We start from the raw sequence: 45074 nt of genomic DNA, 5'->3' as shown, positions 1-45074 counted from the left end.
TCCAGCTTGCCGCTGCGTGCGCCGTCGGTGAAGGCGTCGGTTGCGCGGAAGTCGTAGCCGTACTTGTCGGCGGGGACCGAGGTGCGGAATTCATAGCCGTACTTGTCGCCGGCGAGGGTGTCCTTGGCGGAAGCGGCCTGGGCGGCGCCAATGGCGGCGAGCGACAGCACGAGGGTGGAAGCGAGCTTGAGGGCGAAGGTCTTGGTCATGATGTTCTCCAGTATCTTAAAATTCGTTGAATTTTGTTGATTGTTCGCTGCGACTGCCAGAACGTTGCTTTGTTTGTGCGCGCCGTCCATGTAACGAACTATAGGAGAGTCATCGGTGCGTTAGACCAGTCTTATCCGGATGGGTTGTTCAGAATTTTTGAATTCACGGGCAGGCGGCACAGCGCGGTGCGGACACCGCTTCGGCGGTGGGGGTGCCATTAGGGCGCGGCTATGGACAGGCGCATGTAGCGCGGTCCGATGCTCCAAGCTACCCTAAACAAGCCGTATCTACGATGTAGATACAGAATTTGATGTCCGAGGCTGGCGTATCTACAATGGATATCCGCTAACGGAGCCTGTTATGGAACTGTCGATTCAGAAGTGGGGCAACAGCGCGGCTGTGCGTTTGCCCGCTACATTGCTTGAACAACTCAAGGTTGCTCTAGGCGACAAGCTCGCCGTCGACGTGCGCCCTGAGGGGATCATGCTCAAGCCGGCGCGGCACAAGTATGCGCTTGGTGATCTGGTCGCGCAGTGCGATCCCAATGCGCCGATGCCCGCAGATCTGACCTCGTGGAACAACCTCGAGCCGGTCGGACGTGAAGCATGGTGAGGCGCGTCAAGTTTGATCGGGGTGACATCGTGCGGGTGAACCTGAACCCGACTGCGGGCCGCGAACAGCAGGGTGATTTCCGCCCTGCGCTTGTGCTGTCACCCGCCGCGTTCAACGCGCTCGGCGTCGCGCTGGTTGCACCGATCACGCAGGGGGGGGACTTCGCCCGTTTCGCCGGCTTCGCCGTGCCGCTGTCCGGTCCCGGTACCGAGACCCAGGGGGTCGCACTGGTGAACATGGTTCGCACGCTGGATCTTGAAGCGCGTGGCGCAAGGAAGGTCGAGCGGGCGCCGGCCGAAGTGGTAGACGACGCGCTGGCCCGTTTGCAAACGATCTTGGACTGATTGGGAGAGGACATCGGCGCGAGCGCCAACTTGGTATCAACTTCCCCAAACAAGGACGCATTGAATCCATCAGCTTGCAATCCGTAATGGCTTTCCTGACGCAACTCGCGCCCGAGTGCTAAAGGTCTTTGTCCTCATCCGTGGCGCCAAAGCGTGGCGGATAGAGCGGATAGCGCAGCGCCGCGTACACCAGCGCGACGGTGGCGATGGCGGTGATCCAGTCGATCAGGTCTTTCATGGCATTCCCTGGTTCATCCCTGGTTTGCTAGCGCCGGACCAGTCCAAGCAGCGCGTGGCTGCCATCCTGCGCGGCGGTGGATGTGCGGCCGCTGCCCCAGCCTATTGCCGCGCGGTAGCTGCCCGCGTGGCGGGGCTGCGTGGTGGCTGCGTTATCCGCCGGCTGACAGGCGTCGGCCAGCGGCGCCACGAAGAGTGCGTCTTCGGGGCAGTACAGCTCGCACATGAAGCAGGTCTGGCAGTCATGCTGGCGCGCGATCGCTGGCGGCTGTCCGGGCACGACGGCGAAGACATTGGTGGGGCATACGCGCACGCAAATATTGCAGCCGGTGCAGCGCGCGCTGTTGAGCAGCTCGATCATGCGGCTGCCTTCCAGGTGGTGCCGGCGATGTTCTCGCGCGCGGTCCAGACCTCGTCCAGCCCGCCGCTGATCACCCGGTGGCGCTGGCTTGCATCCTGGCCCGGATGATCGATGCGCCGGTGCATGCCGCGCGTCTCGGTGCGCGCCAGCGCGCTGCGGTACATCCAGCGCGCGGTGGCGAGCATGGCGGTGGCCTCGCGTGTGCGCAAGGCATGCTCTGCGCCGGGTAGCGCAGCGGCGTCGCCCCATTGCCGCCACAGCGCATCGAGCCGCGCCAGTGAATCGGTGAGCGCCTCGCCATGGCGGAACCAGTTGCGCGCGTAGGGAAACACTTCGGCTTGCACGGCGCTGACGAGCGCCGATGCGTCAGGCTCGGCCGGGGTCGCCTGCACGTGCGCCGGGTTGCCGTAGCCGGCGCTGTACAGGGTTTGCCCGGCAGTGAGGCGCGCATCCTGCGCGAAGGCGGCCGCGCCCTGGCCGGCCCACCAGCCGGATGACATCGCCCATGCGGCGTTGTGGCTGCCGCCGCCGGTAAAGCCGCCGCAGATCAGCTCGCGCGTGGCGGCGTCGCCGGCTGCGTACAGGCCGGGCACGCTGGTGGCGCATTGTGCGTCCAGGATGCGCAGGCCGCCGGTGCCGCGCACTGTGCCTTCCAATCGCAAGGTCACCGGGAAGCGTTGCGTGAAGGGGTCGATGCCAAGGCGGTCGAAGGGCAGGAAATAGTTTGGCTGGGCGCTGCGCATCCACGCACGCACCTTGACGTCCGCGCGGTCCAGCCGTGCGTACACCGCTTGCGTTTGCAGCGCGCGGGCAATCACGCTGCGGCCCTGCGCGGAGCCCGCGCCTTCCAGCACCTGGCCCCGTGCGTCATAGAAGGTCGCCCATTGGTAGAACAGCGATTTGGTGACTGACGAGAACGCGGGTCCAAGGCCATACGCATTGGAGAACTCCATGCCGGACAGGTCGGCACCGGCCTGGGCCGCCATCAGGTAACCATCGCCGGTCAGCACGTTGCAGCCCAGTGCCCGGCTGAGGAAGGCGCAGCCCCCGGTGGCGATCACCACCGCGCTGGCGCGCAGCGTCCACTCGCCCGGCTGGCCCGCGCGGGGCTGGCGGTGCAGGCCCCGTGCGCCGCGCACCGCGCCGCCGGCATCCACCAGCAGGGCCAGCGCCGGGCTGTGGTCGAGAATGCGGACGCCCGCCGCCTTGGCGCGCCGGCGCATCAGCCGCATATACTCCGGCCCTTGCAGGGAGATGCGCTGCGCCTGGCCGGAGGCGTCCTGCGGAAAGGGGTAGCCCCATTCGGCAAGTTGTTCGAGTCCCGCGTAGGTGCGGTCCAGCACCCGGTCCATCCAGGCCGGCTCGGCCAGTTCGCCGCCAAGTGTGTAGCGGCTGGCCTTGGCCGCCGCGCGCGCGGCAGGGTCCGGTGCAACGTGCCAGATGGCGGTGCCGGCTGCCGCCGTCGCGCCCGAGGTGCCGCAGTAACCCTTGTCGGCCAGCACGACGCGCGCGCCGCTTTCGGCAGCGGCAATGGCTGCCCAGGTGCCGGCAGGGCCGCCGCCGATGACCAGCACATCGGTCTGTGGCGCGGGCGTCCTGGCGCGGTACTCGGTCCCGATGGATGGCATGCGGCGATTCCTCCCGGCAGTGGCGATTGGCATATCGAATGATCGAATGACAGTAGCCAACTGGCGCGGGCCGCGCAACGAAGCTTTGGTGCAATCCATATGCGCTCGCCGCAGCGGCGGCGAGCGCGGCAATCCGTTACGCTGGCAACGAATTCAATCGGTAAGGTCAGTACTGACGGTCAGCGCTTCCCACTGGTTGATTTCCTCCTGCAATGTCTTGAGCTTCTCGCGAACGAAGCCGAGCGCATCGGTGCCCAGCAGAAGATGCACCGGCGGCCGGTCCGACGCTACCACCTTGAGGATCGCCTGCGCGGCCTTGCGGGGATCTCCCGGCTGCTTGCCGGATCTTGCCGCACGCGCGGCGCTCAGCGGCTCCAGCGTTGCCGCGTAGTCCTCGATCGTGCGCACCGTGCGTTGCAGGGATCGGCCTGCCCAGTCCGTGCGGAAGGCGCCTGGCTCGATCGCGGTCACCTTGATGCCGAAGGGGCGCACTTCCTTGGAAAGTGCCTCGTTGATGCCTTCCAGCGCGAACTTGCTCGCGTTGTAGATGCCCACGCCGGGAAACGTCATGAGGCCGCCCATCGACGTGACGTTCAGGATGTGGCCGCTGCGCCGTTCTCGCATGAAGGGCAGGACGGCCTGGATCACGCCGATCGCGCCGAACACATTCACGTCGAACTGCGCACGGATGTCTGTGGGCGTGGCTTCCTCGATGCTGCCCTCGTAACCGTACCCCGCGTTGTTGACCAGCACGTCGATCGGGCCAACCTCGCGCTCGATCTGCGCGACCACGCGCGGGATGTCCGGGCCGGACCGCACATCGAGCACGTAGCCGAAAGACTGTCCCGGGGACATCGCGGAGAACGCCGCGCACTGCGCTTGCTGGCGCAGCGTGCCGGCGACCTTGTCGCCCTGCGCGATCGCGGCCTCGGCCAGCGCGCGCCCAAAACCCGTGCTTACGCCCGTAATGAACCAGGTTTTCATCATTTCTCCAGGAGAATTGTCAGGGGGAGCCGCCGTCCTCGGCGGCTCGGTACAACGGAGTATGGACGTTGCCGACCCTGTGAAGAAGGAAGATAATCGGCAAGGACTTTGCAATAAATTTGCATAATGAATCCAGCTGAATTCCAGGCCCTTTCCGTCTTTGCCCGCGTAGCGCAGGAGCAAAGCTTCAGCGCCGCCGCGCGCGCGCTGGGTATCCCGGTGACGTCCGTCAGCTATACGGTCAGGCGCATCGAAGAGCGCCTGGGAGCCCGCCTGCTTAACCGGACGACGCGCAGCGTCAGCCTGACGGAGGCCGGAGCGCGGTTCCTGACGAGGATCTCGCCGCTCCTGCAGGAACTCGAGCTCGCCATGCGCGATGCTTCCAGATCCTCCAGCGAGTCAATGGGCACGCTGCGCCTGAACGTGCCCCCGAGCGCCATCCCGCTGGTGATCCAGCCCGTCCTGAAAGCGTTCCTGACGGCCTACCCCGACATCAATGTCGAGGTCATTGCGGATAACAGCCTGGTGGACATCGTCGGCAAGGGTTTCGATGCCGGCATCCGCTATGACAATGTGCTGGACGAGGACATGGTGATCGTGCCACTCGTCACGCAGATGCGCTTTTGCGTGGTCGCGTCTCCGGCGTACCTGAGAGACAAGGCAAAGCCGCGGCACCCGCGCGATCTCCTCAAGCATCAATGCGTGAACTACAGGAGCGCCGATACCGGCGCGCTGTATCGCTGGGAGTTCGAGAAAGCCGGTGAAACCATGCAGATCGCTGTGGCCGGGCGCATCGCGACCAATGACAACGGCTTGCTGCTGCAGTCCGCCCTGGACGGGTTCGGCTTTGCCTACCTGCAATACCGCAACGCCGAGCCGTATTTGCGGGCCGGCGCGCTGGTGAACGTGCTGGACGCGTGGATACCGCGCACGGGGCTCTACCTCTACTACTACAACCGGACGGGGATGCCGAAGAAGCTGCGCGTCTTTATCGATTTTGCCAGGATGGCGCTGGCGGATAGCAGGTAACGGGAACGCCGCCATCAGTGCCAGGCCAGCGTTATTGGCATTGCCATGCGGTGCGGGCGGCAATGGACAAGGGCGTTGGCTTGCGGCCGTGATGCGATTTACGCTGACATAGCCTGCCGCAGTGCCAGGAAGGTGCCATCCGGCTGGTAGAAGATGACCGCGTCCACGATGTCTGGCGAGGGACGGCGAAACGCGACCCGATACCCCTGGAGGCTTTCCAGGTCAAAAGTCCGCCCGTCAAATGGCCGCAGTGGCCAACTCTGCTGGCCGCCGATGCGCAGCGATAGCTGGCCCGCCGCATCGAGCGTGACGCTGATCTCCTGCACGCCGTGCATGAAACTGCCAGCGCAGAGGGCGCGGAACGCCGGGTCGAGTACGTCGCCGCCTGCCGCGCGGCGAAATACGATATCCGCCACCATCGGCTCCAAAGGCGCGCAGATCCGGTCGATGTTGCCTTCCCGGTCATAGCCGAAGCTCAGTGCGAGATTGTCGGGATGGATCTCGGCCGGCTTGTCGGCGGTGGTGAACACATCGTAGTGGCGGTGTTCGAGCTGGCCCGACATGCCGCGCCAGCGCCATGCCAGAGCGTTGTTCTCTTTGGTGATGCCGATCCGCCCGTAAGCCGGGTGTTCGTACTCGCCGGCATAGTCGTCGAGCGGATGGCTCGGCGTTGTGCCGGTCCGGCGCAATTCGCTGCGCGCCTGTTGGTCGACCTTCTGCTGAGCAAGCGCCTGGCGGCGCATGGTGAGGAACCGGTCGAACCAGTCGATCGGCTTGTGGCCGCAAAGCTGATCGAGCGCGGTGTAGGTCAGCAGTTCGGTGACGGCACTTGGGGCTCGATTGGTCAGCACCGCGACGCCAATCCGGCGTTCCGGCAGCATCGCCATTGAGTTGGCCCAGCCGACCCAGCTGCCGGTGTGGGAGACCTTCCGTTCGCCGCGATAGTGTTCCAGCGACAGGCCGAGCCCGTAGTGGAACTCACCCACCTCCTTGAACACGGAGCGGCCCACGTGCACGCGCGGGGTCATCATTTGCCGGACGATTTCCGCCGACAGCAGCGGCTTGCCATCCACGGAGCCTTCATCGATCAGCAAGCGCATCCACTTCGCCAGGTCCGACACGCAGGCATTGAGCCCGCCGGCGGGAAGAGCTCGGATAGGTGTCAGCATTGCACGCTGGCTTTCGTCGCCTTGCATGATGTGCGGATGCGCATGGTTCGGCGCGGCGGCGAGCGCTTCGATGGAGAGCCCGAAGTGCGCGAAGCCCAGCGCACGGAGCAGGCGCTCGGTGGTGAAATCCTCCCAGCGCTGCCCGCTGATGCGCTCCGCGATATGCCCGGCCACGAGATATCCCAGGTTCTGGTACTGGTAGGCTTCGCGTACGTCCCGGCTCGGCTCCAGATGGCGCAAGGCCGCCAGGATCTGCGCCATGGACAGGTCGCCCGGCGAGTGGATCCAGTCGTGGCGCGGGACGCCGCTGTGATGGCAAAGCAAGTCCCGCACGGTCACGCGCTCGGTCGCAACCGCATCGTGCAGCCGAAACTCCGGTATGTAATCGCGCACGGGCCGGGTCCAGTCGAGCTTGCGCTCGTCCACCAGCAGGCCGAGCCCGGCGGTGGTGAAAGACTTGGTGAGCGAGCACAGCAGGAACTGGGTGTCCACCGTCACGGGCGCCGGCGCTTCCGTGTCGCGCACGCCATAGCCTTTTACCAGCACCGTTTCACCATCCCGGATCACGGCGAGCGCAAGGCCCGGTACCTTCCATTCTTGCATCGACGCCTGGACGAGATCATCAAAATCACTGAGCATGGCGCGGGATCCTTGTCTCTGCAACGGCATGGCTTATTGGAGGTCGGCGCGGTTTGCGTTGTGCGTCGCGCGCCGGATCGCCAGCGGGAATCGCAGCGTGCGCCAGACGTTAGCACCGGCCCGGCATACTGTTATCGCCACCAAGGAGGGTGTGTTGTGGCCGCGCGACGGCGCAGGACGCGGCGCAATCCCGCGAGGCTCCCGGCCGGATTGATTTACCGCCAGGATCGCGCTACGATATTTTGAACGTCGTTCAATAATATTCGTCGTTCATTTATATGGATAAGATGATCGCCCCCGACATGCCGGGCCGCCGCGCCCGAAAGCGCGTGCAAACGCTGGATCTCCTTGCCCGGACCGCCATGGGCCTGTTCGAGGCGCAAGGGTATGACGCCGTGACGATGGAACAGATCGCGGCCGGGGCCGACGTTGCCAAGGGAACGCTCTACAACCATTTCCCAACCAAGGAATCCGTGCTGGCGCACTGGATCCACATGCAATTGGCCGCCGATCTGGCGCATCTGCGGCCCGAGGTCGAACAGCAGGCAAGCTTCCGGCCGGCAATCTCGCTGCTGCTCAATGCCTCGGCCGCCTGGTGCGAGGCGCATCGCGCCTACCTTTCGCCCTACCTTCGCTTTCGTTTTCTGAGCCTGGAAGCTGCGCCTCCGCCGGACGAGGCCGTGCAGGCCAGTGACATGACCGATGTGTTCGGGCTGCTGATCGCCCTGGGCCAGCGCTCGGGCGAACTGCGGGACGATCTCGGCGCGGCGCATCTGGCGTCGCTCTTCCATCACCTCTATCTCGGCGCGCTGATGCGCTGGCTGACTTTGCCTGGGCGCACGCTGCGCGAGGAGTTCGCGGTGGTGGTGACACTGTTCGTGGAGGGAAGCGCCCGCCCGTTGGCGCCGCGTGCAAGGAGCCGCAAGACACCATGAAGATCATCGTCGCAACCTACGGCACGGAGGGCGATGCCCGCCCGCTGGCCGCACTGTGCCGCGCATTGATGGATGCCGGCCACCAGGCCCGGCTACTTGCCGATGGCGCAACGCTTGGCACGGCCAAGGTCCTTGGTGTTCCGACAACCGCGCTGGCGGGGGATATCAAGGGCGCGTTGCAGCCGGAGCTTGCGATCTCCGGCGTGGTGGCGCGCAATGACGGCTTCACCAGCACGGCGAGCGCGCTGGCGCGCATTGCCAATGCCAATGCCGAGGCATGGCTGCGGGAGATCGTGGCGGCGGGGGAAGGCTGCGATGCCATCCTGGTCTCGGGCCTGGCGGCCTTCGCCGGCTTGTCGGCCGCCGAGCATCTGGGCGTGAAGGCGATCGGCACCGGGTTGATCCCGATCACGCCGACGGCGGACTTCGCCTCGCCGTTCCTGGCGCAGGCACGGCTGCCGGGCTGGCTGAATCGCACGAGCCACCACTTCGTCAACGGGATGCTGTGGCGGGCGTTTCGCAAGCAGACCAATGCCGCGCGCGCGGCCGTATGCGGGCTGCCGCCGCGGCGGCAACTGTGGACCCGGCATTCGATGCTATACGGGGTTTCGCCCAGTCTGTTGCCCCGGCCGGCGGACTGGCCGGGCAATGCGCGTGTCTGCGGCCAATGGATCGCGCCGTCACCGGACTGGACTGCGCCGCAGCCGCTTGCGGATTTCCTCGCCGCGGGGGAGCCGCCGATGTACTTCGGTTTCGGGAGCATGGCGGGGTTTGACCGGCAGAAGATGCTGGACGCGGTGATCACGGCGTGCGCAGGACGGCGGGCGCTGTTCTATCCCGGGTGGAGCGGGGTGGACACCGCCGGGCTGCCGGCGAATGTGCATGTGGTTGGCGACACGCCGCACGACTGGCTGTTTCCCCGGACATCGCTGGTTGTCCATCACGGCGGCTCCGGCACGACCCATTGCGCCGCGCGGGCGGGCGTGCCATCGGTGGTGGTGCCGTTCGCGGGTGACCAGTTCTTCTGGGCGGACCGGCTCAGGCTGGCCGGCGTGGCCGGCGCTGCCGTGAGCGGAAAGCACCTGCAAGCCTCGGCACTCGCGCGTGCCATCGCGTTCGCCCAGGGCGCCGAAGCCCGTTCGCGGGCACGCGCGCTCGGCGCCAGGATGGCGGGCGAAAACGGCCTGGCCGATGCGGTCTCGGCCATCGAGGCCATGATGCGGGATGGCACCTGATGTTACTTGGGGGCCGCGGGCGGCCAGGTATCGGGGTTTTTCCGTGTCTGCTAATTTCCGGATCGCTGGCGGGCACGACTAGAATGGATTGTCCGGAGCGAGGCGCTTCGCACTGAAGTGCCCGCCACGCCCCACATCGCTCACGTTGCTCACGCCGTTTACACCAGAGGAGCCGCCCATGTCCCTGCCTCATCTAGCTTCCGGCCAGGTGGCCAGCGTGCTGCCGCTAGGCGAGCGTCTCGCGAAGACACCCACTACCGCCTTCTTCAAGGAAAGCCGCCTGGAGGTCATGCGCCTGGTGCTGACCGCCGGCAAGCATATGCCGGCCCACGCGGTAGCCGGGCCAATCACGGTGCAGTGCCTGGAAGGGGAGGTCGATATCGGTGTGGAGGGCGCGCACCGGCTGTTGCGCCAGGGCGACCTGGTCTATCTGGAATCCAACGTGATGCACGATGTGACGGCGATCAGCAACGCATCGCTGCTGGTGACGCTGGTGCTGCTGTAGCAGGTGCCGTAGCTGGCGTCGCCAGGGAACGCTCAGTGCTTTGCCGGACGCGCGTGCAATAGCCAGAGGACTTCGAATTCCTCCGGGGTCATCGCCGTGCCGTCGAACTCCGGATCCGCGTTGATCTCGGCAAGGCCGGGAACGGGCACCAGCCCGAGATTGGTGCTGCCCGTTGCCGCGCCGGTGCTCGCGAAGCCTACGGTTCCATCCCGGAAGAATTCCAGCTTCCTGGTCTCGAAGCGTGCGCCGTCAAGCTCCGACACGAGCCGAACCGGCTCCGAGGGAAGCTCGTGCCGCCAGATGACGTCGATGTATTCCATCGGGGTCTCTCCTCAAGCCGCGTGTCGCCAAACAAAACCCTAGTCCTTGGATAGCTCGCAGAACCGCAGGTGGTTGCCAAACGGATCCGCGACTTGCAACTGCCGTCCCCAGCCCACCACGTCGATGCCCGGTTTTGCATAGCGATACTGCCTGGCATCCAGTTCGCGATGCAGGGCATCGATGTCCTCCACGGGGACGAACACCGTCGAACCTGGCGTGGCGTCGCCATGGTGCTCGCTCAGGTGCAGCGTCAGGCCGGATCGCCTCACCTGGGCGTAGAGCGGAAATTCCTCACCGAAACGATGCTCCCAATCGAGGGAAAAGCCAAGATAGCCCAGATAGAATTCCTTGGCCTTTTCGACCGAGAAGATCCGGAAGATGGGGATGGCGGGGGACAGGTTCATGGCGTTGTGCCTGCGGCTTACGCTTCGACCAGGTTGGGAATCTCCACGGCGGGATTGACGTCGGCCGCATAGTCCACGCCGTCGATGCCGAACCCGAACAGGCGCAGGAACTCCGCCTTGTAGCCCGCGAAATCGGTGAGCGCGTAGATATTGTCGTCGGTGACCTGGTCCCACAACTGCGTCACGCGGGCCTGGACATCCGGGCTGAGTTCCTTCTCATCCGTGCGCAGGCGGCCTTCCGTATCCTGGCGTGGCGACTGGCTGTACAGGCAGTCCCGGTAGAGCGAGTAGACCTGCTCGATGCAGCCTTCGTGGGTGCCGGTTTCCTTCATGACCTTGAACAGCAGCGACARGTACAGGGGCATCACCGGGATGGCGGAGCTGGCCTGGGTCACCACGGCCTTGAGCACCGCGACGCGGGCATCGCCGCCGGTGGCGGCCAGCTTGCCGCGCAGGTCCAGCACCTTCTGGTCCAGGTCYTTCTTGGCGGCGCCGATGGAGCCGTTCCAGTAGATGTCGTGGGTGACCTTCTCGCCCAGGTAGGTGAACGCGGTGGTCTTTGCATTGTCGGCGAGCACGCCGGCGGCGAGCAGGGCGTCGATCCACATTTGCCAGTCTTCGCCGCCCATCACGGCGACCGTGTGCTCGATCTCTTCCTGCGTTGCCGGCTGCAGGGCGATTTCCTTGATCACCTCTTTGTCGGTGTCCAGGCCGCGCTGCCGGATTTCCTTGCCAATGGGCTTGAGCGTGGAATTGAAGATTTCCCCCGTCTTCGGGTGCTTTCGCCGCGGCGCAGCAAGGCTGTAGACGACCAGGTCGACCTGGCCAAGATCACGCTTGATGACGTCGATGGTTTGCTGCTTGATCTCGTCGGAAAAGCCGTCGCCATTGATGCTCATGGCATAGCGGCCTTCGGCCGTTGCCGCCTTGTGAAACGCCGCCGTGTTGTACCAGCCCGCGGTGCCAGGCTTGCTCTCGGTGCCGGCGCGCTCGAAGAACACGCCGAGCGTGTCGGCGCCGCAGCCGAACGTTGCCGTGATGCGAGCGGCAAGCCCATAGCCCGTGGAGGCGCCGATGACGAGGACCTTCTTGGGTCCGTTGGCGACCGGGCCGTTTGCCTTCACGTAGGCGATCTGCTGGTTGACGTTGGCTTCGCAGCCGGCGGGGTGGGCGGTGACACACATAAAGCCGCGCACGCGGGGTCCGATGATCATGGTGGGTTCCTTGCAATTTTGGTGGATTGTAATGGAACCCCGGCGGAACCCCGGCCTTCGGCATGCGCCAGCTTGTATGGGCGTCTGTATCAATCGTCCCGCGTCAGCACTTCCAGCAGCTCGATCTCGAAGACCAGGTTCGAGTTTGGCTTGATATGGGCGCCGACCTGCCGCTCGCCATAAGCAAGGTGGGCGGGGACATGGAGCTTGCGCTTGCCGCCGACTTTCATGCCCATCAGCCCCAGGTCCCAGCCCTTGATCACGCGCCCGGTGCCGATCACGCACTGGAAGGGCTTGCCGCGATCGTAGGAGGAGTCGAACCTGGTGCCTTCCTCCAGGTAGCCGCTGTACTGGGTGGTGATCAAGGCGCCTTTGACCACGGCTTTGCCGTCGCCGAGTTGCATGTCTTCAACCTGTAGTTCGTTGCTCATCCGATGCTCGTTTTTTATGGTCATGGGTGCATTGACCGAGGAAGCAGAGTTTACATTCCGTGGCAGTGTCACCAGAAGGGGCGCGGGCGGATTTTTGCAATCGGTCCGGCTATCGTTGCTCGGGAGGAAGCCCGCGAATGGCGGCTGCAAACTGCGCATGCGTGGCCGGATCCACCGGCCGGTGCTTGGTTTTCGTGCTCGCCGGATCGTTGCCCAGGAAGTTGTTGCCCTTCCAGTTGCGCGACGGCCGGATCGGCCTTGCCATGAAGCCGCCCCCACAATTTGGGCAGACATTGCCCAGGACATCGTCCACGCATGACGCGCAGAATGTGCATTCATAGCTACAGATGCGCGCTTCCAGCGACGCTGGCGGGAGCGCCTTGTTGCAGTGCTCGCAGCTTGGCCTGAGTTCCAGCATGTTCTTTCTCCTCTGGTATGGCATGTCATGTTGGTGAATTCACTGCCATATTAACGACGGAGAAATCGCACCGCAATTCGAAAGGCACGGCTGGCGCCGGGCGACGTGGTGATCGTGGTGGGCTTCAAGCTGGTGTTCAGGGCGCTGTCCACGCCGGAGCACCGGCAGATCGCCGACTGGCTTCAGGCCGTGGTGCGGCCCTGTCCTGGCGAGGTGACGCTGGCCAGCGTTTGCACCGGCGCATTCCTGCTCGGCGCGGCCGGCTTGCTCGACGGGCGCAGCTGCACGACGCACCATGAGCACCTGGCGCGGTTGCAGCAGCGCCATCCGCATGCAGCTGCGCTACCGCAATCATCATCATCCGGTCATCCACGCCGTGCAGGATTTCCTGACCGGGCGGCCAGCCTGCGAATTGTCGTACAGCGAGCTGGCCGGCCGCTTCGCGCTGAGCTATCGGCATCTGGCGCGGCTGTTCCAGCAGGAGTGCGGCGTCACGCTCAAGCAGTACCAGCAGCAATTGTGGCTGGATCTGGCACGCAGGTTGCTGAAGGACAGCGACTGGGCAGTCGAGCTGGTTGCGCAGCGCTGCGGCTTTGCCAGCCCGCAAGCGTTGCGCGCCGCGTGGCGGCAGGAAGAGGCCGTGCCGCCGTCGCGCTGGCGGTCACAGGCTCGAACGCTTCAGCGGCGCCTAATGCGGGATCGCCGCATAGAGTGCCTTGACGGCGTTGGCGAATGCCGCCGGAGATTCGGCCGGCATTCGCTGGGTCGAGCCGGCGGACGTGGCGTTGGCGCTGGTGGGCCGCGGTGCGGTGTCGGGGCTCGACGAGAACTTGACGATGGTCAGCGCCTTCTTCGGGTTGATGTAGATCTTCTGGCCAAAGCGCCCGCTTGCCTCGATCGATCCGTCGCCATCGTTGACCTGGTACCAGTAGTCGCGGTAGGCGTAGTTGGCTCTGCCAGCCGCCAGGTTCCCGGTGGCAAACAGCGCCTGGTTGTCATTGGGCTTCAGCGCGAGGCGAACGGCTTTGCCGGAGATGGCGCCCGGGTTCTCGCCTGAGCCGGCCTTGCGAATCGCTTCGGCAAAGCGGGCGGCATCGCGCAGCGTGCTGTTCATGCCGCCACTGGCCATTTCCGTGCCGAGCTGGTCGACCTGGATATAGGCATCGTCCTCGGCAAAGCGGGACCAGATGCGCTGCGCAACCAGCTCGCTCCACGATTGGCCGGTGATCCTGCGCAGCGCCCAGGCAACTGCCTCCGGGGACCCGTTCTGGTAGTACCAGACATTGGTCCCGGCAGCTGGCTGCGGGACCTGGGCGGCCTTCAGGAAGTCGTAGATATTGTCGGGCGCGCCGTCGCGGCGCGCAATCAGGCCAACGGCGCCAAACAGGCCCAGATCGGGCGGCAGGCTTGCCGGGTAGCTGACGGCTACCTCCATGTCCAGGTTCTTCTGGATCGTGGCTTCGCCGAACGGGTTGCCGGCCAGCTCCGGCACGTAGCTGGCCAGCTTCGCGTTGGGGTCCAGCTTGCCTTCGTCGATCAGCATGGCGGCAAGCAAGCCGGTGATCGACTTGGTCATCGAAGCCCAGATATGAGGCTGCCGGGGAGCAAAGGAATCGAAGTAGCGCTCGTAGACGACTTGTCCCTTGTGCAGGACGATAAAGCCGTCGGTGTACGTATCGTGCAGGTAGCTCGACAATTTGACCTGTTGCCCCTCGAGGTCGAACGTCACATCGTCAAGGCGCGCAACCGGCGCAGCCGGCAACGCGTGCGGCGACGCGGCGCGCGTGATGCCGGCGGTGGGCGAGGTCTCCCGCGCATGGCGGAACGCCCATCGCAGGTTGGGGAGCTGGAACGCGTTCGCCTTGGTCACGCGCTTGTCCGGCGCGGGTGGAAAGCCCTGCATGATGCCAAGCCTGACCGGGTCGGTGGTCTCGGGCGGGTTTGGCGTTTGCGCGCCAGCCAGGGGGGATGCGGATGCGAGCATCGCCGCGATGGCGATCGATGCGCCGTAGCGCGCCACGCTGGCGCCGTGCCTGCTTCCACGATGCATGCCTGTCTCCATGTTCTATCGTTTGGCCTGAAATGCTACCCGTTGTGTTCGCCAAGCGCGGGAACGTGATCGTCGCTTGCGGGCAGCCCAAGCGAAAACTTGACCGGGAAGCTCAGCGCGATGGCGCTTTCCGCGGGCACCTCGCGCACCATGTTTCGCGCCTTGACGTGCGGGTCCGCGAATAGCTCCTGCGCGCTGAGCGCGGGAGAGAACGGCAGGTCGAAGGGCGCGAAGACTTCCGCCCATTGCGCAAGGGACCGCGACTGGAAGATCCCCTTGAGCAGGCCGTTCACTTCCGGCTTGTGCTGCTGGCGGCCGGGCCGCGACGTGAACCGGGCATCGAGCAGCGCCGGAAAGTCGGCGCCGATCGCCTCGCACAGGTTGAGCCAGAACTTGTTTTCCAGGATGCCCATGGCGAGATGGCGGCCATCGCTGGTCTCGAAGATATCGTTGTCCGGCATGACGGTTGGCGATTCGTGCGGGCGATCTTCGTACCCGCGCGCGGCCCAGGCGCCATGCGCGGTCCACGACAGGATGGCATCATGGATCGACACATCAAGATGCTGGCCGCGTCCATGCTGCCGCGCGCTCATGACCGCCACGGCCAGCGCCAGCGCCGCATAGCCCGAGGCCGCGTAGTCGGAGACGCGCACGCGCGGCCGGGACACCTTGTCGTCCACCTGCACCGGCACGGACCAGTAACCTGCCAGCGCGAGATAGTTCAGGTCATGGCCGGCATGGTCCGCATACGGGCCGGTCTGGCCGAACCCGGACACGGAGCACAGCACAATGGCCGGGTTCACTTGCGCGAGCGCGTCATAGCCCAGGCCGAGGCGTTGCATCACGCCGGGCCGGAACCCTTCGACAACGGCGTCCGCCGCTTTCACCAGGCGCAGGAATGCCGCGCGGCCCTCGTCGGATTTCAGGTCGAGCGCGACGGATTGCTTGCCGCGATTGAACTGCGCGAACACGGCAGGCCCGAGCTGGCGGGCGGTGTCGCCCGTGCCCGGCTGCTCCACCTTGATCACGTCCGCGCCCAGTTGCATGAGCAGGGTCGTGGCGTGCGGGCCGGGCAGGAGCTGGCTGAGATCAATGATCTTGACGTCCTTCAGGCAGGACCACTCTGGTTTCATTGCCGGCTCCCGGTGCTTTAGCTGACGTCGCCGTTCATGCCGATCGAGTGGATCAGCTTGCCGTAGCGGGCGGTATCCGCGGCCACCATGCCGTTGAACTGCGACGGCGAAGCGCTGCGGCGCAATTCCCCGGCGTTGGCCTTCAACTGCGCATCCAGGCGCCCGCTGGCCTGCAACTCCGTGACCGCGGCAAAGAGCCGCTGGGTGAGTTCGGCGGGCAGGTGCGCGGGCGCGAACAGGCCGCTCCAGTTGTCCAGCACCAGGCCGGGGGGCAGGACCTCGGCAAGCGTTGGCACCTCGGGGAAATAGACGGAGCGTGTGGATGACGACACCGCCAGTGCCCGCACCTGGCCATTGCGCAGGTACTGGGTCGCTGTGCCCAGCACAGGCATGCCGAACTGGGTCTGGCCGCTGAGCATGGAGGTGATGATTTCCGTCGCGCCCTTGTAGGGGATGTGCACGGCATCGGTGCCCGTCTGATGCAGCAAGGCCTCCACCGCCAGATGCGCGATGCTGCCTTTGCCGCCCGAGCCGTAGTTGAGCTTGCCGGGCGCGCGCTTGAGCGCGGCGATCAGGTCGCCGGCGGTCTTGTATGGCGCGTCGGCAGGCACGATGAGCGCGGTAGGGCCGCCGGAAATCGCCGCGATGGCGGTGAAATCGTGCGCGGGATCGTACGGCATGTTTCGGTACAGATGCACGTTGATCACATGCGTGTTCGCGAGAATGCCCAGCGTGTAGCCGTCCGCGGCGGCGCGCTTCAAGGCGCTCGCGCCGATCACGCCGCCCGCGCCGGGCATGTTCTCAACGACCAGCGGCTGGCCAAGCGTGCGGCCCAGTTCGGCCGACAGCGTGCGTGCGATGTTATCGGGTGCGCTGCCCGCCAGGAACGGGACGATCAGGCGCACGGGACGATTGGGATAGGGCGCGGCGGCGCGCACCGGCGTGAGCATGCTGCTAAGTGCGGCAGCGCCCGCGGTGGCGAGCCAGGTTCGGCGTTTCATAGGGGTGTCTCCAGTTCTTGGCTGCGCAGTTTGCCTGCGTCGGTCTGATCAATCGCTGCCGGCTCAGGCTTTCGCCTGCATCGGTTCGAGAATCGCGCGGGCGATGGTATTGCGCTGGATCTCGCTGGTGCCGGTGAAAATCCGGAACATGCGCAGCTTGCGGAAAGCCTGCTCCACCGGATGTCCTCGCGTCACGCCCACATTGCCGTGGATCTGTACGGCTTTGTCGGCTACCTCGAAACAGCGCTCGGAGATGAACAGCTTGCATGCCGCGGCCTTCACCCGAAGATCCGCGCCACTGTCCGCCAGCGCGGCGGTTTGCGCGATCATGCTCTCGCAAGCCCACAGCGCGGCGGCCATGTCCGCCAGCATGTGCTGGATGGCCTGGAAGCGCGCAATGGGCCCGCCGAACTGGCGGCGCTGGCCGGCGTACTCCAGCGAGGACGCATAGGCCTTGGTGGCCAGGCCCAGCATGGTGGGGCAGTGCAGCAGCCGGTTGACGTTGATGCGCGACATGCCGAGCTTGAAGCCGTTGCCTTCGCCGCCAAAGATGTTGGCGCGCGGCACCCGCACATTGACGAACTCGATGTCCCCATCGATATGCTGGCCCGACATCGGCACGTACTCGGTGCTGACCTTGACGCCGGGCAGGTCCAGGTCGATCAGCACGGCCGTGATGGCTGGGGGGGACGCAGTGGCATCGGTGACGCACATGACGATGGCAAAGTCGGCAAACGGCGCGCCGCTGATGTAGTGCTTGCGGCCGTTGATGACGAGGTCATCGCCGTCCACCACCGCCGTGGTGGAGATGCTCTGGGCATCCGAGCCGGAATGCGGCTCGGTCAGGGCGAAGCAGGTGGACTTCTCGCCCCGGATGACGGGCTGGAAGTAGCGCGCAAGCTGGTCCGGCGTGGCGTACTTGAGCATATTGCCCACGCGCGGCGGGCCGCCCAGGTCGCCCAGCACGTGCGGCGCCAGCACCGCGCCGCTGGCGGCAAGGTCCGCCTTCAGCGCGCATTGCTCGGCGATGTTCAGGCCCTTGCCGCCGAGCTCGACGGGCAGGCAGGCGGCATAGAGCCCCAGCTCGCTGGAGCGGCGCCACACGCCGCGCAGCACATCGCGCGGCCAGGCATCTTCGGACCCAAGGCCCAGCTCGCGCTCCAGCGGCAGCAGTTCCTCATGGATGTAGCGCTGGATGCTGGCGCGGGTTTCGACCAGCACGGGATTGGTGAGGTTGTCGAACATGGCGGTTCTCCTTAATTCACGCGACGGGATACGCCTTGCCAATACGGCTCGCGCACCAGTTTGCGAGCGAGCTTCCCGCTCGCGTTCTTAGGCAGTTCGGTGACGAAGTCGATGGTTCGCGGCGACTTGTAATCGGCAATGCGCGCGCGGCAGTGCGCGATAAGGTCTTCCGCGGTGCCTTGCCGGCCGGGCCGAAGGGCAACGACGGCCTTGACGCTTTCGCCCCAGGTGTCGTCGGGCACGCTGATCACGCAGGCTTCCATCACATCGGGATGCTGGTAAAGCGCGGCTTCGACCTCGGTCGGATAGACGTTGAAGCCGCCGGAGATGATCATGTCTTTCTTGCGGTCGACCAGGTAGATGTAGCCTTCTTCATCCACCCGGGCCAGGTCGCCGGTGCGCAGCCATCCGTCCACCAGCACTTCGCGCGTCAGCTCCGGCTCGCCCCAGTACCCATGGAAGACATCCTCGCCGCGGATCACCAGTTCTCCGATGTCGTCGCCGGCCACTTCGCAGCCCTGCTCGTCGACCACGCGCACCTCCGTTTCGCCAAGCGCCCGCCCGCAGGAGGCCAGCCGCTCGGGCCGGTGCGCCAGTGCGTGGGCATGATCGGCGGTGGAGAGGCGGGTCACGCCGGAGGTGGACTCGCTCGCGCCATAGCCTTGCGACAGGATGGGGCCGATGCGCTCCCACGCCTCGCGGATGCGCGCGGGCGCCATCGGCGCGGCGCCGTAGGCCAGGGTCTTGAGGCTGCTCAGGTCCGCGCTGGCCAGGGTTGGCTCGGTCAGCAGCATATTGATCATGGCCGGCACCATGAACACATGGGTGACGCGCAGCCTGGCCACCTCCGCCAGGAAATGCGCGGGCTCGAACTTGTCGAACAGCACCAATGTTGCGCCGGTGTACAGATACGGCTGCATCAGCATGCCGGAGGCGTGGGTGATGGGCCCGATCAGTGCCAGGCGGTCACCGGGCCGTGCCGGGTTGTCCATGCTCAGCAGCATCTTGCGCAGCGCAGCCAGGCGGTTGCCGTAGCTCTGCATGGCGGCCTTGATCTTGCCCGTGGAACCCGAGGAAAAATGCAGGACGGCGAGGTCGTCGGGCTGCGGCGCGATGTCGAGCGGTGCTGGGCTCGCGCCTGCGAGCAGGGCCTCGTAATCGCCGTAGCCGTCCGCGGGTTTGCCAATCGCGATGAACGTTTCCACTGACGCGAAGCCCGCGGTTTCCGGCGAGTAGCCGGTATAGCCAGGTCCGGCAAACAGGATGCGCGGCGTGCAGTTCTCGGCCACATCCGATGCCTCCGCCGCCGTGAAGCGCGGATTGAGCGCGGCCTTGACGAGTCCGGCCTTGTACAGGGCGCACTCGATTTCGACCAGCTCGGGTCGGTTGCGTGACTGAATCGCCACGCGATCGCCCCGGGTGAGGCCGAGGGCCAGCAACGCATTGGCGAGGCGGTTCGAGCGCTCGTCCAGTTCGCGATAGGTCAGCACGCGGTCGTTGTAAAGCACGGCGGCGTGATCCCCCCAATAGCGCGCCGCGCGGCGCAGGAAGAAAGCGAATCCCATGGGTTGTCTCCTTGAAGGTTCTTCGCCGTAGTCTGTAAGATGCGGGGCATCACTACAATGCTGTACCGGCTATAAAGGCATAACCAACGGGAATGCAACGATGGAGACGAGAGATCTTGAATATGTGCTGGCCGTGGATGCGCACGGCGGCATCGGCCGCGCCGCGGAGTCGCTGGGCATCAGCCAGCCGGCCCTGACCAAGGCGGTGCAGCGCGTGGAAGCGCAGATCGGCCTGCCCTTGTTCGAACGCACGGCCCATGGCATGACCCCGACGCAGGCGGGCATGCAATTCATGGTGCGGGCGCGCCGCATCCGGCTGGAGTTCGACGACGCGCTCAAGGAGATGCAAGGCATCCGCACCGGCGAGCAGGGCATGTTGCGCCTGGGCTATTCGCCTTCGATCCCCAATGCCCTGGTGCTTGACGCCTGCCGTCAGCTGCTGCGGGAGCGGCCGGTTGCCCGGCTGCGGCTGCGCCGGCTGCTGGCGCGGGACCTCATGGAGCTGCTGCTGGCGGGCGAGCTGGACCTTGCCATCGCCCCCACGCCGAGGGAGCGCGCCAGCGAGTTCGCGGTGGAAGAACTGTTCGACGACCGGCTGGTGGTGGTGGCCGATGAAGCGCACCCGCTGCAGCGCCGCCGCAAGCTGACCCTTGCGGATCTGGCGGGCCAGGACTGGCTGCTGCCCGGGCCGCATATCATCCTGCGCCAGCAGGTAGACGCGGCGTTTCGCAAGCAGGGGCTGGCCGCCCCGAACCTGCGCATCGAGACCGATTTTGGCAGCTCCTCGCTCTTCGACCTGATGCGCGGCACGCTGATGCTGAGCATATCGGGCACGAACTCCAATGCGGTGACGACCGGGCTGCGCCCGCTCAACCTGGGGCTTGAAGAGCTGGATCTGCGCCGGCGCGTGGGCGTGATCACCCGGGCCGGCGCCTATCTCTCGCCGCTCGCGCAGCGCATGACGGCGCTGGTGCGCGAGCAAGGCGCCTGAGCTGCCCGGCTATGCGCCACCGCCTGCGGCCGCCGGGGCCACGGGGGTGAAAGGGGCGCGGAAATGATCGACCAGGAAATCGATGAACGCGCGCGCCCGCGCGGTCTGGTCGCGCTGGCCCGGATAGTAGACGAACAGGTCGGCCGGGGGCAGGGCGGCGTCGGGCAGCACCAGCCGCAAGCGCCCGCTCTCCAGGTACTTGGCCAGATCCCACTCGGAGCGCATCAGGATCCCATGCCCGTCGAGCGCCCAGCCCAGGACGATGTCGCCATCGTTGCTCGACAGCGTGCCATGTACCCTGACCATCTCGCCTTGGGTCCCTGCCATGAAGCGCCATATGCCATGTGCGTCGTCGTTCTGGCGATGGATGATGCAGCGGTGATTGGCCAGCTCGGCCAGGCTCGCCGGGGTGCCATGCCGCTCAAGGTAGGCGGGTGACGCGCACAGGAAGCGCCGGTTCGACATGATGCGGCGCGCGTTGAGGCGGCCGTCCGGCAGGGCGCCGAAGCGGATTGCCAGGTCGAAGCCGCTCTCCACGAGATCGATTGCCTTGTCGGTGACTTCGCACTGCACCTCCACGAACGGGTAGCGCCTGGCGAATTCGGAGACGAGCGGGGCGATGGTCGTCCGGCCGAAGCCGAGCGTGGCGTTGATGCGAAGCAGCCCGCGCGGCTCGGCACGGCTGCTGGAAATGGCATCCTCCATCTCGCGCAGCTGGGCAAGGATCTGCGTGGCATGCGCAAGGTAAATCTCGCCCTCGCGCGTCAGGCTGGTGCAGCGGGTGGTGCGGTTCACCAGCCGCGCGCCAAGCCGTTCTTCCATTAGCGCGAGCCGCTTGGTGGCTGCCGGTGGCGTCAGGTTCAGCGCCCGCGCGGCGGCCGAGAGATTGCCGTGTCTCGCAATCAGCACAAAGAACTCGAGGTCCGAGGTGATATCGGTTTTCACTGATGGAGAAGAGTGATGGGTGTCCCGGTGGATTTTAAGCGGGTTATTGCCGCCCGGAGCCGCACCGGTATTAACCATAGGTGAATAGTGAAATGCGTTCTGGCGAAACTCAGCCATGCGCCGCCTCGCTACGCTGGAGCCTTCCTACCACTCAGCGCACGCACCGCGTGCCACGCTCCAGGAGACGCTCCAATGAAAATCGTGGAAATTCGCGAGAAGACGGTGCCCATCAGCTCGCCGATCCGCAACGCCTATATCGACTTCAGCAAGATGACGCTGAGCCTCGTCGCCGTGGTGACCGACGTCATCCGCGATGGCAAGCCCGTCATCGGCTATGGCTTCAATTCCAATGGCCGCTATGGGCAGGGGCTGCTGATGCGCGAGCGGTTCATCCCGCGCGTGCTCGAGGCGGACCCCGCAACCCTCATCGACGACAACGGCACCAACCTCGATCCCCACAAGATCTGGGCGGCGATGTTCACCAACGAGAAACCGGGCGGCCACGGCGAGCGCTCGGTGGCGATCGGCACCATCGACATGGCGGTGTGGGATGCGGTGGCAAAAATCGAGGGCAAGCCGCTGTTCCAGTTGCTGGCCGAGCGCTACGGCGACGGCAAGCCGGAGCGCAAGATCTTCGTCTACGCGGCGGGCGGCTACTACTACCCGGGCCAGGACCACGGCAAGCTCAAGGATGAGATGCGCAGCTATATCGATCGCGGCTATACGGTGGTCAAGAAGAAGATCGGCGGCGCCTCGCTCGACGAGGACCTGCGCCGCATCGATTCGATTCTCAGCGTGCTGCAGGATGGCCAGAAACTCGCCGTGGATGCCAACGGGCGCTTCGACCTGGACACCGCGATACGGTATGCGAAAGCCCTCTCGCAATACGATCTGTTCTGGTACGAGGAGCCGGGCGATCCGCTCGATTTCGAGCTGCAGGCCACGCTGCGCAACTACTACGACAAGCCGATGGCAACGGGCGAGGACCTGTTCTCCATGCAGGATGCGCGCAACCTGATCCGCTATGGCGGCATGCGTCCCGACCGGGACTGGCTGCAGTTCGACTGCGCGCTGAGCTACGGCCTGGTGGAGTACCTGCGCACGCTGGACATGCTGTTTGAGCACGGCTGGTCGCGCACGCGCTGCATTCCGCATGGCGGCCACCAGATGTCGCTCAATATCGCGGCCGGGCTTGGCCTTGGCGGCAACGAGTCCTATCCGGACCTGTTCCAGCCCTACGGCGGCTTTCCCGATGGCGTGACGGTCGATAACGGCTACATCACCATGCCGGACCTGCCGGGCATCGGATTCGAAGGCAAGGCCGACCTGTATCGCGCCATGCAGGCACTGGCGGGCGGATGACAGCCCATAGGCCGGCCTGCCGGCCTATGTTGCGTACAGAATACAAATCCTTGGGAAATTTCTTACTGTCGTTGAGCTGGCATCCTGCTTTGTGATAAAAAAGCGAACCATTCTCATTTGTATTCGTATTCTCATTTGAAGATGGATTGGCGCTTCGCACCACACTGCAGCCCAGGTTCCCGCCAGACCCAACCTTCCCAAGGACGTTTCCGCCGATGTTTAATCACCGCCGCTTGCCGCTGCGCGCCGCCGCATGCCAGGCAATGCCCCGCCTTTCGCCTATTGCCAGCGCTGTATTTGGCCTGACCGTCGCGTTCGCCACGCTGCCGGCTGCCAGCCTGGCGCAGACCGCCACGCCGGCAGCCACGCAAGCCGATGCCACCTTGCCAGTGGCCACCGTCAAGGCCGAGCGGCTGACCGAGCCGGCCAAAGTGGAGAGGATTGGTGGTGGGGCGCTCGGTGGGCGCAAGCCTGTCGACACGCCGTTCTCGGTGGTGGCGGCAAGCAGCGAGGAGATCCAGGACCGCATGGCGCAGACCGCCAGTGACGTGTTCAAGTACGATCCCGCGGTGTCCATCCTGGGCGAGAACGGCCGTACCGAAAACTCCTATTTCGCCGTGCGCGGCATGGCCGTCGACCTGCTCAACGGCACCAAGGTTGACGGCCAGAACTTCGTCTCCTGGAACACCGACCTGCCGCTGGAACCGTTCGAGCAGGTAGAGCTGCTCAAGGGCCTGTCGGGCTTCATGTACGGCTTTGGCAGCCCCGGCGGCATCATCAACTATGTGGTCAAGCGCCCCACCGACGAGCCATTGCGCCAGTTCACCGTGGGCTACCAGGCCAACAACGTGTGGAGCGAGAAGATCGACCTGGGCGGGCGCTTCGGGCCGGACCAGCGCTTTGGCTACCGCCTCAACGCGGCCCATGAAGAAGGCCGCACGGCCGATCCGGGCGTGCAGCTGCGTCGCGATGTGGTATCGCTGGCCGCGGATTTCCGCATGACGCCGGACCTGACATGGAGCGCTGACGTGATGTACTGGAAGCGCAAGACCAACGGCACCCTGTTTGGCCTGGGGTTCGACGCCAGCCTGCCGGTCGCCGATGCCAGCAAGGTTTCGCGCCGCTTCGTCCAGCCCTACAGTTTCCACGAGACCGAGACCACCACGGTGGGCACCGGGGTGGACTACCGCATCAACGACAAGTGGAAGACCAGCTTCAAGTACCGCTTCGCGCGCGAGAGCCGCTTCAGCGGGGACAGCTACATCTTTGTCAACGATGCCGCCGGCAACTTCTCCGACACCCAGTACAACTGGAAGTCTGCGTTTTACTACCAGGCTTATGACGGCATGGTGCAGGGCAGGTTTTCCACCGGCAGCATTCAGCACGACGTGGTGTTCGGCGTGGGCTACCAGTCCCAGGTGCGCGTCAACGATGCAGGTGTTGGCGCCAACGACGGCATCTTCCTGGGCGAGAACAATCTCTACAATCCCACGCTGCTGACCAACCAGGCTTCCGGCCTGGTGTACGTACCGTACCGCGACTACAAGATCACGCAGAAATCCGTCTACGCCAGCGACACCATCCAGCTCACCCAGCGCTTCTCGGTCTTGGCCGGCCTGCGCTACACCGATTTCAGCCAGGACAATTTCGACAGTTCGGCCAATGTCACGGCGAGCTACAGCGCCAAGCCAGTCACTCCCACCGTGGCCCTGATGTTCAAGACCGACAATGATTCCACCGCTTACGTCAGCTATGTGGAGTCGCTTGAGCAAGGCGGCTCGGCCAGCAACACCAACGCCAACTTCCCGCAGACGTATGGCCCGCTCAAGAGCAAGCAGTATGAGGTTGGCTACAAGACCGAGCGCCGCGACTGGGGTGCCAACGTAGCGCTGTTCCGCGTCGACCGCGGCTATGAGTACACCAACACCGCCAACGTCTTCGTGCAGGACGGCACCCAGCGCTACACCGGCCTGGACACCAGCGGCTGGGTGCGCGTGGCGCGCGACTGGCGGGTGATGGGCGGCGTGCTGTGGCTCGACACCAAGGCCACCGGCATCGACGATCCCGCGGTCAACGGCAAGCGCATCTATGCCACCCCCAGCTACATCGTCAGCGGCCGCGTGGAGTACGACGCGCCCTTCCTGCGCGGCCTGACGCTGGCGGCCGGCGCCAAGGTCACCGGCGCCATGTGGGTGAATGCGGCCAATACCCAGTACGTGCCGTCGTACACCACCGCGGACCTCAGCGCCAGGTACACCACGCGCTACGCTGGCAAGACGGTGACGTTGCGGGCCGCGGTCAACAATGTGTTCGATCGTCGCTACTGGACTACCACCTACGGCGGCTTTGTGTTGCCGAGTGCGGCGCGCACATTCCTGGCAAATGCCACTGTGCAGTTCTAAGAGGATGGGGGCGCGGCGCATGCCGTGCGACGACGCTCTTGCCTCTACCGCCCGCTTGCCCTGTCAGGCTCGCCGCGAGCCTGCTGGATGCGCTTCAGCTTTCCCTGCAGCTGCACGATGCGGGTCTCCCACAGGCCGATGGCGCAGTTCATGTCGACCTGCCCGCCTCGCGCGCAATCCGTTGCCGGCGGTCATCCCGCCAGCGGATCCAGCGCCGTTCGTCGTCCCTCACCTGGATGAATTCGGCGCTGTTCAGGAAGAAACGCAGATTTTCGTAGATGGCCCCCAGCCGTCCATCCGCGTCGCCAAGCCGGCGGTCATTGCAGATCAGATTCTCCGGCCCGGTCCTGGCGTTGCCGCAGTTGAAGCTCGGCGGCAGCATCGCCGCTCCCGCGTTGTACGGCGCCGCCGCCCGGCGCCATCAGGGAGGAAAACATGATTGAGCACCTGCTGTTGCCGCACCGTTGTCGCCGGCACAGAACCGGGCGACCGCCGCGCCGATCGACTCAGCCATCGTCTGCCTGTAGGCCGGATCGCCAAGCCGGGTTTCCTCGGCGCGGTTGACGATCACCCCGGCTTCGAACAGCACCGCCGGCATCTTCGTGGTAGCCAGGACCTTGAGTGCATCGAACCTGTAGATGCCCAGACCCGGGTCGACCAGTTCCCTGTTCTCGCCTTCGATCCGTTCGGCATGGTGCAGGGTGGGGCGCAGGCACTGCTTGTGCAGCTCGGACCCCAGCACGCGCGCGAACCGCAGGCTTTCGTCTGGCTGCTGGTTTTGGCCGGAGTAAAAGATCGAGTAGCCGCTGAAGTCGTCGCTGTAGCGCTGCGGCCTGGCCTCGTAGGTCCATGCGGAAAGATAACGCGGCTGGACCGAGTCGTGATGGAGCGACAGGAACAGATCCGCCCCGCGGCGATTCGCCAGCTCGGAGCGGTCTGTCAGCGAGATATCCGCGCCGCGCTCGTTGGTCAGCAATACGTTGGCGAACCCCATGCCCGCCAGCACCGGCACCAGCGTTGCGGCGAGGCGCGTATTGAACTCGAACTCGGGCACGCCGCGCGCGCTCGTTGCGCCTGGGTGGCTGGCTGTATGTCCCGCATCAATGGCAATCACGAAACGGCTCCTGTCGCACTGTTGCGATGCCGGGCTTGCCGGGAGCGACAAAGCCAACGCCAGGCCGGCGAACACCAGCCGGGCCAATCGCACCGGAGTCAGAGACTGCATAGCTTGCATAGGCGCTAAAACCTGCGCTAAATCGATAGGCCCACGATTCTATCGGGTCGCCGTCGGCCTACGCCATCAACAGCAATGCCGCGCCACAGCCCGCCAGCGCCACCGTCCACACCCGGTCCAGGTTGATCCAGCCGGTGCGCAGGAAACCCACGCCGATGCGGTCGTATACCAGCAGCGCCACGGTGCCGATGGCAAGCAGCATGGCCAGCGTGTGAAGCCCGAGCGCCAGCAGCGCTGGCATGAGCGGTCCGCCTGCCGCCGGTGCGCCGGCGGCGCGGCACAACGGCAGCAGCACCGGCACCAGCATCAGCCCCGCGCCGTGCGTGCCCGCCATCAGGAACGACCATAGCGCCAGCCCGGCCATGCCGGCCTGCATGCCTACGCGGGGGCGCTGGCGATGGCCGCGCAGCGCATGCCAGGCAGCCCAGCCGATCAGCACCGCGCCGCCGGCGCGCGCCAGCCATTGGGGATCTAGCAGGCTGCCAAGCGTGAGCGTGGCGGCCAGCACCAGGGCCACCGCGATGGCGTGGCCGAGCGCGATTGGCAGCAGCGCCAGCAGCACCACCTTGCGCCGCCCCCGATGCAGCCCTAGCGCCACGGCAAACAGCCAGCCCATGGCGGGATTGACACCGTGGAACAGGCCCAGCGCGGCGATGGCCAGCCACGGCCACCAGAGCGGCCACAGGGCGGACCACTGCGTGGCGAACTGCGTGCCCAGCGGCACGCCTGTGGTGGCGAACATGGCGGGGGCGCTATGGCGCGGGTTATGGCGTTGGTTATGGCGTTGGTTATGGGGTGGGTTATGACGTCATGCGGCTACGGGAAGCAATACGAATCCGACGAGCAATCCCCGCCTTCCAGCCTGACCTGGTGCGGGCGATGGCCCGCCGGCCAGCGTAGGAAGAACCGTGGGTCGAAGCGGATGCCGCCTTCGGGCGCGGCGTCGAGCTTGACCATCCAGCCCTCGATGCCCTCCGGATAGAACTGCGCATCGACCGCGCCGTAGAGCGAGTTGGTGAAGTAGATGCGCCGCCCGTCGCGGCTGACCTCCACCATTTGCGGGCCGCCGTTGAGCGCGGCGCCACCTGCGCCTGGATGCGTGGCGTGCGAGACGATGCCGCCGATGCGCACGCAGCCGGTCTGCCTGGGCGCGAACGGGTCGGAGACGTCGTACTGCAGCAGGTCGCCGGTGCCCCAGCAGGACACGTAGAGGAAGCGGTCGTCCATCGACAGGTCGATATCGCTGACCAGCGGCGGCACCGCCTTGAAGCCCTTGAGGATGGGCGGCAGCAGGTCGGGGTCCGCCGCCTCCGCTGGGATATCGATGATCTTGCGGATCGCCCATTTGCCTTCGTCCCGATACCAGACCCAGATGGATGAGGACAGGTCCTTCAGACTGATCACGCAGTTGACGAAGCCGTACGCCTTGGTGGGGTCGTGCGCGGGGCGCAGCTCGAACACGAGCTGGTATTCCTCGCCGAAGTCGATCTCCTGCAGGTGCTTGCGCTTGGTCATGTCCCAGAAATGCAGCCGCCTGCCGTAGCGCGAGCCGAGCAGGATCTCCGGCACCAGGCCATCCTCGATCATGTCCGGCGTGCCCCATTCGCTGGTCACCAGCGTGTCGAAGCCAAGGTGCCACCAGCCGTCATAGGCAAAATGCTGCGGGCCGCGCTCCACTTCCCATTGCCCGAGCGGATCAAAGCCCTGCTGGTCCAGCAGCATGATGCCGCCCGGCCCCTTGCCCTCTGCGTTGCCCAGCGCGGTCACGTAGATGCCGCCGGGGCCGCAATGCACGGTATGCGGGCGCGAGTAACCGGTGCGCTCGGCCAGCTCGCCCGGCTCGATGATCTTGGCAATGGCTGGCCGCAACGGATCAGGCTTGGTGTCGATGATGTAGATGCGCGACGAGCGCAGGCCCGGCACCACCAGGTAGCGCCGCTCCATATGCGGGTGCGGGGCGTTGGGGCACAGGCAGGACGAGCAGGCGTTCCAGCCGAAGTGATGCAGTTCGTCGCCCGCGTTGGGCACCATGACCTGGCCGACGATGGTGCCGTAGGCTTTGGAGGCGGGATCGACGTCGACTACGGCAATGCCGTCAGGCTGGGTACGCGTGGGATCGAACATCGCCACATAGGCGAGTGCTTCGGGCGGCGCCTTTGCTGCCAGGCGCGGGGAGGGGTAAAAGCTCGGGTCGGGCTTCCAGGTCGCCATGGTGCATCTCCTTGCGCCACCACTGGCTTTGAACTATAGGACACATCGCGGTCGACGTCGGACATCGGGGCCTGGCGCAGGCATGCTCCCATGGTTGCATCCTGGCGCTACGCCTGTCTCCTGGCCAGGGACGCGGCCGGCCCGGCCCGGTAGCTATACGCCAGCGCCAGCAGGATGAAGATCGGAACGGCAAGGCACCAGTACGACGCCTGCACATAGGCATACGCGCCTGACACGGCGCCGGCCGCGAATGCAGCGATGGCGGGGACCATCTTGCGCAGCCGGTTCTTCGCCGCGGCCACCTTGTCGGCCGAGGCGCTGCGCAGCTCGACCAGGTCGATGATGACCTGCGTGCTGTTGCCCGTCATGATGGTGGTCGGCACATGGTCGGTCAGCACGATCCGGGATTGCGCGTTCTGGACCGCCATGGCGGCCACCCCCAGCATCCCGGTTGCAATGGCCGATGGCATGTCGGGCGAGGCCATGGGCGAGGCCACGCAGCCCGCCAGCATGAAAGCGGCAAGCAACAATCCCTGCGTGACCAGCAGCGGCGGCAGCGGTGGCCTGCCGCGCGCCTGCATGGCATCGACGGCGATCTTCGTCGCCGCCACCGATAGCGCGAACACCGGCAGCGCCAGCAGCTTGGCCAGCACGCCACCGGTCGCGTGCGCGAGCGCCACCCCGAGCATGACAAAGTTGCCGGTGACGTGCGCGGTGAACAGGCCGAACAAGGCGATAAAGCCGACCACATCGACGTAGCCCGCGACCAGGCTGAGCATGGCGCCCTTGAACACCTGGCTGGCGATTGCCTGCGGTTGCGTGGGCGGCGAGGACTGTGGCGTGGTCTGCATGGCGGGGTTCATGTTTGTGAAGAAGAGGGCGCTCGCCCGTACTACAGCATAGGACGCGCGGGCCTGTCCAATTGCAAATGTCCTTGATTTTTCCAGAACCCGGCCCATAATGCAAACGTTTGCAAAAAACGGAAACCAGAGATGAATATGGAGACGACACTTGCCCCGAGGCTCGGCCGCGGCCTGTCCGTGGTGGACGACGAACACACGCTGAGCCAACTGGTCAAGCAGGCGATGCGCGATACCACCAACCCGCGCCTGCGGGAGGTCGTCGACGCGCTGGTCGATCATCTGCACGCGTTCCTGAGGCAGGTGCGGCCCAGCGATGAGGAGTTCGAGTTCGGGCTGCGCTTTGTCGCGGCGCTAGGCCATGCGACCAACGCAACCAACAACGAGGTCGTGCTGGCGGCCGATGTGCTCGGGCTGTCAACGCTGGTGACGCTGATGAACAACGGCATCACCGATGGCCGCACGCCGGGCGCGCTGCTGGGCCCGTTCTATCGCGGCGGCGCGCCGGCTTACGCGTGCGGGGATTGCGTGGTGCAAGGCGAGACGCCGGGGCTGCCATTGTTTGTGAGGGGGCAAGTGCGCAACACCGCCGGCGAGCCCCTGGCCGGCGCGCTGGTGGAAGCGTGGCAGGCTTCGCCGGTTGGCCTCTACGACAACCAGGACCCCGCGCAACCGGACAAGAACCTGCGCGGCGCCTTTCGGACCGATGCGCAAGGCCGCTTCCATTTCCGCTCGGTGCGCCCGGCGGGCTATCCCGTGCCGACGGGCGGCCCCGTCGGCCAGCTGCTGGCCGAACAGAACCGCCATCCGTACCGCCCGGCGCACATTCATTTCATCGCCGCGGCACCGGGTTATCGCACGCTTGTCACGCAGGTATTCGCCGACGATTCCGAGCACCTGGAGTCGGACGTGACCTTTGGCGTGCACCGCGAACTGGTGGGCCATTTCCGGCGCGTGGACGAAGGCAAAAGCCCATGGGGCGGTTTCCCGGCGCCGTTCTACACGCTGGATTTCAACTTTGTGCTGGAGCCGGGCGAGCAGACCTTCCCGACGCCGCCGATCGACTGATTACCGACCACGGAAGAACTGACGATGACGATTCAACAACAAGTTTCGACGCCGCAACTTGGCGGCAAGGTTGCCGTGATCCTCGGCGGCACTGGCGGCATCGGCATGGCGACGGGCCGCAAGCTTGCAACCCTGGGCGCCAGCGTGGTGCTGGTCAGCCGTAATGCGCAGACTTGCGCGCGAGCGGTGGCCGAACTGCCGCCGGGCAACCATCTCGCGGCGGTGGCGCAGATCAGCGATACCGCCTCGCTCGTGCGCCTGGCCGATGACGTGCAGCGCAAGTACGGCCGCATCGACATGCTGGTCAACAGCGCGGGCTTCACCAAGGCGATAGCGCATGCCGACCTCGACGCGCTGGACGATGCGCTGATCGATGAGATGTTCGCCGTGAACTGGCGCGGCCAGTTTGCCGCGATCCGCGCCATGGCGCCGCACCTGAAGGCCACGGGCGAGGGGCTGGTGGTCAACGTGGGGTCCATCGCGGGGCGCACCGGCATGGGCAGCAACGTGGCGTACTGCGCGGTGAAGGCAGGGCTCGACATGATGGCCATATCGCTGGGCCGCGCGCTGGCGCCCGAGATCCGCGTGCTCAACGTATCGCCCGGCGTGGTCGACACCGATTTCGTGCCCGGGCGCGACAGCGCCTTCAACGAGCGCGCAGCCAGGACCACGCCGCTCAAGCGCATCGGCAAGCCGGATGACGTCGCCGATGCCATCGTGGCCTGTGCCACGTCGCTGCGCTTTTCCACCGGCACCACCATCGTGGTCGACGGCGGGCGCCAGCTTGGTTGATCCCGCCCCCGACACATTGTTCCAGGCAGCAAGACACCAACACGTTCACCATGCATAGCAGAAAGACCATCATTACCTGCGCCGTCACCGGCAATATCGTTACCCCAGCGCAACATCCCGGCCTGCCGGTGACGCCGGCGCAGATCGCCACGGCGGCGCTGGAGGCGGCCGAGGCGGGCGCGGCCGCAGCCCACATCCATGTGCGCGACCCCGAGACCGGGCGCCCATCGATGGCGCTCGAGTACTACGCCGAGGTGATCGAGCTGATCCGCAAGCGCAACAAGGCGCTCATCATCAACCTGACCACCGGCCCGGGCGGGCGCTTCGTGCCGGGCGAGGACGAACCCCGCAACGCCGCCCCGGGCACCACCCTGGTCCGCCCGGAAGTGCGCGTCGCGCATATCGCCGCGCTGCGCCCCGATGTGTGTTCGCTGGACCTCAACACCATGAATTCCGGTGCGGACGTGGTTATCAACACACCCCGGAACGTACGCAAGATGGCGGCCATCATCCGCGAGGCGGGCGTCATGCCGGAGCTTGAAATCTTCGACTCCGGCGACCTCAACATGGCGCGCGACTTCATCCAGGAAGGCGTGCTGGACGGCCCCGGCCTGTGGACCTTCGTGCTCGGCGTGAAATACGGTTTCGCGGCCACGCCGGAGACCTTGTTCTACGCGCGCAATATGCTGCCGCCGGGCGCGCACTGGTCCGCCTTCGGCGTTGGCCGGGCGGAGTTCCCGATCGTGGCGCAGGCGTGGCTGGCGGGCGGGCATGTCCGGGTTGGCCTGGAGGACAACATCTACCTGGAGAAGGGCGTGCTCGCCCCGGATAACGCGGCGCTGGTCGCCAAGGCGCGCGACATCATCAAATCGCTGGGCGGCGCGCTGGCGTCGCCACACGAGGCCCGGGCCACGCTCGGCCTGCGGGCGGCATGAACGATCAGGCCAGCACATACATAAGCACATACATAAGCACATACACAAGCACATACACTTACACAAACAACACATCATCATGAACACTATCCGCGTCTCCCAGAAGGCAGCGAACATCGACGCGCTGCAACTCGAGTTCGTCGGCATTCCCAAGCCCGTGCCAGGCTCCGGCCAATGCGTCATCGAAGTCGCCAGCGCGGGCGTCAACCCGAGCGATGTCAAGGCCACGCTGGGATTGATGCCGCACGCCGTATGGCCGCGTGTGCCGGGCCGCGACTACGCCGGCGTGGTGGTGGACGGCCCCGCGCACCTGCTGGGCAAGGAAGTCTGGGGCAGCGGCGGCGAGCTTGGCATTCGCCGCGATGGCACACACAGCCGCTACCTGACGCTCGACGTTGCCGCGGTGCGCGAGAAGCCCGCCAACGTGACTTTGCAAGAAGCCGGCGCGGTTGGCGTGCCCTTTGTCACCGCCTATGAGGGCCTGCGCCGCGCCGGCCTGCCGAAGGCGGGCAGCGTGGTGCTGGTGTGCGGCGGCAACGGCAAGGTTGGTCAGGCCACCATCCAGATTGCCACGGCGCTGGGCGCGCGCGTCTTCGCCGTGGAGCGCGAGGCCGGGCCGTTTCGCGGCCACGCCAGCAGCACCGTGCGCATGCTGGACGCCAGCCGCGACAACATCGCCGAAGTGGTGCGCAACGAGACCGACGGGCACGGCGCGGATATCGTCTACAACACGGTTGGCAGCCCGTACTTCGAGCAAGCCAATAAGGCCATGGCGATCGGTGCCGCGCAGATCTTCATCTCGACCATCGACCGCGCCGTGCCGTTCGACATCTTCGCCTTCTACCGCGGGCAGCATACGTATGTGGGCATCGACACGTTGGCCATGGACAGCATCGCTTGCGCGGCGGTCTTCGATCAGCTCGGCCCGATGTTCGCGGCCGGGCAGCTCAGGCCCTTCCCGGTGCACGCGGACTACACCTTCGCGCTGGCGCGCGCCGCCGAGGCTTACCGTACGGTGCTGCAAGGCGCCTCGGAACGTGTGGTGCTGATGCCATGAACACGACCCGGTTCGCTGCCGCGCCGGCCTATTTCCCGCCCGGCCACGAGGGCATGCGCTGCCTGCGCCTGCAGGGGTTTGAGGCCGGGCCGTCGGCGGCGCTCTGGCTCGGTGTCTCGGTGATCCTGCCGGGCGGCCATACCGGGCTGGATGCCTCGCCCATGGAAAAGCACTATGTGGTGCTGGAGGGGGAAGTCACCATCAGCACCGGGGCGCAGGTCGTGCATCTGTCGCAGTACGACTCGGTCTGCCTGGCGCCGGGTGAAGCCCGCAAGGTGGAGAATCCGGGCAACCGTCCCGCCATGCTGCTGCTGGCCATGCCGTACCCGCCTTGAACTTTTACTTTGATTGCAAACGTTTGCATATGCTTCAACTTGACCAGACGGACGCGCCGCGCCGCGAATCCGCAATAGGGGAAGAGAGATATGGGAAATGCCTGGAAGCATAGGAGGCACCGGTGGCCGGTCCTGATGGCTGGCGCCGGGGCGCTCGCCGTGGTGGCAGTGTGCGGGTCCGCGCATGCGCAATCCACGGTGACGGTCTATGGGCGGCTCAACACCAGCATCGAGTATTCGCGAGCCAGCACCGCCACCAACGGCGCCGTACTGGGCGGCACCGGACGGCTGACCAATAACCGGTCGGTCTTCGGCTTGCGGGGCGAGGAGGGCCTTGGCGGTTCACTCAAGGCAATCTGGCAGATCGAGAGCAACCTGTCGATCGATAACGGGGCCGGGCAGATTGCGGGACGAAACTCTCGCATTGGATTGAGCGGTGATTACGGTACTTTTTTCATGGGGCACTGGACCACGCCCTACACCGAAGCCACCATGGAATACGACCCCTATTACCCGACCACCGCCGGGTATATGGCGCTGATCAGCAACGGCTCGGCATCGACCACCAACAACATCCAGGACACGCACTCCTTCGATCGGCGCGAGCAGAACATCGTGCAATACCGCAGCCCGGAATGGAGGGGCTTGCGCGCGGGCGTGGGCTGGGGCGTGCCCGAGGAAAAGCTCACCACGCCGCGCAACCCGGCGCTCTACTCGTTCGCCACCACCTATGACCGCGGGCCGCTCAACGTGGCGCTGGCCTACGAGATTCACCAGCACTACCAGACGGCGGGCCGCAACGACGATGCCATCAAGGTGGGCGTGTCCTACCAGTTCGCCAGCACCAAGGTCTCCGCCCTGTATGAGCGGCTGCACTACCGCACCGCCACGGGCGACCTGACGCGCAACGGCTACTACACCTCGGTGGTGCAAAAGCTCGGGCCCGGCAGCATCAGGCTGGGTTTCGCGCTGGCCAGCAATGGCGCCGGCAATGCCACCGAGACGGTGGGGTTCTTTCGCAGCGGCGCGCAGACCGGCGCCACCCAGATCACGGTCGGCTATGACTACCCGCTGTCAAAGCGCACCGCGCTCTTTACCTACTACAGCCGCATCAACAACCAGAAGAACGCCATCTACGACTTCGCCATCAACAGCCTCGGCGTTTCGGCAGGCGCCGATCCGCAGACCTTTGCGCTAGGCATGCGCCACAATTTCTAACCCTCGAACCTGACCATCGCGCCGCCCAGCCCGGCCGGACCACGATCCGGCCGGACCCGAGGCGGCGGAGGAGACAACCGTGATTCGAAACATCCTGCTGAGCGCCACCCTCGCGGTGAGCGCCGTGGGCGCGCTCGCCCAGCCGCCCCAGTATCCCGCCAAGCCGATCCGCCTGGTGGTGCCATTCTCATCCGGCAGCGCGACCGACATCCTCGCCCGCATCGTCGGCAACAAGCTGGGCGAATCCGGCCGCTACCAGATGATCGTGGAGAACCGGCCCGGTGCGGGCGGCACGCTCGGCGCCGGGCTGGTCGCCAAGGCCGCGCCGGATGGCTACACCCTGATCCTGGTATCGGTCGGGCATGCCATCAATGCCACGCTTTATCCCAAGCTGTCGTACGACACCGTCAAGGACTTCGCGCCGGTGACGCTGGTGGCGACGGTGCCCAACGTGCTGGTGGTGAGCAGCGCCAGCAAGCTGGGTTCGGTCAAGGATGTGGTGGCAGCGGCCAAGGCCAAGCCTGGCACGATGAACTTTGACTCCGCCGGGTCCGGCAGCTCGACCCACCTGAGCGGGGAGTTGTTCAAGATGGAAGCCGGCGTGGATATTGCGCACATTCCCTACAAAGGCACGGGCGAGGCGCTGACCGATGTCATGGCGGGCCGTGTCGACCTGATGTTTGCGCCCACTGTCTCCGCCATGCCGTTCGTGCGCCAGGGCAAGCTCAAGGCGCTGGCGGTCACCACGCCGAAGCGGGCTGCCGCCTTGCCCGATATCCCGACGGTGGCGGAGTCGGGCCTGCCGGGCTACGCCTTCGAGTCATGGTTCGGCGTGCTGGCGCCAGCGGGCACGCCCAAGGAGATCGTGGCCGCGCTCAATGGCGAGATCGCCAAGGCGCTGGCCGCGCCGGAGGTGCGCGAGCGGCTGTCGGTGCAAGGCGCCGAAGCGCGCACGTCCACGCCGCAGGAGTTCGAGCGCTACATCAAGGCAGAGATCGCCAAGCTGGCGCCGGTGGTGCGGCAGTCCGGCGTGCAGGCCGGGCAGTAGGAGGCGCGCGGGGAGGTTGGCAGGCAAGCGGGCCCGGCGCGTGCGTCTTCGCTTAAAATGGCATGTTCTCACTCACCGCACACCAGCCCCCCTGCCCGCATGGACCAGCGTAAGCGCATTACCCTGAAGGACCTGGCGGCGAAGGCGGATGTCCATTACTCCACCGTTTCCCGGGTGATGAATCCCGCCACGCGGCACCTGGTCGCCGATGAGGTGGCTGAGCGCATCCTGCGCATGGCCGACGAGCTGGGCTTCCGCCCCAACCGCATCGCCGCCGGGCTGCGCACCAAGCGCTCCGGGCTCATCGGCGTGGTGCTGCCGGATATCTCCAACCCCGTGTTCCCGCCGATCCTGGCCGGGCTCGAGGGCGTGCTGGCCTCGCAGGGCTATGTGCCCATCGTGGTCAATGTGGGCGCCGACAAGACGCGCCAGCGTTTTGTCATCGACCAGATGATGGGCCGCCAGGTCGACGGCCTGATCCTGGCGACCGCCGAGCGCGAGGATGCCGTGCTGGACTACTGCGTCAAGCAGAACATCCCCGTGGTGATGGTCAATCGCGGCGAAGATCTCGGCCGGGTGCCCTGCGTGGTGAGCGACAACCTGCTCGGGATGCGGCTCGCCGTCGATCACCTGGTGGCGCTCGGGCATCGCCGCATTGGCCATATCGCCGGGCCGGACTCGCTGTCCACTGGCCACCAGCGCAAGCAGGGTTTTATCGATGCGGTGCGGCGCAACAAGCTGCGCAAAAACGAATGGATGATCGTGGAAGCGGCAAGCTACGGCCGCGAAGCGGGGCGCGAAGCCTGCCGCGCGCTGCTGGCGCAGTTTCCCGCGCTGACCGCGATCGCCGCGGGCAACGACCTGGTGGCGCTGGGCTGCTATGACTACCTGCGCGAGGCCGGAATTGCATGCCCCGCGCGCGTCTCGGTGATCGGCCACAACGATATGCCCTTTGTCGATGCGCTCACGCCTGCGCTCACCACCATCCGGATTGCCGTTCACGAGATGGGCGTGCAGGCGGCGACGCTGCTGCTGGCGCGCATCGAGAACGCGAAGGCCGAGGCTGCCAGCGTGGTGCTCCGCCCGGAGCTGATCGTGCGCGGCTCGACGGCGCCGCCGGCGCACTAGGCGGCACGCGCAGGCGTGCAACCCGCATCTTCCGGGAATCGCGCCGGTGGTCAACTACACATCCTTGTAGTGGGCACGGTCCATCGGCTTCAAAGCCATGCGCAGCAAGGGCTGCAGGCCATTTTCGAATTGTGCGGATCCGGCGCGGCGGCGTTTTCAGCCTTGATCTTTCGGTGCTTTCATCCACAATGCAAACGATTGCAATATCGACGCGAGGCAGCCGGAATCAGCCGGACTTGTGAGGCTGGCGAGGTGTCCTTTGCATGGATTCACGCCCCGGTTACACCCAGGGATGGGCTGTGCACACCCCTGGACAATGGCCGGCCTCATGCGGATAGGGAAGAATCGCGCTGCCCGCCAGGCAGGTTGGCGCATCTCGCGTTGCCGTTTTTTTCCGGAGTTTGAGAATAGAGGATTCAAATGATCGTCGCATGCCTTTTCTCCAGGTGCCGGGCATAGGACGCGGCATGGCGATATCCGGCGGCTATCCCAGTCCCGGCGGCGCGTGGCTCGTCGATGACGGCGTGGTGCTGGTCGTTGATGATGACGCGGCCTTGCGCGATGGCATTGCCAGCCTGTTCCGCTCGATGGACATCCAGGTCAGGACCTTTGCCTCCGCGGCCGAGTTCCTGTGCTTTCCGATTCCCGATGTGCCGTGCTGCCTGGTGCTGGACGTGCGCCTCAGGGGCGCCAGCGGGCTGGAGCTGCAGGCCATGCTGGCCGCGGTGGGCTGCCCGGTGCCGGTAGTGTTTATCTCCGGCCACGCGGACGTTGCCATGTCGGTCATGGCGATGCGGGCCGGCGCAACGCATTTCCTGACCAAGCCGTTCCGCGACCAGGACCTGCTCGATGCGGTGACGGAAGCCATCGGCAGGGACGTGCAGCGGCGCGCTTGCGAACGGCGCGGGCGCGAACTGAAGGCTGCGTTCGAGACGCTGACATCGCGCGAGCGTGAAGTCATGGTACTGGCTGCGGCGGGCCTGATGAACAAGCAGATTGCCGACGACGTGGGCCTGAGCACGGTCACGGTCAAGATCCACCGCGCGCAGGCCATGAAGAAGATGGGCGCGCGGACCTTTGCCGACCTGGTGGTGATGGCGCACGTGCTTGGCCTGACCAACGCGGCGGCGCAGGTGTGATCACGATGCGCAGACCCTATTCCCCGCGTCATTCGCTGCGCAAAGGCAGCTTGGGCAACGCCCGTGCGAGGCGGCGCGGCCTGCATGAAAGCGAGGCCTCCCTGGCCGAGGGCCAGCGCATCAGCAAGACCGGCAGCTGGCAATGGTGGCCGGCGCGGCGCGAGATGCGGTGGTCGGCGGAGATGTACCGGCTCTTCGGGCTCGACCCCGCGCCTGGCGCACCGGGCATGCACACCTTGGTGGCGATGATCCATGCCGGCGAGCGTGCCCGCGTGCTCGCCGGCATGGCCCGCGCCTGCAAGGAGGGCACGCCGTTCCAGCAGGAGTTCCGCATTCTGTGCCACAACGGCGAAGAAAAGCACCTCATCTGCGTGGGACAGCCGCGCCGGGGCAGCGAGCACAGCCTGGGCTTTGTCGGCACCGTGGTCGATATCACGGAGCGCCGCCGCGCCGAGGAAGTGCTGCGCGTGGCGCAGGCGGAACTGGCGCATGTGTCGCGCGTCGCCGTGCTGGGCGAACTGACGGCATCCATCGCGCACGAAGTCAGCCAGCCGCTGGCGGGCATCATCACGTATGGGGAAGCCTGCCTGCGCTGGCTGGACCGGGCGCAACCCAACCTGGAGGAGGCGCGCAGCGCGGTGCAGCGCATGATCAGCGAGGGCCGGCGCGCCAGCGCCGTCATCGGCCGCACGCGCGCGCTGGCGGCCAAGGGCGCACCGCAGCGCGCACCCGTGGACCTGGGCGCCGCCCTGGCGGAATCCCTGGCGCTGCTGATGCCCGAAATGGGCAACCAGGGCGTGGCGGTGTCCGCCCATGTGGTGCCGGGCTTGCCGGCGGTGCTGGGCGATCGCATCCAGCTGCAGCAGGTGCTGATCAACCTCCTGCTCAATGCCATGCAGGCCTGCGCGGCGGTGCCAGCCGGCCTGCGTTCGATCCTGGTGCGGTGCGAACGGCTCGGCGCCGCGCCGCCGCGGGTGCTCTGCACGGTGCAGGACACGGGTCCGGGCATCGCGCCGGCGAACATCCCGAACCTGTTCGACGCATTCTTTACCACCCGGCCCGAGGGCCTGGGCATGGGCTTGTCGATCTGCCGCTCGGTGGTGGAGTCGCACGGCGGGCGCATCTGGGTTGACGAGCAGCCGGGTCCGGGCGCCACATTCCGTTTTACGCTGCCCGTACGGGAAACGCGCTTATGATTGGCGTCTGACAGATGCCATCCCGCAGCAGGAGCGGCGGTTTTCACACATGCGTTCTCCCGATATTTCGCTTGGCGCCGCGATTCCCGCGGATGCGCCCTCCGCCCTGGCCATGCTGCTTGGCGACATCGACCGTGCCCAGGATATCGAGGCGCTGGCGGGCGCCGTCTGCACCGCCGCCAGGCTGCTCGGGTTCAATCATTTCTATCTGCGCTACAAGGGGCTGCCGGGCTCCGGCGCGGCCCATGCCGGTTCGCTGACCAGCCTGCCTGGCGGCGCGAGCCTGCCGCTGGAAGCCCACGGCGAGGCCCTGGCGGCGCTGGTGGTCAAGGCGCGCGATTCCCTGGGGCCGGTAGTGTGCAGCAGCGCGGAACCCCTGGCGCGGGCCCCCGATGACGCGGCGCTGGCGCGGGCCGAGCTGGACCGCCGGCTGACCGCGGCCATTGCCTTTTCCGCCAGCATGCCAAGCCACGAAATGGGCACGCTGGCGCTGCTTTCGCTCGATGGCAACGCGGGCGACGACGAGGCCGCCGTCTGCCGTGCGCGCCTGTTCGGCCCGGCCGTCACGCAAGCCGTGCTCGATCGTTTCTGCACGATCGCGCGCGGGCGCGCCGAGCCGGCGGTGTCGTTGACGGCGCGGGAGCTGGAGGTGCTGCGTTGGGTGGCGCTGGGCAAGACTTCCTGGGAGGCCGGGCAGATCCTCGGTATCTCCGAGCATGGCATTTCCCACCACATGCGCAACGTAATGCGCAAGCTGGATGTGGGAAACCGCTTGCAGGCGGTGCGCACGGCGATTGCCCTGGGGCTGCTGCCAGGCGAATAGCGCGGCCGGCGCGGCCAGGGGCGCCCGCGCGATCCTGCGCGATCCCGTGCCATCCAGCCCGGCGTTATTCGCCCACCGGCGCCATAGCCACCTGCCAGCGCGGCGGGCTGCCGATGCTGGCGCTCAGGTGCTCGCAGAACGCCCGCACCTTGGCGCTGGCGCGCGGCAGCGCGCGCAGCAGGTAGATGCCGGTTTCCGGTTGCGGGGCCAGCCCATCCATCTCCAGCTCGATCAGGCGGCCATCGCCGATATCGCCGCCGATCGACCAGTCCGGCATCAGGGCAATGCCCAGCCCTTGCAGCACCGATAGCCGCCGCGCATCGCAGTCGTCGCACTCGAAGGCGAACATGGCCTGTTGCGCGACGTCGCTGTCCAGCAACTCCCGCCAGCCGCGCATGCTGGTGCTGTGGCGGCGGTCGATCAGCCGGTGGCTGCCCAGCTCGCTGGCGTGCCGCGGCTTGCCATGGCGCGCCAGGTAAGCCGGAGAGGCGCAGATCACGTAGCGCTGGCTGGCCACGCGCTGGGCGATCAGGCTGCTGTCCGCCTGCTGGCCCACGCGGATCACCAGGTCGATGCGCTCCACCACGGGGTCGACGATGCGCTCGGTCAGGTCCAGCTCGATGGCCAGGCGCGGATACTTGTCATAGAGGGCGGCCAGGTGCGGCACCACGTGGCGCCGGCCAAAGGCGGGCAAGCAGCTTACGCGCAGCAGGCCGCTCACGCCCTGCTCCAGCGAGGTGACCTCGCTGCGCGCGTCGGTCATGTCGTGCAGGATCTTGACCGCGCGCTCGAACAGCAGGTTGCCGGCGTCGGTGCGGACCAGCGCGCGGGTGGAACGGGTAAACAGCGCTACCTGCAGCTCGTTCTCCAGGGAGTCGATCTGGCGGGCCACCGATGAGGCCACCATGCCCTTGCGGCGGGCCACGGCGGAAAAGCTGCGCGCCTGCGCCACCTCGACAAAGATCGAAAGATTCTCCGCAAATTTTGCCGATTCCATTTGTGCGTCCTGTGCAAAGGCGTTTCGCGGCCGGACCGGATTGCCCCGGCCGATGCGACAGGTTAGCATCGAATCCACGCCTTTCGCCCGGGCTATCTTCGCAATTTTGGCAAAAGCACGCCATCGTGCACCTGCCTTGGCGTGCACGATGGCGAGGCGCGGTCACCGCAACAGGAAGAGACAAAATGACAACAAGACTGGAGACAAGCCATTCCGATCAACCCCACGCCGCACGCGGCCAGGCGCTGCTGCGGCGCCTGGCGGCCACCGCCGCGCTGGCGCTCGGCCTTGTTGGCGGCGCCAACGCGCAAACCTACCCAGCCAAGCCGGTCACGCTGATCATCCCGTTTGCGGCCGGCGGCACGGTCGACAAGGTGGGCCGCATGGTCCAGGAGGACTTTCGCGGCCGCCTTGGCCAGACGGTGGTCATCGAGAACCGCGCTGGCGCGGGCGGCACCATCGGCACCGGCGCCATCGCCCGCAGCGCGCCGGACGGCTACACGGTGGGGATGATCTTCGACTCGTTCGCCACCGAATCGTCGATGTACCCCAAGCTGCCATACGCGCCAGAGCGTGACCTGACCGGCGTGTCATACATGGTGCGCTCGCCCATGGTGCTGGTGGTGCCGGCCAGCTCGCGGTTCCAGACGCTGCAGGATTACGTGGCTGCCGCGAAGAAGCCGGCTACCGTTTCCTATGCATCGGTGGGTGCCGGCAGCTCCAACCAGCTGGCGGCCGAGTTGTTCCACGAGACCGCGGGCACCAGCGGCATCCACACCCCTTACAAGGGCGGCGGCCCGGCCATCTCGGATCTGCTTGGCGGCCACGTCGATTCGATGATTGCCAGCCTGCCGCTGGTGCTGCCGCATATCCAGGGCGGCAAGCTGCGCGCGCTGGCGGTGACCTCGCCCAAGCGCGATGCGCACCTGCCCGCGGTGCCGGCGATTGCCGAGACCTACAAGGGTTTCGAAGTCTATTCGTGGGTCGGCATGATCGCACCGGCCAAGACGCCGGAGGCCATCCTGAACCGGCTGGCGGCGGACATGAGCGTTACCCTGCGCGACCCCAAGGTGGCGCAGCGCCTGGCCGACGGCGGCTTCGAGGTGGTGGCGGGCGGCCGGCAGGAGATGAATGCACTGGTCAAGAGCGAGTCGCAGCGCTGGTCCCGCGTGATCAAGAGCCGCAATATCGTGGCCGACTGAGCATCGCATCATGAAATCCTTCATCTACCAAAGTCATCCGCAACGCGTGGTGTTTGGCGCCGGCGCGCTGGCCCGGCTCGGCGCCGAGGTCGACGCGCTGGGCGCGCGCCGCGTCCTGGTGCTGTCCACGCCAGGCCAGCGCGGCCAGGCCGAGCATGTGGCGGCCCTGCTGGGCGAGCGTGCCGCGGGCGTCTTCGACGGTGCCGTGATGCACGTGCCGATCGAATCCGCGCGCGCTGCCCGCGAGCAGGCCGCGCGCCTGGGTGCGGATGGCGCGGTGGCGATTGGCGGCGGCTCCACCATCGGGCTGGGCAAGGCCATCGGCCTGGAGTCGGGCCTGCCGATCGTGGCGGTGCCAACCACCTATTCGGGTTCCGAGATGACGCCGATCTTCGGCCTGACCGAAGGCGGCATCAAGCGCACTGGCCGCGACGCGCGCGTGCTGCCGCGCACCGTGGTGTACGACCCCGAGCTCACACTCGGCCTGCCGCTGATGCTGAGCGTGACCAGCGGCATCAACGCCATCGCGCACGCCGCCGAAGGGCTCTACGCGAGCGATGCCAATCCCGTCACCAGCCTCATGGCGCGCGAAGGCATCGCCGCGCTGGGCCGTGCGCTTCCCGCCATCCGCCAGGCGCACGCCAGCGGCAGCGCGCCGGACATGCTGGCCGCGCGCAGCGATGCGCTGTATGGCGCGTGGCTGTGCGGCAGCGTGCTGGCCAACGTGGGCATGTCGCTGCATCACAAGCTGTGCCATACGCTGGGCGGCAGCTTCAACCTGCCGCACGCCGAGGTGCACACCATCGTGCTGCCGCATGCGCTGGCCTATAACGCGAGCGCCGCGCCGGAGGCGATCGCCACGGTAGCATCGGCGCTTGGCGCGGCGAGCGCGCCACAAGCGCTGTTCGATCTGGCCCGCGACAATGGTGCACCGGTTGCGCTGCGCGATATCGGTATGCAGGACTGCGATCTGGATCGTGCTTGCGAGCTTGCCTTGCTGAACCAGTACCCGAATCCGCGCCCGCTGGAGAGGGCGGCGATCCGGCAGTTGCTGCAGGATGCGTTTGATGGGGCGCGGCCTGCAGCATGATGCATGGGGGCCGCAATCAGTGCGCCAGCGCCGCCACGCGCTCACCCACGTATTCACCCATCGCCAGCGATGCCGTCAGCCCGGGCGACTCGATGCCAAACAGGTTGATCAGGCCGGGAATCCCGTGCTCGCTCGCGTCTTGCACGATGAAGTCGGTCGCACTGTTGTGCATCGACGAGCCCGGGCCGGCCAGGCGCGGGCGGATGCCGGTGTAGCCGGGCTGCAGGTCGCCGTCGCGCAGGGCGGGGTAGTAGCGGCGCACGGCCTGGTAGAACACCGCTTCGCGCGATGCGTCGAAGCTGTAGTCCACGCCGTCGCGCCAGTCCAGGTCGGGGCCGAACTTGCACTGCCCGCCCAGGTCCAGCGTAACGTGCGCGCGCAGCGCGCCTTCGCGGCCAGTGGGATAAACCAGGCGGCGAAAGGGCGAGGGGCGGGCGAGCGTGAAGTAGTGGCCGATGGCGTAGTAAAGTGGCGGGATCTTGCCGGCAGGCATGCCGGCGATGGCCGCGGCCACGCGCTGCGCGCCGAGGCCGGCGGCGTTGATCACGGTGCCGCACAGCAACGCCATCGGCTCTGCCCCGCCCACCTTCAGTACGATGCCGTCCGGCGTTGGCCGTCCCGCCAGCACGGGGCTGTTCAGCGCCAGCGCCGCGCCGTGGCGCTCCGCGTCGCCCAGGTAGGCCAGCATCAGGCCGTGGCTGTCGACGATGCCGGTGGAGGGCGACAGCAGCGCGCCCGCGCACGCCACCTCGGGCTCCAGGTCGCGGGCCTCGTCAGCGCCGACGAGGCGCAGGTCGGTGACGCCTTGCGCGGCGCCGAGCTGCACGTACTTCTGCAACTCGGGAATGTCGGCCTCTTGCACCGCCACGATCAGCTTGCCGATGCGTTCATGGCCGATGCCGCGTTCGGCGCAGTAGGCGTATAGCGCTTGTTTGCCGGCTACGCAGAGCTTGCCCTTCAGCGATCCCGGGGCGTACGAGATGCCTGCGTGGATGACTTCTGAGTTGCGGGCGCTGGTGTGGGTGCCGAAGGCGTTTTCGGCTTCCAGGATGATGACTTCGCGGCCGGCGGCGGAGAGGGTGCGGGCGATGGCTAGGCCGGTGACGCCGGCGCCGATGACGGCGCAGTCAACTTGTTCCATTTTGGTTTGGTTTGGTTTGGTTCTGGTTGATGGGGGATTGGGTTGTTGGTTGTAACTGCAACTGCTTGAAGTCAAAGGCAGCTGCAGTTTCACCACCCCTGCGGGGCGGCGACCTACTTTTTTGTCTTGCCAAAAAAGTAGGCAAAAAAGGCGCGCCGGGGTACGACTCACTCACATAGGTAACACTTGAGTTCAAGCACATAGGTAACAGTTTTCTACGCTGCATGGGC

Annotated in this window: 46 protein-coding genes and 2 pseudogenes; 23 read left to right on the top strand and 25 right to left on the bottom strand. The window is 66.2% G+C overall.

Annotated features, from left to right (window positions below; all coding sequences use genetic code 11):
- Positions 1 to 209: pseudogene (locus AC1DQR_RS35525) on the bottom strand (hypothetical protein); the annotation flags it as partial.
- A gap of 361 nt (positions 210 to 570) precedes the next feature.
- Between AC1DQR_RS35525 and AC1DQR_RS35520 the strand changes: the two are divergent.
- Both AC1DQR_RS35520 and AC1DQR_RS35515 read left to right on the top strand, forming a co-directional pair.
- Entirely contained in the window at positions 571 to 822 is a 252-nt protein-coding gene (locus tag AC1DQR_RS35520) for an AbrB/MazE/SpoVT family DNA-binding domain-containing protein (protein ID WP_416050883.1), read from the top strand.
- Positions 816 to 1166, top strand: coding sequence for a type II toxin-antitoxin system ChpB family toxin (locus tag AC1DQR_RS35515; RefSeq protein ID WP_416050882.1), 351 nt, complete (start codon positions 816 to 818; stop codon positions 1164 to 1166). The genes AC1DQR_RS35520 and AC1DQR_RS35515 overlap by 7 nt, the downstream gene beginning before the upstream one ends.
- A gap of 265 nt (positions 1167 to 1431) precedes the next feature.
- Here the strand turns inward: AC1DQR_RS35515 and AC1DQR_RS35510 are convergent, their stop codons facing one another.
- The 3 genes from AC1DQR_RS35510 to AC1DQR_RS35500 form a co-directional block, all read right to left on the bottom strand.
- Complete coding sequence (locus AC1DQR_RS35510) at positions 1432 to 1764, bottom strand: 4Fe-4S binding protein (RefSeq protein WP_416050881.1); 333 nt, start codon at positions 1762 to 1764, stop codon at positions 1432 to 1434.
- Positions 1761 to 3392 (bottom strand): FAD-dependent oxidoreductase, encoded by a 1632-nt coding sequence (locus tag AC1DQR_RS35505; protein ID WP_416050880.1) that lies wholly within the window; start codon positions 3390 to 3392, stop codon positions 1761 to 1763. The genes AC1DQR_RS35510 and AC1DQR_RS35505 overlap by 4 nt, the downstream gene beginning before the upstream one ends.
- Before the next feature lie 153 nt (positions 3393 to 3545).
- On the bottom strand, positions 3546 to 4379 hold the full coding sequence (locus AC1DQR_RS35500; protein WP_416050879.1) for an oxidoreductase: 834 nt from the start codon (positions 4377 to 4379) through the stop codon (positions 3546 to 3548).
- Positions 4380 to 4502: 123 nt separating this feature from the next.
- On the opposite strand from AC1DQR_RS35500, the gene AC1DQR_RS35495 reads away from it, so the two are divergent.
- Positions 4503 to 5405, top strand: coding sequence for a LysR family transcriptional regulator (locus AC1DQR_RS35495; RefSeq protein WP_416050878.1), 903 nt, complete (start codon positions 4503 to 4505; stop codon positions 5403 to 5405).
- Positions 5406 to 5503: 98 nt separating this feature from the next.
- Here the strand turns inward: AC1DQR_RS35495 and AC1DQR_RS35490 are convergent, their stop codons facing one another.
- On the bottom strand, positions 5504 to 7213 hold the full coding sequence (locus AC1DQR_RS35490) for a serine hydrolase (protein ID WP_416050877.1): 1710 nt from the start codon (positions 7211 to 7213) through the stop codon (positions 5504 to 5506).
- A gap of 287 nt (positions 7214 to 7500) precedes the next feature.
- Here AC1DQR_RS35490 and AC1DQR_RS35485 point away from each other — a divergent pair, with 287 nt between their 5' ends.
- From AC1DQR_RS35485 to AC1DQR_RS35475, 3 genes are all read left to right on the top strand, one after another.
- Positions 7501 to 8148, top strand: coding sequence for a TetR/AcrR family transcriptional regulator (locus AC1DQR_RS35485; protein WP_416050876.1), 648 nt, complete (start codon positions 7501 to 7503; stop codon positions 8146 to 8148).
- Positions 8145 to 9383 carry a glycosyltransferase gene (locus AC1DQR_RS35480; RefSeq protein ID WP_416050875.1) on the top strand — a complete coding sequence of 413 codons (1239 nt, stop codon included), beginning with the start codon at positions 8145 to 8147 and terminating at the stop codon, positions 9381 to 9383. Before AC1DQR_RS35485 ends, AC1DQR_RS35480 begins: the two co-directional genes overlap by 4 nt.
- A gap of 178 nt (positions 9384 to 9561) precedes the next feature.
- The gene (locus tag AC1DQR_RS35475) at positions 9562 to 9888 is read left to right on the top strand and encodes a cupin domain-containing protein (protein ID WP_043353345.1); all 327 of its coding nucleotides are present in this window, start codon (positions 9562 to 9564) and stop codon (positions 9886 to 9888) included.
- A 32-nt stretch (positions 9889 to 9920) separates the two neighbouring features.
- Here AC1DQR_RS35475 and AC1DQR_RS35470 read toward each other — a convergent pair whose 3' ends face one another.
- The 6 genes from AC1DQR_RS35470 to AC1DQR_RS35445 form a co-directional block, all read right to left on the bottom strand.
- The gene (locus tag AC1DQR_RS35470; RefSeq protein ID WP_150984935.1) at positions 9921 to 10208 is read right to left on the bottom strand and encodes a DUF6881 domain-containing protein; all 288 of its coding nucleotides are present in this window, start codon (positions 10206 to 10208) and stop codon (positions 9921 to 9923) included.
- A gap of 39 nt (positions 10209 to 10247) precedes the next feature.
- The gene (locus tag AC1DQR_RS35465) at positions 10248 to 10613 is read right to left on the bottom strand and encodes a glyoxalase superfamily protein (RefSeq protein ID WP_416050874.1); all 366 of its coding nucleotides are present in this window, start codon (positions 10611 to 10613) and stop codon (positions 10248 to 10250) included.
- A gap of 17 nt (positions 10614 to 10630) precedes the next feature.
- Positions 10631 to 11827 carry an enoyl-ACP reductase FabV gene (gene fabV / locus AC1DQR_RS35460; RefSeq protein ID WP_416050873.1) on the bottom strand — a complete coding sequence of 399 codons (1197 nt, stop codon included), beginning with the start codon at positions 11825 to 11827 and terminating at the stop codon, positions 10631 to 10633.
- 89 nt (positions 11828 to 11916) lie between these two features.
- Complete coding sequence (locus AC1DQR_RS35455; RefSeq protein ID WP_416050872.1) at positions 11917 to 12258, bottom strand: FKBP-type peptidyl-prolyl cis-trans isomerase; 342 nt, start codon at positions 12256 to 12258, stop codon at positions 11917 to 11919.
- Between the two features lie 109 nt (positions 12259 to 12367).
- A complete protein-coding gene (locus tag AC1DQR_RS35450; RefSeq protein ID WP_416050871.1) occupies positions 12368 to 12676 on the bottom strand; it encodes a DUF1272 domain-containing protein in 309 nt (102 codons plus the stop codon).
- Between the two features lie 39 nt (positions 12677 to 12715).
- Positions 12716 to 13003 carry a hypothetical protein gene (locus AC1DQR_RS35445; protein ID WP_416053381.1) on the bottom strand — a complete coding sequence of 96 codons (288 nt, stop codon included), beginning with the start codon at positions 13001 to 13003 and terminating at the stop codon, positions 12716 to 12718.
- Between AC1DQR_RS35445 and AC1DQR_RS35440 the strand changes: the two are divergent.
- A pseudogene (locus tag AC1DQR_RS35440) lies at positions 12972 to 13280 on the top strand (helix-turn-helix domain-containing protein); the annotation flags it as partial. The gene AC1DQR_RS35445 and the pseudogene AC1DQR_RS35440 overlap by 32 nt on opposite strands.
- A gap of 84 nt (positions 13281 to 13364) precedes the next feature.
- Here AC1DQR_RS35440 and AC1DQR_RS35435 read toward each other — a convergent pair.
- From AC1DQR_RS35435 to AC1DQR_RS35415, 5 genes are all read right to left on the bottom strand, one after another.
- Complete coding sequence (locus AC1DQR_RS35435) at positions 13365 to 14726, bottom strand: serine hydrolase domain-containing protein (RefSeq protein ID WP_416050870.1); 1362 nt, start codon at positions 14724 to 14726, stop codon at positions 13365 to 13367.
- 35 nt (positions 14727 to 14761) lie between these two features.
- A complete protein-coding gene (locus AC1DQR_RS35430; protein ID WP_416050869.1) occupies positions 14762 to 15859 on the bottom strand; it encodes a CaiB/BaiF CoA transferase family protein in 1098 nt (365 codons plus the stop codon).
- A 17-nt stretch (positions 15860 to 15876) separates the two neighbouring features.
- A complete protein-coding gene (locus tag AC1DQR_RS35425; protein WP_416050868.1) occupies positions 15877 to 16860 on the bottom strand; it encodes a Bug family tripartite tricarboxylate transporter substrate binding protein in 984 nt (327 codons plus the stop codon).
- Between the two features lie 63 nt (positions 16861 to 16923).
- Positions 16924 to 18105 carry an acyl-CoA dehydrogenase family protein gene (locus AC1DQR_RS35420; protein WP_183034921.1) on the bottom strand — a complete coding sequence of 394 codons (1182 nt, stop codon included), beginning with the start codon at positions 18103 to 18105 and terminating at the stop codon, positions 16924 to 16926.
- A gap of 11 nt (positions 18106 to 18116) precedes the next feature.
- Positions 18117 to 19670, bottom strand: coding sequence for an AMP-binding protein (locus tag AC1DQR_RS35415; protein WP_416050867.1), 1554 nt, complete (start codon positions 19668 to 19670; stop codon positions 18117 to 18119).
- Positions 19671 to 19770: 100 nt separating this feature from the next.
- On the opposite strand from AC1DQR_RS35415, the gene AC1DQR_RS35410 reads away from it, so the two are divergent.
- On the top strand, positions 19771 to 20661 hold the full coding sequence (locus AC1DQR_RS35410) for a LysR family transcriptional regulator (RefSeq protein WP_416050866.1): 891 nt from the start codon (positions 19771 to 19773) through the stop codon (positions 20659 to 20661).
- Between the two features lie 9 nt (positions 20662 to 20670).
- On the opposite strand, the gene AC1DQR_RS35405 is transcribed toward AC1DQR_RS35410, so the two are convergent.
- On the bottom strand, positions 20671 to 21606 hold the full coding sequence (locus AC1DQR_RS35405; protein ID WP_477134722.1) for a LysR family transcriptional regulator: 936 nt from the start codon (positions 21604 to 21606) through the stop codon (positions 20671 to 20673).
- A 192-nt stretch (positions 21607 to 21798) separates the two neighbouring features.
- Here AC1DQR_RS35405 and AC1DQR_RS35400 point away from each other — a divergent pair, with 192 nt between their 5' ends.
- Together AC1DQR_RS35400 and AC1DQR_RS35395 are read left to right on the top strand one after the other, a co-directional pair.
- The gene (locus AC1DQR_RS35400; protein WP_416050864.1) at positions 21799 to 22968 is read left to right on the top strand and encodes a mandelate racemase/muconate lactonizing enzyme family protein; all 1170 of its coding nucleotides are present in this window, start codon (positions 21799 to 21801) and stop codon (positions 22966 to 22968) included.
- A gap of 263 nt (positions 22969 to 23231) precedes the next feature.
- The gene (locus AC1DQR_RS35395) at positions 23232 to 25370 is read left to right on the top strand and encodes a TonB-dependent siderophore receptor (RefSeq protein WP_477134721.1); all 2139 of its coding nucleotides are present in this window, start codon (positions 23232 to 23234) and stop codon (positions 25368 to 25370) included.
- Positions 25371 to 25518: 148 nt separating this feature from the next.
- Here AC1DQR_RS35395 and AC1DQR_RS35390 read toward each other — a convergent pair whose 3' ends face one another.
- The 5 genes from AC1DQR_RS35390 to AC1DQR_RS35370 all read right to left on the bottom strand — a co-directional run bounded on the left by AC1DQR_RS35390 (position 25519) and on the right by AC1DQR_RS35370 (position 29666).
- Positions 25519 to 25752, bottom strand: coding sequence for a lysozyme inhibitor LprI family protein (locus tag AC1DQR_RS35390; RefSeq protein WP_416050862.1), 234 nt, complete (start codon positions 25750 to 25752; stop codon positions 25519 to 25521).
- Between the two features lie 39 nt (positions 25753 to 25791).
- Entirely contained in the window at positions 25792 to 26559 is a 768-nt protein-coding gene (locus tag AC1DQR_RS35385) for an N-acetylmuramoyl-L-alanine amidase family protein (RefSeq protein WP_477134720.1), read from the bottom strand.
- 103 nt (positions 26560 to 26662) lie between these two features.
- Positions 26663 to 27346, bottom strand: coding sequence for a hypothetical protein (locus tag AC1DQR_RS35380; protein WP_416050860.1), 684 nt, complete (start codon positions 27344 to 27346; stop codon positions 26663 to 26665).
- A gap of 74 nt (positions 27347 to 27420) precedes the next feature.
- Positions 27421 to 28815, bottom strand: coding sequence for a selenium-binding protein SBP56-related protein (locus AC1DQR_RS35375; protein WP_416050859.1), 1395 nt, complete (start codon positions 28813 to 28815; stop codon positions 27421 to 27423).
- Between the two features lie 107 nt (positions 28816 to 28922).
- The gene (locus AC1DQR_RS35370; RefSeq protein WP_416050858.1) at positions 28923 to 29666 is read right to left on the bottom strand and encodes a YoaK family protein; all 744 of its coding nucleotides are present in this window, start codon (positions 29664 to 29666) and stop codon (positions 28923 to 28925) included.
- Positions 29667 to 29813: 147 nt separating this feature from the next.
- On the opposite strand from AC1DQR_RS35370, the gene AC1DQR_RS35365 reads away from it, so the two are divergent.
- The 11 genes from AC1DQR_RS35365 (at position 29814) to AC1DQR_RS35315 (ending at position 40414) form a co-directional block, all read left to right on the top strand.
- Entirely contained in the window at positions 29814 to 30743 is a 930-nt protein-coding gene (locus AC1DQR_RS35365; RefSeq protein WP_477134719.1) for a dioxygenase family protein, read from the top strand.
- Positions 30744 to 30767: 24 nt separating this feature from the next.
- Entirely contained in the window at positions 30768 to 31535 is a 768-nt protein-coding gene (locus AC1DQR_RS35360) for an SDR family NAD(P)-dependent oxidoreductase (protein WP_477134718.1), read from the top strand.
- A 50-nt stretch (positions 31536 to 31585) separates the two neighbouring features.
- Complete coding sequence (locus AC1DQR_RS35355; RefSeq protein WP_477134717.1) at positions 31586 to 32470, top strand: beta-keto acid cleavage family enzyme; 885 nt, start codon at positions 31586 to 31588, stop codon at positions 32468 to 32470.
- Positions 32471 to 32549: 79 nt separating this feature from the next.
- On the top strand, positions 32550 to 33527 hold the full coding sequence (locus AC1DQR_RS35350) for a quinone oxidoreductase family protein (protein WP_416050855.1): 978 nt from the start codon (positions 32550 to 32552) through the stop codon (positions 33525 to 33527).
- Positions 33524 to 33862: a cupin domain-containing protein gene (locus AC1DQR_RS35345; protein ID WP_416050854.1), complete on the top strand. Its 339-nt coding sequence runs from the start codon at positions 33524 to 33526 to the stop codon at positions 33860 to 33862. The genes AC1DQR_RS35350 and AC1DQR_RS35345 overlap by 4 nt, the downstream gene beginning before the upstream one ends.
- Positions 33863 to 33997: 135 nt before the next feature.
- Complete coding sequence (locus tag AC1DQR_RS35340; RefSeq protein ID WP_416050853.1) at positions 33998 to 35080, top strand: porin; 1083 nt, start codon at positions 33998 to 34000, stop codon at positions 35078 to 35080.
- 79 nt (positions 35081 to 35159) lie between these two features.
- Positions 35160 to 36128, top strand: coding sequence for a tripartite tricarboxylate transporter substrate binding protein (locus AC1DQR_RS35335; protein WP_416050852.1), 969 nt, complete (start codon positions 35160 to 35162; stop codon positions 36126 to 36128).
- A gap of 99 nt (positions 36129 to 36227) precedes the next feature.
- Positions 36228 to 37256: a LacI family DNA-binding transcriptional regulator gene (locus AC1DQR_RS35330; protein ID WP_416050851.1), complete on the top strand. Its 1029-nt coding sequence runs from the start codon at positions 36228 to 36230 to the stop codon at positions 37254 to 37256.
- Between the two features lie 467 nt (positions 37257 to 37723).
- Positions 37724 to 38395: a response regulator transcription factor gene (locus AC1DQR_RS35325; protein ID WP_477134723.1), complete on the top strand. Its 672-nt coding sequence runs from the start codon at positions 37724 to 37726 to the stop codon at positions 38393 to 38395.
- A gap of 5 nt (positions 38396 to 38400) precedes the next feature.
- Complete coding sequence (locus tag AC1DQR_RS35320; RefSeq protein WP_416050850.1) at positions 38401 to 39591, top strand: PAS domain-containing sensor histidine kinase; 1191 nt, start codon at positions 38401 to 38403, stop codon at positions 39589 to 39591.
- A gap of 49 nt (positions 39592 to 39640) precedes the next feature.
- Positions 39641 to 40414 (top strand): helix-turn-helix transcriptional regulator, encoded by a 774-nt coding sequence (locus AC1DQR_RS35315; protein ID WP_416050849.1) that lies wholly within the window; start codon positions 39641 to 39643, stop codon positions 40412 to 40414.
- Between the two features lie 64 nt (positions 40415 to 40478).
- Here AC1DQR_RS35315 and AC1DQR_RS35310 read toward each other — a convergent pair whose 3' ends face one another.
- A complete protein-coding gene (locus AC1DQR_RS35310; protein ID WP_416050848.1) occupies positions 40479 to 41411 on the bottom strand; it encodes a LysR family transcriptional regulator in 933 nt (310 codons plus the stop codon).
- A gap of 185 nt (positions 41412 to 41596) precedes the next feature.
- Here AC1DQR_RS35310 and AC1DQR_RS35305 point away from each other — a divergent pair, with 185 nt between their 5' ends.
- Both AC1DQR_RS35305 and AC1DQR_RS35300 read left to right on the top strand, forming a co-directional pair.
- Positions 41597 to 42613: a tripartite tricarboxylate transporter substrate binding protein gene (locus tag AC1DQR_RS35305; protein ID WP_477134716.1), complete on the top strand. Its 1017-nt coding sequence runs from the start codon at positions 41597 to 41599 to the stop codon at positions 42611 to 42613.
- 10 nt (positions 42614 to 42623) lie between these two features.
- Complete coding sequence (locus AC1DQR_RS35300; protein ID WP_416050846.1) at positions 42624 to 43703, top strand: maleylacetate reductase; 1080 nt, start codon at positions 42624 to 42626, stop codon at positions 43701 to 43703.
- Between the two features lie 16 nt (positions 43704 to 43719).
- Here the strand turns inward: AC1DQR_RS35300 and AC1DQR_RS35295 are convergent, their stop codons facing one another.
- Complete coding sequence (locus AC1DQR_RS35295; protein ID WP_416050845.1) at positions 43720 to 44844, bottom strand: NAD(P)/FAD-dependent oxidoreductase; 1125 nt, start codon at positions 44842 to 44844, stop codon at positions 43720 to 43722.
- A partial coding sequence (locus tag AC1DQR_RS35290; RefSeq protein ID WP_477134715.1) for a hypothetical protein occupies positions 44831 to 45074 on the bottom strand: 244 nt, incomplete at its 5' end. The genes AC1DQR_RS35290 and AC1DQR_RS35295, both read right to left, overlap by 14 nt.

Source organism: Cupriavidus sp. 05L411 (assembly GCF_056398045.1).
Note: the sequence above shows the minus strand (reverse complement) of the source record. Positions and strands in the feature narration are given on the sequence as shown.

Excerpts from the sequence above, each read along its gene's own strand:
- AC1DQR_RS35520 (WP_416050883.1), top strand. The coding sequence starts at position 571 with ATGGAACTGTCGATTCAGAAGTGGGGCAACAGCGCGGCTGTGCGTTTG.
- AC1DQR_RS35515 (WP_416050882.1), top strand. The coding sequence starts at position 816 with ATGGTGAGGCGCGTCAAGTTTGATCGGGGTGACATCGTGCGGGTGAAC.
- AC1DQR_RS35510 (WP_416050881.1), bottom strand. The coding sequence starts at position 1,764 with ATGATCGAGCTGCTCAACAGCGCGCGCTGCACCGGCTGCAATATTTGC.
- AC1DQR_RS35505 (WP_416050880.1), bottom strand. The coding sequence starts at position 3,392 with ATGCCATCCATCGGGACCGAGTACCGCGCCAGGACGCCCGCGCCACAG.
- AC1DQR_RS35500 (WP_416050879.1), bottom strand. The coding sequence starts at position 4,379 with ATGATGAAAACCTGGTTCATTACGGGCGTAAGCACGGGTTTTGGGCGC.
- AC1DQR_RS35495 (WP_416050878.1), top strand. The coding sequence starts at position 4,503 with ATGAATCCAGCTGAATTCCAGGCCCTTTCCGTCTTTGCCCGCGTAGCG.
- AC1DQR_RS35490 (WP_416050877.1), bottom strand. The coding sequence starts at position 7,213 with ATGCTCAGTGATTTTGATGATCTCGTCCAGGCGTCGATGCAAGAATGG.
- AC1DQR_RS35485 (WP_416050876.1), top strand. The coding sequence starts at position 7,501 with ATGATCGCCCCCGACATGCCGGGCCGCCGCGCCCGAAAGCGCGTGCAA.
- AC1DQR_RS35480 (WP_416050875.1), top strand. The coding sequence starts at position 8,145 with ATGAAGATCATCGTCGCAACCTACGGCACGGAGGGCGATGCCCGCCCG.
- AC1DQR_RS35475 (WP_043353345.1), top strand. The coding sequence starts at position 9,562 with ATGTCCCTGCCTCATCTAGCTTCCGGCCAGGTGGCCAGCGTGCTGCCG.
- AC1DQR_RS35470 (WP_150984935.1), bottom strand. The coding sequence starts at position 10,208 with ATGGAATACATCGACGTCATCTGGCGGCACGAGCTTCCCTCGGAGCCG.
- AC1DQR_RS35465 (WP_416050874.1), bottom strand. The coding sequence starts at position 10,613 with ATGAACCTGTCCCCCGCCATCCCCATCTTCCGGATCTTCTCGGTCGAA.
- AC1DQR_RS35455 (WP_416050872.1), bottom strand. The coding sequence starts at position 12,258 with ATGAGCAACGAACTACAGGTTGAAGACATGCAACTCGGCGACGGCAAA.
- AC1DQR_RS35450 (WP_416050871.1), bottom strand. The coding sequence starts at position 12,676 with ATGCTGGAACTCAGGCCAAGCTGCGAGCACTGCAACAAGGCGCTCCCG.
- AC1DQR_RS35445 (WP_416053381.1), bottom strand. The coding sequence starts at position 13,003 with ATGGCGCTGCTGCAACCGCGCCAGGTGCTCATGGTGCGTCGTGCAGCT.
- AC1DQR_RS35435 (WP_416050870.1), bottom strand. The coding sequence starts at position 14,726 with ATGCATCGTGGAAGCAGGCACGGCGCCAGCGTGGCGCGCTACGGCGCA.
- AC1DQR_RS35430 (WP_416050869.1), bottom strand. The coding sequence starts at position 15,859 with ATGAAACCAGAGTGGTCCTGCCTGAAGGACGTCAAGATCATTGATCTC.
- AC1DQR_RS35425 (WP_416050868.1), bottom strand. The coding sequence starts at position 16,860 with ATGAAACGCCGAACCTGGCTCGCCACCGCGGGCGCTGCCGCACTTAGC.
- AC1DQR_RS35420 (WP_183034921.1), bottom strand. The coding sequence starts at position 18,105 with ATGTTCGACAACCTCACCAATCCCGTGCTGGTCGAAACCCGCGCCAGC.
- AC1DQR_RS35415 (WP_416050867.1), bottom strand. The coding sequence starts at position 19,670 with ATGGGATTCGCTTTCTTCCTGCGCCGCGCGGCGCGCTATTGGGGGGAT.
- AC1DQR_RS35410 (WP_416050866.1), top strand. The coding sequence starts at position 19,771 with ATGGAGACGAGAGATCTTGAATATGTGCTGGCCGTGGATGCGCACGGC.
- AC1DQR_RS35400 (WP_416050864.1), top strand. The coding sequence starts at position 21,799 with ATGAAAATCGTGGAAATTCGCGAGAAGACGGTGCCCATCAGCTCGCCG.
- AC1DQR_RS35395 (WP_477134721.1), top strand. The coding sequence starts at position 23,232 with ATGCCCCGCCTTTCGCCTATTGCCAGCGCTGTATTTGGCCTGACCGTC.
- AC1DQR_RS35390 (WP_416050862.1), bottom strand. The coding sequence starts at position 25,752 with ATGCTGCCGCCGAGCTTCAACTGCGGCAACGCCAGGACCGGGCCGGAG.
- AC1DQR_RS35380 (WP_416050860.1), bottom strand. The coding sequence starts at position 27,346 with ATGTTCGCCACCACAGGCGTGCCGCTGGGCACGCAGTTCGCCACGCAG.
- AC1DQR_RS35375 (WP_416050859.1), bottom strand. The coding sequence starts at position 28,815 with ATGGCGACCTGGAAGCCCGACCCGAGCTTTTACCCCTCCCCGCGCCTG.
- AC1DQR_RS35370 (WP_416050858.1), bottom strand. The coding sequence starts at position 29,666 with ATGCAGACCACGCCACAGTCCTCGCCGCCCACGCAACCGCAGGCAATC.
- AC1DQR_RS35365 (WP_477134719.1), top strand. The coding sequence starts at position 29,814 with ATGGAGACGACACTTGCCCCGAGGCTCGGCCGCGGCCTGTCCGTGGTG.
- AC1DQR_RS35360 (WP_477134718.1), top strand. The coding sequence starts at position 30,768 with ATGACGATTCAACAACAAGTTTCGACGCCGCAACTTGGCGGCAAGGTT.
- AC1DQR_RS35355 (WP_477134717.1), top strand. The coding sequence starts at position 31,586 with ATGCATAGCAGAAAGACCATCATTACCTGCGCCGTCACCGGCAATATC.
- AC1DQR_RS35350 (WP_416050855.1), top strand. The coding sequence starts at position 32,550 with ATGAACACTATCCGCGTCTCCCAGAAGGCAGCGAACATCGACGCGCTG.
- AC1DQR_RS35345 (WP_416050854.1), top strand. The coding sequence starts at position 33,524 with ATGAACACGACCCGGTTCGCTGCCGCGCCGGCCTATTTCCCGCCCGGC.
- AC1DQR_RS35340 (WP_416050853.1), top strand. The coding sequence starts at position 33,998 with ATGGCTGGCGCCGGGGCGCTCGCCGTGGTGGCAGTGTGCGGGTCCGCG.
- AC1DQR_RS35330 (WP_416050851.1), top strand. The coding sequence starts at position 36,228 with ATGGACCAGCGTAAGCGCATTACCCTGAAGGACCTGGCGGCGAAGGCG.
- AC1DQR_RS35325 (WP_477134723.1), top strand. The coding sequence starts at position 37,724 with ATGGCGATATCCGGCGGCTATCCCAGTCCCGGCGGCGCGTGGCTCGTC.
- AC1DQR_RS35320 (WP_416050850.1), top strand. The coding sequence starts at position 38,401 with ATGCGCAGACCCTATTCCCCGCGTCATTCGCTGCGCAAAGGCAGCTTG.
- AC1DQR_RS35315 (WP_416050849.1), top strand. The coding sequence starts at position 39,641 with ATGCGTTCTCCCGATATTTCGCTTGGCGCCGCGATTCCCGCGGATGCG.
- AC1DQR_RS35310 (WP_416050848.1), bottom strand. The coding sequence starts at position 41,411 with ATGGAATCGGCAAAATTTGCGGAGAATCTTTCGATCTTTGTCGAGGTG.
- AC1DQR_RS35305 (WP_477134716.1), top strand. The coding sequence starts at position 41,597 with ATGACAACAAGACTGGAGACAAGCCATTCCGATCAACCCCACGCCGCA.
- AC1DQR_RS35300 (WP_416050846.1), top strand. The coding sequence starts at position 42,624 with ATGAAATCCTTCATCTACCAAAGTCATCCGCAACGCGTGGTGTTTGGC.
- AC1DQR_RS35295 (WP_416050845.1), bottom strand. The coding sequence starts at position 44,844 with ATGGAACAAGTTGACTGCGCCGTCATCGGCGCCGGCGTCACCGGCCTA.